The sequence below is a fragment of the Rhodococcus sp. NPDC076796 genome (assembly GCF_040702765.1).
Taxonomy (GTDB): domain Bacteria; phylum Actinomycetota; class Actinomycetes; order Mycobacteriales; family Mycobacteriaceae; genus Rhodococcoides.
In genome coordinates this window covers 57672-114619 of sequence record NZ_JBFBMS010000005.1, presented here as the reverse complement: position 1 = coordinate 114619, position 56948 = coordinate 57672, and the positions used below count along the sequence as shown (strand labels likewise).

Here is a 56948-nt window from a genome sequence, read left to right as displayed (position 1 = left end):
CGGCTAGTCGGGTGACACCTGCCGTCGACAGTCAAGAGGCCAGGTGAGGTCTACTTCGGATGACGAGCGCTACACCGATAGCGACGAGCGTTGCGCCGATCAGAGATACCCATGGTGGGTACTGGGCGAGGAACAGAGCGGCCAGCGCCGTTGCTGCCGGAACCTCGAGAAGCGCCACGGTCGAGACAGTCGTCGCGTCTATGGTTTTCAGCGAATGGTTCAGCAACGCATGGCCGAGGATCTGGCCGGTGAGGGTGACCGCCGCGATTCCCCACCATGCCGAGCTGGTGAATCCCACGAGGGGAGTGTGGGTGGCCGCGGCGACGGCGGCCAGCGCGCCCGCTGCCGTGGTGAACGCCAGCATGTTGTAGCGCGCGGTGTCGAGTGTGATGCGGGCGCGCTGGCCCAGAACGACATAGCCTGCACCGAACAGTCCACCGGCCAATGCGAGGGCGTTCCCGAAAAGTGCATCCCTCCCGCTTTCCATGTCGGTACCGACCATGGCCAGTACCCCGAGGACTGCGATCAACGATCCCGTCCAGACCCCGGGGCCGATCCGGACACCAGTGATGCGCACGATGAGTGTGGCCCAAACGGGCTGCGTGCAGACCAGCGCAGTGGACGCCGCAACGGTGGTCAAACCCAGGCTGGGGATCCACGTTGCGAAATGCCCGGCGAGACACAGTCCGGCCAGAGACGCGAACCTGGCCTCGCCGCCGCTCAGTTTCGCGGGTCGACAGCGTCGGGCTCGGATCGTGGTGCTGGCGACCAGCGCTGCGAACGCTGCCGCGCCCGCTGCGGTGCGCCAGAATGCAATGGCGATTGCCGGGGCGCTGGTCGCAGCGATCAGCGGCGCAGAAACTGCGATTCCGAGAACAGCTACGGCGAGGACTGCCCCTGCCTTCGCTCGTCGGACTCGTGACATATCCGAGCTCGCAGAAGAGATCGATGCAGCAATCATCTGGTGGGGCATAACGACCAACGGGTGTCTGAGGAGGTGTCAATGGCCGAATGCACCCCAGCGGCGTCGAGGAACCACACCTCGCCGGAACGCATGCGAAACACCATCGATTCGTCTGAATTCATGCATGCGTCGTTTGCTTGCAAGGTCATCAGTATGCGGAAGTAGCGTGTGTTGTCGCTGTCGAGCTCGAGGAAGTCCCGATGCGGGATGATGCTCCACTCTCGAACATCACGAACCCGGGCCATCATGAGCCGTTCATTGTGGAAGTACTTGTCCAAAATGGCCCTGATCGCGGGCAGCTGATCCAAGACCGGCGTCGCTCGAACGCCGGTACCGTCGCGGAACGTCGAATCGGCTTCAACACCTGACTGATTCAACAGAGGGTGATTGACCCAGCTCCCGATCGTGAACTCGTCGTAGAGGTCGGCGGGGCGGTCGAGAGCGTCTAGTGTGGCCAGGTCAGTTTCGAGATCTGCATTCAACGATGTGGCATCGAGGTCGATCTGTCCGAGTGGGCGAGATCCCATGACGCAATCCTCCGAGTGTCGGATGTCGAGACTGCGGATTTCCGCGAGCAGTTTCAGCCTATGAAACACGCTGCGGGAGTGGAAATGCCGATTGCTGATCGCTTATGTCTATCCGGCATGGGCAGGGACCGAAGGGCGTGCCGTGTCCGAACCTGATATCCGCCATTACCGGGCTTTCGTCACTGTCATAGATGCCGGCTCGTTCACTGCGGCGGCGACCGCGCTCCACGTCACTCAACCGGCATTGAGCCGGATGGTGGCGGGGCTGGAGCGCCTACTCGGCCAGCAACTGATCGATCGCTTGGGACAGCCGGTCCGGCCGACGTCGGCCGGTGCAGCGCTGCTCCCTCATGCGCGGCGTGTCCTGGAAGTCACTGCCGAGGCGGTCAGCGCCCTCGATGCTCAACCGTCTCGCCTGCGGGTCGGGTTCACGTGGGGCGGGGCCGGTGCACTGACCAGCGACATCGTCAGAGTTTTCGAACACAGCCATCCGCAGATGCGTGTGGCGTTGCGACGTTTCGATGCCGCCGACGCGGGAGTGCTCGATGGGAGAAGCCATCTCGCCTTGGTGCGACGCCGTCCGCGCTCGGCCCGTCTCGACAGTGCCGTCCTGTTCGAAGAACCTCGGCTTGCGGCGTTTCCGGCCGACCACTCTCGTGCGACCGACGACCACGTCTGTCTCGCCGATATCGCTGAGGACCCGCTGATCGTCAACACTCTCTCAGGCACGACCTCGGCAGCGCTGTGGCCGAAGCCCTACGCGCAGCGACGCATCATCGAGGTCAACAACACCGAAGAGTGGCTTCAATATATCGCGCTAGCAAGAGGAATCGGAGTCACAGCGCTGTCGACAGGACGCTTCTACACTCATCCTGATGTCCGTTACGTACCCGTCGTCGACGCGCCGCCGGTCCCTGCGCTCGCAGTTTGGCCCACGAAAGGCAAGCACCCTGCCGTCGTCGACTTCCTCGCCGCCGCCGACGAGGTCATCGACCACAACGCAGTCGGTGCCGTTCACGCTGAGGAGAAGGCAGTCGGGACGGCTGGATTCGAACCAGCAGATAGGTCGCCGTCCAGAAGCGACCCAGTACAGCCCGTACACGCCCCGTGACACCGAGGCTTGCACCAAATCGAAACCCGCACAACAACTATTCGAGCATACGCCATACCGCGAGTGCATGATCATCACCTAGATTAGGTAAAGACTGTGATCTCACCAGGAGAATGCGGGCATGACTGCGCCGATGAAGTTCGACGAGGGGACCCGCGCGCAGAATTGCAAGGGCCGCGATGCAGTCGAGCGATCTTTCAACCCCATCGAACAGCGAGGATTGGCACCGGTACGACAAACTGGCGTTGACGTACCGGGTGGGGCGCTTCTACATGCGGTTTTCCTGTGGTTGCGCCACGTCGCCCATCTAGTAGCACGCCGAGGTCGAGCCGGTGGGAGAGTTCATTGTCGTATTGGAAATGACAGCCGGCGTACGGTCGCGAAGGTCGAGCTCGGCAAGAATCCGCTCAACGTGCGTCTTCACTGTCTCCTCCGCCAGCACGAGATCGGACGTAATCTCACGATTCGACAGACCCGTGGCCGGATTCCCCGGCCGCAACGGTGCGGACGCCACGAACGAAATCCGCTGCCTTGGATTGCTCGAGCGGATACCCACTTGCACCGACACTGAGCGCTTTATCCAGGACAGCGGCCCTGCGAACATGCCGAGAGCAACCATCTGCCATTCCGGCGCAGGACCGTTTTGATTCCGCTCGTCAGTTCGGCAATCACCGACACGACCCTACTGTCCAGAAGGTCCGCACCAGTCAAAACCTTGCAGACCTCGGCCTCAGTTCTCCACCTGGACCGAGTATCCCGCCGCACCCAAGGCATCGAGCACCGAACCGCGGTGGTCGGGTCCGCGGGTCTCGACGGTCAACATCACGTCGACCTCCTCGAGGCCCAGGCGTCCGCCGGTACGGGAGTGGACGACGTCGACGACACTGGCGCCGGCATCGCGCACCACCCCGAGTACCCCGGTGAGTCCGCCCGGCTTGTCCGAAATAGTCACGCGTACAGCGAGATAACGTCCACCCGCTCGAAGGCCGTGAGTGATGACGTGAGTGAGCAGCAGTGGGTCGATGTTCCCGCCGGAGAGAATGGCACAGACGGAGCCGGTCAATCCGAGTTCGTCCGCAGAATGCGTCATCAGAGCTGCCACCGCCGCCGCGCCCGCCGGTTCCACGATGAGTTTCGCGCGCTCGATGCACAGCACCAACGCACGCGAGAGCGCATCCTCGCTGACGGTCACCACGTCGTCGACCCAGCCCTGCACGTGATCGAACGGCACCGATCCGGGCAGGCCGATCGCGATGCCATCGGCCATCGTCGACATCGATTCCAACGCGATCGGACGCCCCGCCTTCAGCGACGCCGGCCATGCGGCAGCGCCCTCGGCCTGCACGCCGACGATCCTGATGCCGGGCTTGGTCAGCTTGACCGCTGCGGCGACGCCGGCCAACAGGCCTCCGCCACCGGTGGGAATCACGATGGTGCCGACGTCCGGCATCTGTTGCAGCAGTTCGGTTCCCAGCGTCGCCTGCCCAGCGACGATGTCCAGGTGGTCGAACGGGTGAATGAGGGTGGCACCGGTGCGTTCGGCGAATTCCCTCGCCGACTTCAGCGCCTCGTCCACCGTGTTGCCCACCAGATGAACCGTCGCGCCGTAGGCCTTGGTGGCGACGAGCTTGGGCAACGACACTCCCACCGGCATGAACACGGTCGAGTCGATCCCCACCTGCGATGCCGCCCAGGCGACACCCTGAGCGTGATTGCCGGCACTGGCCGCGACGACCCCGCGTGCACGTTGCTCGGCGTCGAGCCTGGCGATGCGGTTGTACGCCCCGCGCGGCTTGAACGATCCGGTGCGCTGCAGGTTCTCACACTTGAGGCGCACCTCGTGGCCGGTCAGGTCCGACAGAATTCGCGAGGCCACCACAGGGGTCCGGCGCATGACCGGCTCCAGCAGCTCCTCGGCCGAGGCGATATCCGACGCGGTCACCCGCACAATTTCCGACACGGTGGCAGTATGCCAGGAACAATTACTCTCGTGACGTCATCCGCCACCGGTCGTCACTACAGTTGTGGAGCGCGTGCCGCACCACAGCGAGCCGCGACCGGCGCAAAGGATTCTCGGTGATGACGCAGGCTGGATCCGACGAGGTCGACAACGGCCGCGAGATGCGTGGCAGCGTCGAGATCAAGGATCGGGCCATTTCCCGGACCGCCATCGCGGCGGCATTGAAGGATCCTCGGGTCACGCGCACCACCGGCGGCTTCTCGCGACTGACCGGTCGAGAACTGCCGCGCGCCGACGTCACCCTCGGCGAGGACACGATCGCCGTCAACCTCTACATCGGGGTGACCTGGCCGTCGCAGATCACCGAGGTGACCGAGTCCGTGCACGCCACCGTCGAGGCTGCGTTGGCGACGATGACGGGGCTGCACGTGCATCGGGTGAACGTCCTGGTATCGGACACCACGTTGGACACCGGCTTCTCCTCCATCTCGAATACCGAGGACTCGCAGGCCATTCCACCTCGTCCACCCACCGCCGGGCCGGCCGCGATGCCGGTGGCACTGCTGTTCGGGTTCGCCCTCCTCGGCGTGGCCTTCGTCGCCGGCAGGGAGTTTCTGATCGCACGCAGCCACCTCGGCGGTAGCCCATGGATAGCCGACGCTGTGTCCTGGATCGCCCGAATGCACTGGCAGAGTTGGATGATCGCCGCCGCGATCGGAGCCGCCGTTCTCGGGCTGCTTCTCCTGTTCATGGGGGTCAAGCCACGAACGAAGACGCATTCCGGCCTGGGCGCGTCGGCGCCGACTGTATGGGCCACGCCGACCGACATAGCTCGATTGTGCAGTGCTGCAGCGCAGTCCACGCGCGGAGTGGTGGATGCACACACCGTTGTCACACGCAGGAAGATCGAGGTGCGAATCGAGCGTGACAGGGCCGTCGATGCCGAGCACGTGGACGCCACCGTGCGCGAGGCACTGGCTCCGACTCTGTCGGTTGCTGCGGGCGGACGACGACTGACGGTGAAGCAGTCGGTGGCAGCTTCGACGAGGGTGTCGTGATGAAGACGTTCGTCGCCGGTGTGGATCGACTCCTTGCCATCGCGGTCGGAGTGGGCTTGATCGCGGGTGGCGGATTTGCGCTTGCCTGGCATTACGACATTCCGTGGGCGCGAGAAACGCTGTCTCGCTTCGACCGTGTACGAATTTCGGAATTGCCGGAACAGGGCTGGTGGGTGCCGACGCTGGCTGTGGTTGTCTGCATCGCAGTTGTCATGGCACTGCTTCTGTTGATCGGCAACTTCTCCCCGCGCACGACCGGAACGGCAAGTGTCATCGAGGAACCCCATTTCTCGGCGCACGTGGACCTGAGCGCCATCGCATCGGGCGTCGCCGCGGAGTTGGCCGAGTTCCCCGGTGTTCGACGCGCCCGCGGTACGGCAATCGATGATCGAGGAATGCCCACCGTAGCTGTGTCCGTTTATGCTGCAGCAGATTTCGATGTCGTCGCATTCACCGCCCAGGCCGAATCACGGGCCGCCTTCGTGGCCGAATCACTCGCTGGAGCGCACGTCGCCACCCGCGTTCAATTGCACGTCGACAAGCGGCGGTAGCAGACCCGGCGGTACGGTGAAGCCATGGTTGCATCGACGCGCAGTAGGTTCCAGAGATGGTCCGGCGGCATGCCCCTCGCCGTGCCCATTGCATTCGGAGCGATCCTGGTACTTGCCGCCTTCGCCTCGAAACTCGGTGGCAGCTCCCTCTTCTTCTTCGCCCCTCTGGCCTTCGTCACTTCGGGAACGATGGTGTGGCTCGGAGCCCGACGTGATCCGACGCGAGACCACCTCGCTCACGTCAAGGTCGGGTCGGGACTGCTGGTGGGATGCGGCGTCGTCGTAGCCGTGTGTGGTCTCGCAGGCGGTCTGATGCTGGACTCACCGACGTTCTGGGCGTCCATAGCCGTCGTTGCAGCAATTGCGGCACCGATCAGCGCAGGCATCAGTCCGTTCTCGTCGCCGAGGGGTTAGTGCCTGCGGCAGTGGTGTGGTTGAGTGCCCCAGGTGGCACCCGACCACACCACTGCCCACGGCATCTACAGGCGCGGGTCCACCGGCTCCGATTCCAGTGCCAGGACCGCGAATACGGCCTGGTGAATGCGATACAGCGGCTCATCGCGCACCGATCTGTCCAGCGCTTCCATTCCCAGCGCGTATTCGCGTAGGGCCATCGACTGTTTGTGTCCCACGTTCCGCTTGCGCAATGCAGTCAGTCGATCCGGGTCGGTGTAGTCGGCGCCGTAGATCAGCCGCAGGTACTCCCGGCCGCGAACCTTCATGCCGGGCTGCATCTTTCCGCGTGGAGCGTTCGCTCCCGGTTTGACGACCATGCCCTCGCCGCCCTCGGCCGTCAACTCCTCCCACCACTTCTCCCCTGCCACAACCGAATCCGGCGACAACAGATCGACCTCGATTCGACGGGTAGTGGCGAACACCCCGGGAGCTGCTGACACCAGTCGGTCGGCAACGTCGAGGTGCCACGAGTGCGGACGATCCGCATACGTCTCGACGTTCGACGCCAGCACCTGAAACGGCGCGATCCGAACTCCGTCGAGTCCGTCCGTCCGCCAGACGTACCGCCGATATGCGTCGGTGAACTCGCCCAGGTTGCCCTGCCGAACGGTGTTGCGTTCCTGCAACTCCTGCACATCCAGACCGCGTGATCCGGCCGACGCAAGCACCGCCGCCTCGGCCCCGAGATTCGCCCGAGACACCGCAGCGACCGCGGCGTACTCGGTCTTGATCAGGCCCTCCGCTTTGGCAGACCACGGCATCAATTCGCAGTCGAGAATCAGCCAGCTCGAGGCCAATTCGTCCCACACACCGGCCTTTTCGATCGCGTCGGACACCCCGGAGATCAGCTCACCGGTGAGCGACTCGTCGAACACCGGACGCCCCGTCCGCGTGTACGCGGTGCCGAGCACTCCCTCCGGCGCATCGAACTTCTCCCGCGCGGTGCCAGCATCTCGACACACCACCACGACCACCCGCGAGCCCATGTGCTTCTCCTCGCAGATCACCGTCGACGCTCCGAGCGCGCGATACGCGTCGAATGCCTCCGTCGGATACTCGAGATAGCCCTCGCGCTCCGATGTGGCACTCGGAGCCATCGTCGGCGGCAGATAAAGCAACCACTGCGGAGCCAGCGCGAACCGACTCATCACTTCCAGTGCACCCGCGGCGTTCTCCGGCCGAACCGATACCCGCCCACGCAGCGACGTCTCGACGCCCGTCGGGCCGATCACGTCGGACAGATCGAGCGACGCTGCATCCCGCGTGAACGCGCCCATCGGACGGGCAGGCTCGTACCAGACCTTCTCGGCCGGAACCGACACCACCTCACGCTCCGGATAGCGCAGCGCCGTGAGCTTCCCGCCGAAGACGCATCCCGTATCGAGGCACGCAGTGTTGTTCTCCCACTCCACTTCCGGCACCGGCGTGTGCCCGTAGAGCACCGTCGCCGAGCCCCGATAATCCTGCGCCCACGGATACCGCACCGGCAGGCCGAATTCGTCGGTCTCGCCGGTGGTGTCTCCGTACAGAGCAAAACTTCGGACCCTGCCCGACGCCCGGTTGTGGTATTTCTCGATCAGTCCGGCGTGCGCAACGACGAGCTTGCCGCCGTCGAGCACGAGGTGCGCGACGAGGCCGTCGCAGAACTCGAGAACCTCGCGGCGGAATTCGTCGGGTTCCGATTCGAGCTGTTCGAGGGTCTCGGCCAGACCGTGCGACGTGGTCACCTTCCGGCCCCGCAATGCCTTGACGAGCTTGTTCTCGTGATTGCCCGGAACTGCCAATGCCGTTCCGGAACCGACCATTCCCATGACGAGCCGCAGGACTCCCACCGAGTCCGGTCCGCGGTCGACGTAGTCACCGACGAACACCGCGGTACGACCGGGCGGCGGAGTCGCATCGCCCGGGCGGCCGACATCGTCCCGCTCGATCGTGTAACCCATTGTCGTGAGCAGACTTTCGAGCTCGCCTAGGCAGCCGTGGATATCGCCGATCACGTCGAACGGTCCCGTGAGCTCGCGGCGATCACTGCGCAGCGGGGTCCGAACGAACTGCGCCGACGCCACCTCCTCGACACCGTCGAGTACGTGGACCGAGCGAAAACCCTCCTTGGAGAGCCCTCGCATCGAGCGTTGCAACTGGGACTGCTGGCGGCGCAGCACGTCTCGGCCGAACGTCCTGTCGGTTCGCTCCGCGTTCCGTTGTGCACACACCGATTCCGGCACATCGAGTACGACGGCCACTGGGAGTACATCGTGTTCACGAGCCAGTGCAATCAGTGCTTTGCGCGCAGTCGGTTGGACGTTCGTCGCATCGACGACGGTGAGCAACCCGGCCCGAAGCCTGATTGCAACGAGAAATTCCAGCAGCGCGAACGCGTCCTTGGTTGCGCTCTGCAGATTGGGGTCGTTACTCACCATCCCTCGGCACGCATCACTGGACACCGTCTCGTACGGACCGAAATGCTGCGCAGCGAACGACGACTTGCCGGAGCCACTGATACCGACGAGTACGACGAGGGACCGATCCGGAATGTCGAAGGTACTCATCGGGACTGCTCCTCTCGGGTGAAGACGGCCATCAGGGTCGGGGTGCCGTGCATGTCGTCGACGGGGCCGATTCCCTCGACGCGCACCTCATAGGCATGTTCACGTGCCACCGACGAACCCCATTGCTCGAACTGGGCGCGGGTGAACTCGAATCGGTGGTCGACGTGACGGAAGGTTCCCGGTTCGAGGCCGGGATAGAGCACGTTGTATTCGGAGTTGGGTGTGGTGACGAGAACCGTTCGCGGCCGCGCCTGAAGAAACACCGAACGCACCAACGCCGGAAGCCGATCGAGATCGACGTGTTCGATGACCTCCATCAGCACCATCGCGTCGAATCCGTGCAACCGAACGTCGCGGTACGTGGCCGACGACTGGACCAACTCGATCCGAGCGCGCTGCCGATCGGGCATGTCCTCCAGACGCAGCCTGCGCTGCGCCTTGGCAAGTGCGCGATCGCTCACATCGGCACCGACAATACGGTCGAAGTCGTTGTTTGCGAACAGCTCTCGCAGCAGGCGGCCCTCACCGCAACCGAGGTCGATCACCGACTTCGCGCCGACGCCTCCCAGTGCCGCCAGTACGGCACGCACCCGCTGCTCGGCCAACGTCGGATCTCGCGGAGTGGCAACGTCGTCGGGCACATCCGGGACGAGTCGGTCCAACGCCGACGCAACGAGTTCGCGACGGTGCGCCAGGTAGCGGGAGGCGATCAATGCCGACTCCGGGTGATCTCCCAGCCAATCCCCTGCTGCGCGAACGAGTTTGTCGGCCTCATCCTCGCCCACCCAGTAGTGCTTCCCGTCGTCGAGGACCGGAAGTAGAACGTACAGGTGCCGCAGCGCAGCCGACAGCGTGAACGTGCCGGTGAGAACCAGATCGATGTACTCGGAGTCGCCCCACTCCGGCTGCGTCGAATCGAGCGGAATGGGCGTCGCGTCCACAGTCCATCCGAGGGGACCGAAGAGCCGACCCTCGAGATCGGTTCCGCCCCGCGACGGCGCTGCGGGTAGGGACACAGTGAGATCGATTGCAGCAGAGACCAATTCAGGCCTTCCGGTACACACTCCGGCCAGCGTCTGCTTGAACAGTCTCGACAGCGCTACCGCCAGTGCGGAAGCGGCGTCGGCATCGGCGAGAACTGCGACGGTGGTGCGCTCGGCCGAGACCTCGGGATACAGCACCGTGGTGGTACCCATCGGCAGGTTCCAGCTCTGCACGCGATCGGGATGCTTGTGCAACAAATACCCGATGTCGGAGGCGTCCGGGAAATCGGTTGTGGCATTTGCAGTCACGGTCAGTAGCACCGCAGCGACGTTACGGGACAGCCGCGTCCGATGCGTCCCATTTTTCGGGTGCCACCTCCGGTCCGCGTCAATGGACCACTACAGACGTCTGACCGCGACAAGGGTCCATTCACGCACTGCGGGTGCCACCTCGGTCCGCGTGAATGAACCACTGCATACGTGTGGGCGGTGCAATGGTCCATTGACGCGGGCGGCGGAGCCGCACGCACGCAAAAGCGGCACCCACCCTTTCGGGTGAGTGCCGCTTCAGGTACAGCTGGTGGAACTAGATCACTTGACGATCTTCGTGACGCGACCGGCTCCGACGGTACGACCGCCCTCACGGATTGCGAAACGGAGGCCGACATCCATGGCGACCGGCTGGATCAGCGTGACGGACATCTCGGTGTTGTCACCGGGCATGACCATCTCGGTGCCCTCGGGAAGGGTCACGACGCCCGTAACGTCCGTGGTACGGAAGTAGAACTGCGGGCGGTAGTTGTTGAAGAACGGCGTGTGGCGGCCGCCCTCGTCCTTCGAGAGGATGTAAGCGTTGCCCTCGAACTCCGTATGGGGAGTCGTGGTGCCCGGCTTGATGATGACCTGTCCACGCTCGACGTCTTCGCGCTTGATGCCACGAACGAGGAGGCCGACGTTGTCGCCTGCCTGACCCGAGTCGAGCAGCTTGCGGAACATTTCGATTCCGGTGACGGTGGTCTTGGTCGAGCCGGGGCGGATGCCGACGATCTCGACCTCTTCGTTGACGTTGACCGAGCCGCGCTCGATACGTCCGGTGACCACGGTGCCACGGCCGGTGATGGTGAAGACGTCCTCGACGGGCATGAGGAACGGCTTGTCGGTCTCACGGACCGGGTCCGGGACGGAATCGTCGACGGCCTGCATGAGCTCCAGAACCGACTCGCCCCACTTCTCGTCACCCTCGAGTGCCTTGAGTGCGGAGACCTTGATGACCGGTGCGTCCTCGTCGAACTCCTGCGAAGCGAGGAGCTCGCGGACCTCCATCTCGACGAGCTCGATGATCTCGTCGTCGTCGACCATGTCGGCCTTGTTCAGTGCGACCAGGATGTACGGAACACCGACCTGGCGGGCGAGCAGCACGTGCTCGCGGGTCTGCGGCATCGGGCCGTCGGTTGCTGCAACGACCAGGATTGCGCCGTCCATCTGTGCCGCGCCGGTGATCATGTTCTTGATGTAGTCGGCGTGACCCGGTGCATCGACGTGCGCGTAGTGGCGCTTCTCGGTCTGGTACTCGACGTGGGAGATGTTGATCGTGATACCACGAGCCTTCTCCTCCGGAGCCTTGTCGATCTGATCGAAAGCCGATGCCTCGTTCAGGTCCGGGAACTTGTCGTGCAGAACCTTGGTGATTGCAGCCGTCAGCGTCGTCTTACCGTGGTCAACGTGACCGATGGTGCCGATGTTGACGTGCGGCTTCGTCCGATCGAACTTCGCCTTCGCCACTGTGTGTCCTCCTGGACTGATCTGTGCGTACCCCTGCGGGGCAAGCACGCGTATGTGTTGTTTCTTATTACAGGTCGAGCGTGGTCCAGCAAGCGGAGAGAATTACTCTCCGTTCACCTTCGCGATGATTTCCTTCGCGACGTTCGCGGGAACTTCTGCGTACGAATCGAAGACCATGGAGTAGTTTGCGCGGCCCTGCGTCTTTGACCGAAGGTCTCCGATGTAGCCGAACATCTCCGACAGCGGAACCAGTGCCTTGACGATACGGGCACCGCTGCGTTCCTCCATGGCCTGAATCTGACCACGGCGGGAGTTCAGGTCGCCGATGACCTCACCCATGTAATCCTCGGGCGTGATGACCTCGACGGCCATGACGGGTTCGAGAATGACGGGGCTGGCCTTGCGAGCGGCTTCCTTGAACGCTTGTGAGCCGGCGACCTTGAAGGCCATTTCCGACGAGTCGACGTCGTGGTACGCACCGTCGAGCAGTGTGACCTTGACGTTGACCAGGGGGTATCCGGCGAGAACACCGTACTGCATGGCGTCCTGAGCACCTGCGTCGACCGAGGGGATGTACTCCCTGGGCACACGACCACCGGAGACCTTGTTCTCGAACTCGTAGGTCGCACCGTCTTCGCCCTCGAAAGGCTCGAGCTTGATGATGACCTTCGCGAACTGGCCGGAGCCACCGGTCTGCTTCTTGTGGGTGTAGTCGTGCTTGTCGACCGTCTTGCGGATGGTCTCGCGGTACGCGACCTGCGGCTTGCCGACGTTGGCCTCGACCTTGAACTCGCGACGCATACGGTCGACGAGGATGTCGAGGTGCAGCTCGCCCATGCCGCCGATGACGGTCTGGCCGGTGTCCTCGTCCAGCTTCACCGAGAAGGTGGGATCCTCTTCGGCGAGCTTCTGGATTGCTGTTCCCAGCTTCTCCTGGTCGGACTTGGTCTTCGGCTCGATCGAGACCTGGATGACCGGGTCCGGGAAGCTCATGGACTCGAGGATGATCTGGTTCTGCGGATCGCAGAGCGTGTCACCCGTCGTGGTGTCCTTGAGGCCGATGACGGCGTAGATGTGACCGGCAGATGCGGTCGCGATCGCGTTCTCCTTGTTGGAGTGCATCTGGAAGAGCTTGCCCAGACGCTCCTTCTTGCCCTTGGTCGAGTTGATGACCTGAGCGCCGGAGTCGACCTTGCCCGAGTACACCCGGACGTAGGTCAGCTTGCCGAAGAAGGGGTGAGTCGCGATCTTGAACGCGAGAGCTGCGAACGGCTCGTCTGCGGACGGCTTGCGAGTGATCTCCTTCTCCTCGTCGCCGACGGCGTGTCCGATGGTCTCGGCAACGTCGAGGGGAGACGGGAGGTAGTCGATGACCGCGTCGAGCATGGGCTGAACGCCCTTGTTCTTGAACGCGGATCCACACAGGATCGGGTACAGCTCGCTGTTGACCGTCATCTTGCGGATGGCGCCCTTGATCTCGTCGATCGTGAGCTCTTCGCCACCGAAGTGCTTCTCCAGAAGCGCTTCGTCGGACTCGGCCACGGTCTCGAGCAGCATGGTGCGGTACTCGTCCGCGCGCTCCTTGAGGTTTTCCGGGATCTCCTGGATCTCGTACTTCTCGCCGAGCTTGGTCTCGCCACTCCACACGAGCGCCTTCATCTGCACGAGGTCGATGACGCCCTCGAAGTCGTTCTCAGCGCCGATGGGCAGCTGGATGACCAGCGGCTTGGCTCCGAGACGATCGATGATGGTCTGCACGGTGTAGTAGAAGTCCGCGCCGAGCTTGTCCATCTTGTTGACGAAGCAGATGCGCGGCACGTCGTACTTGTCGGCCTGACGCCAGACCTGCTCGGACTGCGGCTCGACACCTTCTTTGCCGTCGAACACTGCGACTGCGCCGTCGAGGACGCGGAGCGAACGCTCCACCTCGACGGTGAAGTCGACGTGACCGGGGGTGTCGATGATGTTGATCTGGTTGTCGTTCCAGAAGCACGTCGTGGCAGCAGAGGTGATCGTGATGCCACGCTCCTGCTCCTGCTCCATCCAGTCCATGGTGGCTGCGCCATCGTGAACTTCACCGATCTTGTACGAGATACCGGTGTAGAAGAGGATGCGTTCGGTAGTGGTGGTCTTGCCGGCATCGATGTGGGCCATGATGCCGATGTTGCGGACCTTGAGTAGGTCGGTCAGCACGTCCTGTGCCACGAGTTAACCCGCCTTGGTGTTGGAAGAGGTATTGCCTGAGCTGATCAACGCTCCGGCGGCATCGGATAGTTCCGAATACCGCCCGAGCGAGGAGATCACCAGCGGTAGTGAGCGAACGCCTTGTTGGCTTCGGCCATCTTGTGAGTGTCTTCGCGACGCTTCACAGCGGCACCGAGGCCGTTGCTGGCGTCGAGCAACTCGTTTGCCAGACGCTCGACCATGGTCTTCTCACGGCGAGCGCGCGAGAACGTGACCAGCCAGCGCAGTGCCAGCGTGGTGGAGCGGCCGGGACGAACCTCGACGGGCACCTGGTAGGTGGCACCACCGACGCGACGGCTGCGAACCTCGAGGGCCGGCTTGACGTTGTCGAGTGCACGCTTGAGCGTGACGACGGGGTCGGTGCCGGTCTTCTCGCGAGCCTGCTCGAGCGCCTGGTAGACGATGCGCTCTGCGGTCGACTTCTTGCCGTCGAGAAGGATCTTGTTGACGAGCTGCGTGACCAACGGCGATCCGTAGACCGGGTCGTTGATCAGCGGCCGCTTGGGTGCTGGGCCCTTGCGTGGCATATCAGCTCTTCTCCTTCTTGGCTCCGTAGCGGCTGCGAGCCTGCTTGCGGTTCTTGACACCCTGGGTGTCGAGCGAGCCGCGGATGATCTTGTAACGCACACCCGGGAGGTCCTTCACACGACCACCGCGAACGAGCACCATCGAGTGCTCCTGCAGGTTGTGACCCTCACCGGGGATGTATGCGGTGACCTCGACCGAGGAGGTCAGGCGAACACGCGCGACCTTACGGAGAGCGGAGTTCGGCTTCTTGGGGGTGGTGGTGTACACGCGAGTGCACACGCCACGGCGCTGTGGACTGCCCTTGAGGGCAGCGGTCTTCAGTTTCGCGACCTTGTCGGTGCGTCCCTTACGGACCAGCTGGTTGATCGTTGGCATAAACCGGCTTTCTTCGTGTCGATAAACAGGGATCTAGCAGTTGGAGCAAGAGAACACTGCTCCTCACCCGGTACTGCTGCTGCTCCAGTACTGCTATCGCGGGTCTCTTGCACCCCGCGGTCGGGTGTGTCGCATACCCCCACACGTCCAGCCGGTTGCGCGCTCTTTTCAGCGAACGTGCGCACGGCTGTACCTCGCATAGGCACACAAACGTTCCGGCCAGGCCGGACACGACCCATAACGATACCCGGCGGCGTCACCTCGGGTCAAAACACCCCTCGCGTGGGTACGCGGGCTATCGGCTGAGGTTCAGCGTGAGATCGGCGAGCTTCGCCGCGGCCTGGCACGGATCGGGATGAGCGGTGTCCGGCTGGTACTGCACCCACCACCCGAAGATGCCGTCCCGATCGGCACCGGCCGAGACCCCGCACGAGTCGGGGTCGTTCGGGCGCTGGGCCTGGATTGCCTTGCGGCCCTGCACCGTTGTGTCGGTGACGGTGTACATCATCTTCTCGTCGGCGGCCCGCTCGGCCGCCAGAGTGCCGGACTCGAACCAGTTGAACGTCACCTTCACCGTGCCCGCGGAACCGACGAGATCCCACCGGCAGATGGCCCCGAAGAAGCCGCGTTCGATGGCGTCGGCTCCGGTGGTCTCGGCGATCTGGTCGTCGGAGACGGCATCGCACTCGGTCAACAATTCGGTGAATTCTTGGCCACCGGAGCCGGCGAAGCTCGCCGGTCTCGCGGTTCCCTCGACGGTCTGGGCGCATCCGGCGACGAGCAACAGGGTCGACGCCGCCGCGATCACTCGCCTGCGCGTCATTGTTTGCGCTCCACTGTCAGCGTCGCGAGTTCGTTTCCGACGTCGCACGGCGGGCGCGCCGCAGGTCCGAAGGAGTAGGTGATCGACCAGTGGAAGAAGTCGTCGCCGAACTGCACACCTATTTCGCACAGAGTGTCCTGCTCGGCCTCGAATCCGGGGTTGCCGTCGATCTCGATGTCCTTGGCCGGACGGCCGATCAGCTCGGAACCGGCGCGTTCGCGTCCTATGGGGCTGCCGCGGTACCAGGAGAAGCTGACGCCGGGTCCGCCGAATCCGACCGTCTCCCACTGGCAACCGACGGAATTGCGGGTGACCTGTCCGAACGGGCCCGCGCCGAACGCGGACTGCACCTCGGCGTCGGTGATCGATCCGCATTCGCCGAAGAAGGGGCCGGGTTCGTATGCCGCGCTGGTCGGGGCAGCGTCCTCCGTCGACGCAGCGTCGTCCTCCGCACCGCCGCACCCGGCGATCAGCACAGCTGTTGCCGCCGCGACCATCGCGAACCGTCTCGTCATCTGCCAGGGGCTCACATCTACGGGGCCGAGAATCCGCCGACGCCGGGAATGTCGAACAGGATGCCGTAGGCGAGGACGTGTGCGGTGAACAGGACCGGGCCGCTGCCGGTATCGGCGACGACCGGCCCCGCGGGCTCGAACACGCCGTTGCCCTGCTGGCAGATCGGTGCGTTCACCGACCCGGTGCGTCCGTTGGCGATGTTGACGAAGTCGACCTGCAGGCTGGCGAAGTTCTGGTAGGACGTGCAGATCCGCGGCTCGGCGGCGCGGCCCCAGATGTGGGTCAGTCCCGGCGTCTCGGTGCTGGCGACCTCGATCGTGCCGATCCACTGATCCGGCACGACGAGTCCGCCGACGGTGACCCCGAGGTTGGGGATCTGCAGAACGGGGACGGGAGCCGGTCCCGGCGGGGGTGCAGGCGCGTTCTCGGCGGGTGCAGGCGGCGCATCGGCGGGCGGTTGGGCCTGCGCGACCGGCGCGAGGGCCATGGTGCCCACAGCCGCGAATGCAGCTGCGAGTAGACCGAATCGAGTCCGACGAGCCATACCTGTGTGTCTCCTGATCCTTTGGAAGCGAGTCGCCATACGTTACCGCGAAGCGGCGAGCTTCCGGCCCTGGACGTAGACGCCGACGATGGCGGGCTCGCGCATCGCCATCAGCAGAGCGAACAGGGTCTGGTCGCGGGCGAGCTCGGGGTCGTCGGCACGGACGCCGTGGTCGACTGCCGCCGCCAGCTGCGGCCACGCGGACGGATCGACCACGACGAAGTCCGCTTCCTTGCCCGCGTCGAAATTGCCGATTCGGTTCTCCATGTCCAGCGCTCGTGCCCCGGCGAGGGTTCCGGTGAACAGCAATTCGGCGGGATGCAGGGACAGTCCGGCGTCACCGGCCTCGGAGATGTGCACCTTGAACGCATCGGCGAGGACCTGCGGCAGCAACCATTCGTCACCGCCGCCGAAGTCCGAGCCGATGGCGATGTTCACCCCCGCGGCGACGGTTCGCTTCCACGGCATCGTGCCCGAGCCCAGGAACTGCTGCGAGGTGGGACAGTGCGCGATGGACGTGCCGGTCTCTGCCATTCGCGCGAGTTCGACGTCCTGACAGTGCACCGCGTGCGCCAGGATGGTGCGCCGACCCAGGAAGCTCTTTCCACCGACCTGCGAGCCCGGCAGGAACTTGCCGTCGTAGGTGTCGAGGTACGTCTGCACCCCGTAGGCGTTCTTGGTGGCGTCGATTTCGCCGGTCCCCGGCCGGTTGTTCTCGTTCAGGTGTGTGTGGAAGTAGACACCTCGCGCGCGGACGGAATCGTAGAGCTCGCCGAGGTTCTTCAGCGTCTCCGTCGTCACCGAGAGCGAGAACCGCGGTACGACGGCCACGTGCAGCATCGCCGTGTCGACATCGCCGGTGTCGGCTGCGTGCCACTTCTCGATCTCCTCGGACACGAGCCGGATGGCCTCGTCCTCACCGGTGATCAGGGCCTGCGCCGACGCCGGGCCGGTGGTCTGGACCCCGCGGCCACTGACGATGCGCAGCCCGTGCTTCTCGGTCTCGGAGAACAGCGAGTCCTGCGCGTGCGGGAACGCCGATCCGAACACCATCGCCTGCGTGGTTCCGGCCCGGATTCGCGCGGCGCAGAAATCTCTGGCCGCAGCGGCAGCGAACTCGGGATCGGCGAAGCGGGACTCGGACGGAAAGATGCACGTGTTCAGCCACTCGAGGAGTTGCCCGCCGCCGTAGGAATCCCCGGCGTAGGTCTGTGGGAAGTGAATGTGCGTGTCGACGAATCCCGGCAGTAGGAACCCGGGCCGATGGTCGGCGATCGACACCTGCGCGAATCGGTTTGGGAGAGAGTCGAACTCACCGCAGAACTCGATGATGCCGTTGTCGCCGACCACGAGGGCACCGTCGGGAATCGACACCAGCGCGGCAGCGGCGTCCACCACGGTGGGCGATCCAGCGACGTGAAAGATGTGGCCGCGGTGCACGCGTGCGATTTCGGAAGTCACCCGCCAGACTCAAGCACAGGTCGATCGGAACTGCAGATCGTGCGGATCTCTACTGCACTCCCGCTCCTGCGGCGGACAGCCGCGCGTTCAACGACGCATCCAATACCTCTGCCCACGAGCGCACGACCTCGGCACGTCGTCGTGCGTCGTCGGTGAGCACATCGGCCAGACCCAATCCGCGGGCGAGGTCGAGGGTTGCCTGAACGAGACGGTGGGTGACGGGATCGTTGTCGTCGACCCCGAGGTTCTCGACGGCCATCTTGTGGGCACGACGACCGAACCGTTCTTCGAGAGGAACGATCCGATCGCGCAACTCGGGGTCGGCCGAGGCCGCGGTCCAGACCTGCAGTGCCGCTTTGAACATCGGTCCGGTGTAGTACTCGACGAGCCGCTCCACCACCAGTTTCGTCCGGCCGGGGCCTGCCGGAATCTCCTGCGCCTCGCGGCGAGCGCTGTCCATCCGAGTGTCGAACATGTACTCGAGCGCTCCGGTGATCAGGTCCTCACGCGTCGGGAAATGATGCTGGGTGGCGCCGCGGGAGACGCCTGCACGTTCGGCGACCACTCCGACCGTCGTTGCAACCCAGCCCTGCTCGGCGAGCGAATCGATCGTCGCCTCGAGCAGTCGCTGACGCGTCACCCTACTGCGGTCCTGCTTGGGTTCGCGCGCCATCACCATCGCCGTACTCCCTCCTACCGACGCTCGGCCGCCCAGGACGGGGGCCTCTTCTCCAGAAAGGACATCATCCCCTCTCGGGCCTCGTCGGACGCAAAGAGCCTGGCCGACTGCTCGGCGACGGCCGTACCGCGCTCGTCGATCTCGCGCCGGATCGCGGCCGTGGTGAGGAGTTTCGACTCGGCGAGGCCCTGCGGCGAACACTTCCGAAACATGATCATGTAGTCGGCCACCGCTGCCGCGGGAACGGCGTCGGCCACGGTGACCAGACCGATCGCCTCGGCGGTGGCACCGTCGAACGTCTCCCCGGTGAGGAAATAGCGACTCGCCGCACGGGACGAAAGCCGCGGCAGCACGGCCACCGAGATGACCGATGCGGCCAGGCCGAGGCGAACCTCCGTCAGCGCGAACGAACTCTGGGGTCCGGCGACCGCGATATCGCAGGCCGCGACCAGCCCCATTCCACCTGCCCGCACATGTCCGTCGATCTGCACGACGACGGGTTTCGGGGTGTCGATGATCAACCGCATCAGGTCGAGCATCTGGCGGGTGCGCAGTTCCGGTGATGATCCGGCTTCGCGGAGGTCGGCTCCGGCACAGAACGTGGTGCCGGTGTGGCCGAGCACGATCGTTCTGACGTCGTCGTCGTGCGCTGCAGCGATGAGGCCCGCTGTCAGCTCCTCGACCAACACCGACGACAGCGCGTTCCGGTTCTCCGGCGAATCCAACGTCAAATACGCTGTGTCCTTGCCCGACTCGACGAGAACGGCCATCAGTAGCTTCTCGGCAATCCGAGCGAGTGCTGGCTCACGAAGTTGAGGATCATCTCCCGACTCACCGGCGCGACACGGGCGATGCGGGCGGCCCCGAGCATCGCAGCCAAGCCGTACTCACTGCTCAGGCCGGCTCCACCGTGGGTCTGGATCGCCTGATCCAGCGCCTTGATACTGGCCTCGGCCGCAGCGTATTTCGCCATGTTGGCCGCCTCGGCAGCGCCGAAGTCGTCGCCGGAGTCGTAGAGCACCGCGGCCTTCTGCATCATCAGCTTGGCGAGTTCGAGTTCGATCTTGCACTGCGCCAACGGATGCGCGAGACCCTGATGGGCTCCGATCGGCGTCTTCCAGACGGTGCGCTCCTTGGCGTACTTCACCGCTGCGTCGATGGCGTACCGACCCATTCCGATGGCCATCGCGGCACCGAGAATGCGCTCGGGGTTCAGTCCCGCGAACAGCTGCATCAGGGCGGCGTCGGCCTCGCCGACGAGCGCCTCGGCGGGGAGCCTGACGTCGTCGAGGAACAGCACGAACTGATGATCGGGCTCGACGATGTCCATCTCCATCTGCGTCTTCTGCAGACCCGGAGCGTCCGTGGGGACGATGAACAGGGCCGGCTTGAGCTTGCCCGTCTTGGAATCCTCGGTCCGCGCAACGATCAACACGGCGTCGGCCTGATCCACGCCGGAGATGTAGATCTTGTTGCCCTTGAGAATCCACTCGTCCCCGTCACGACGCGCCGTGGTGGTGATCTGGTGCGAGTTGGATCCGGCGTCGGGTTCGGTAATGCCGAAGACCATGATCTTGGACCCGTCGGCGAGAGCGGTGAGCCACTCCTGCTTCTGATCGGCCGTGCCGTACTTGCCGATGATGGTGCCGCAGATGGCCGGGCTGACGACGACCAGCAGCAGACCGGCTCCGTGCGCGGCCAACTCCTCCTGCACGAGCGCGAGTTCGTAGATGCCTGCGCCACCGCCGCCGTACTCCTCGGGCAGATTGACGCCGAGGAAGCCGAGTTTGCCCGCCTCGTTCCACAGTTCGGTCAGCGGCTCACCCTTGCGCGCCTTGGGCAGGACGTAGTCGATGTAGTTGTAGCGCTTGCCCAGTGACGAGACTGCGTTGCGCAGTCCCTTCTGCTCTTCGGTCTCGATGAAACTCATGATTGCTCCGCTCCTTCTGTCTTTTCGGTGACCACGGCCAGAACTGCGCCGACTTCGACCTGTTGACCTTCTGTGACGTTCAGTTCGGTGAGGACACCGTCTGCGGGTGCGGTCACCGTGTGTTCCATCTTCATCGCCTCGAGCCACAGGATCGGCTGGCCGGCGGTGACGGTATCGCCCTGCGCCGCAGCGATTCTGATGACGCTGCCCGGCATCGGTGCGAGCAGCGAACCCGCCGCGACCTCGTCCGTGGGATCGGTGAACCGCTGGGCCTTGATCAACCTGACCGGACCCAGTGCGGAATCGACGAAGACATCCGATCCGTAGCTGCTCACCTCGAAGATGCGACGAATGCCGTTGTCGTCGAGCGTCACCGAGGTCGGCGTGTGCTGAATCAGTTCGACGCCGTCCACCGAGGAGGTGAGTCCGCTGCGCCCGATCGAATATTCGACGGTGATGTCGTTGTAGGTCTTGCGCTGCGGTTGAGACCGCAGATTGCGCCAGCCGCCGGGCAGACCCCGGTTCACCCGCGCTCGCTCGACGTTGCTCGCTGCGTCGGCCAAAGCTGCTGCGAGAGCCGACAGTTCCTGGGCACGGCCGTGTGCGATCGGCCGAGCCAGGACATCGAGTCCGTGCGTGTCGAAGAACGCCGTGTCGGTGTCCCCGGCCAGGAACGCCGGATGTCGCAGGATGTTGACCAGCAGATCGCGGTTGGTCTTCAGGCCGTGAACGGTGGCCTTCTGCAACGCTTTCGCCAGTAGATTCGCAGCCTGATCCCGCGTCGGCGCGAACGAGATGACCTTCGCGAGCATCGGGTCGTAGTGAGTGCCCACCACGCTGCCGGTCTCGACACCTGAATCGACTCTGATGCCGGACTTGTCCAGCACCTCGAACTGCGCACCGGGGATCTCGAATCGGTGCACGGCACCGCTCTGCGGCTGCCAGTCCTGAGCCGGATCCTCCGCGTAGAGGCGAACTTCGATGGAGTGTCCACGCGTCTTGGGTTGCTCGGCGGGCAACCGCTCCCCCGCGGCGACCCTGATCTGCAAGGCCACCAGGTCGAGTCCGGTTGTGCATTCGGTGACCGGGTGCTCCACCTGCAGACGGGTGTTCATCTCGAGGAAGAAGAAGTTGCCCTTCTCGTCGGCGAGGAATTCGACGGTGCCCGCACCCTCGTAGCCGATGGCCTCGGTGGCCAGTGTCGCCGCGTGGAAGAGCTTCTCGCGCATGCCGTCGATGCGTTCGACGAGCGGCGACGGCGCCTCCTCGACGACCTTCTGATGCCTGCGTTGGATCGAGCACTCACGCTCGCCCACCGTCCACACCGTGCCGAATCGGTCTGCCATGACCTGCACTTCGATGTGTCGACCGGTCTCGATGTACCGCTCGACGAACACCGTTCCGTCGCCGAAGGCCGAGAGTGCCTCGCGCCCTGCCGCTTCGAGCTCCGACTCCAGGTTCTCGAGGTTGCGCACGATGCGCATGCCGCGCCCGCCGCCGCCCGCGGAGGCCTTGATCAGCACCGGCAGTTCGTTCTCGGTGACCGACCCGGGATCGAGCTGGGTCAGCACCGGAACTCCGGCGTCGGCCATCATCTTCTTGGACTCGACCTTCGAGCCCATCAGTTCGATGGCCTTGACGGGCGGCCCGATCCAGGTCAGGCCGGCGTTCTGCACCTGCTGCGCGAAATCGGAGTTCTCGGAAAGGAACCCGTATCCCGGATGCACGGCGTCCGCTCCGGCGGCCGCAGCTGCCGCGATCACGAGCTCGCCGCGCAGGTACGTCTCGGCCGAACTGTTGCCGGGTAGACGCACTGCCGTATCGGCCTCACGCACGTGCGGGGAGTTCGCGTCGGCGTCGGAGAACACCGCTACGGTGTCGATGCCCTCGGCGCGGCAGGTGGTGAAGACGCGTCGGGCGATTTCGCCGCGGTTGGCTACGAGAACGGACGTTATGGTCATGGCGTCACATCCGGAAGACACCGAAGTTGGCGGTGCCTTCGATCGGGGCGGTGGCGATGGCCGACAGGCACATTCCCACCACCGTGCGGGTATCACGGGGGTCGATGACGCCGTCGTCGTACAGGCGTCCGGAGAGGAACATCGGCATCGACTCGGCCTCGATCTGGCCTTCGATCATCGCGCGCATTCCGGCATCGGCCTCGGCGTCGAAGGCTTGTCCGCGAGCTTCGGCAGCGGCGCGTCCGACGATGGAGATGACACCTGCGAGTTGCGCGCCGCCCATGACGGCGGATTTGCTGGACGGCCACGCGAACAGGAATCGCGGATCGAACGCGCGCCCGCACATGCCGTAGTGACCTGCTCCGTACGACGCACCGAGCAGAATGGAGATGTGCGGCACCGTGGAGTTGGACACGGCGTTGATCATCATCGAGCCGTGCTTGATCATCCCGCCCTCCTCGTACTCCTTGCCGACCATGTAGCCGGTGGTGTTGTGCAGGAACAGAAGTGGGGTGTTCGACCGATTGGCGAGCTGGATGAACTGCGTTGCCTTCTGCGATTCCTCGCTGAAGAGCACACCGCGGGCATTGGCAAGAATGCCGATCGGATACCCGTGCAGCTCGGCCCATCCGGTGACGAGCGATCCGCCGTACATGGGCTTGAACTCGTCGAAGTCGGAACCGTCGACGATGCGGGCGATGACCTCGCGCGGGTCGAACGGAATCTTCAGGTCCGTGGGGACGATACCGAGCAGGTCCTCGGGGTCGGCCAGTGGCTCGATGACCTCGACGCGGGGCTCGGGGCCCTTCTTCTTCCAGTTCAATCGGGAGACGATGCTGCGTCCGATCCGAATCGCGTCCTGCTCGTCGACGGCGAAGTAGTCTGCGAGACCGGACTTTCGGGCGTGCATCTCGGCACCACCGAGCGACTCGTCGTCCGAGTCCTCGCCGGTGGCCATCTTGACCAGCGGCGGGCCGGCAAGGAAGACCTTCGAGCGTTCCTTGACCATGACGACGTGATCGGACATGCCGGGGATGTACGCGCCACCGGCGGTGGAGTTACCGAACACCAGGGCGATCGTGGGGATGCCCGCCGCCGAGAGCTGCGTCAGATCACGGAACATGCGACCACCCGGGATGAACACCTCCTTCTGCGTCGGCAGATCGGCTCCACCGGATTCGACCAGGGAGATCACCGGAAGCCGGTTCTGCGTGGCGATGTCGTTGCCGCGGAACCCTTTCTTCAGCGTCCACGGGTTGCTGGATCCGCCGCGGACCGTCGGATCGTTGGCCACGATGAGGCATTCGACTCCGCAGACGACGCCGATACCCATGACGGTGCTGGCCCCGACGGGAAAGTCGCTGCCCCAGGCCGCGAGTGGGCACAGTTCGAGAAATGCCGAGTCCTCGTCGATCAGCAACTCGATGCGTTCACGCGCAAGAAGCTTGCCGCGCTTCTTGTGTCGCTCGACGTACTTCTGACCGCCACCGAGCAGAGCCTTCGAGTGCTCGGCGTCGATCTCGCCGAGTTTGGCGTTCATCGCCTCGACGCTTCCGGTGTACTGCTCCGATGCGGTGTCGAGGGTGGACTTGAGCACGCTCATGCTTGGTACCCCAATCGTTTTGCTGCCAGCCCGGTGAGGATTTCGGTGGTACCGCCGCCGATGCCGAGGATGCGCATATCGCGGTACTGCCGCTCGACCTCGCTCTCACGCATGTAGCCGAGCCCGCCGAAGAGCTGTACCGCCTGATTGGCGACCCACTCTCCGGACTCGACGGCGGTGTTCTTCGCGAAGCAGACCTCGGCGATGAAGTCGTGCTTCTCAACCATGGACCTCTCGACGAGGGATCGCGTGTAGACCCGCGCGATGTCGATCTTGCGAGCCATTTCGGTGACGGTGTTCTGTACGGATTGCCGTGCGATGAGGGGCTTTCCGAAGGTCTCGCGATCGCGGACCCACTGCAGAGTGAGATCGAGGCATCGCTGAGCGCTGGCGTAGGCCTGAGCGGCGAGGGCGATGCGCTCGGTGAGAAATGCCTGCGCGATCTGCGCGAAGCCGCTGTTCTCGGCGCCGACGAGATTGGCGACGGGGACGCGGGCATCGACGAACGACAGCTCCGCGGTGTCCGATGCGCGCCAACCCATCTTGTCGAGCTTGCTCGTCACCTCGAACCCGGGTGTGCCCTTCTCGATGACGAGCAAGGAGACACCGCCTGCGCCTTCGCCTCCGGTACGTACCGCAGTGACGACGAAATCAGCTCGGCACCCCGAGGTGATGTACGTCTTGGATCCGTTGACGACGTAGTGATCGCCGTCCTTGACCGCCTTCGTCCTGAGGTGGCCGACGTCCGAACCGCCACCCGGCTCGGTGATCGCCAGCGAGCCGATCTTCTCCCCCGCCAACGTGGGCTCGACCCACTTCTCGATCTGCTGCCGATCACCGGCCGCAATCAAGTGCGGCAACGCAATTCCGCAGGTGAACAGCGATGCGAACAAGCCACCCGACGCGCCTGCCTGATGCATTTCCTCGCAGATCACGACCGCGTCGGCCAGATCCCCGCCGCTGCCACCGACCTCCTCGGCAAAGCCGGCTCCGAGCAGACCGAGAGCCGCCGCCTTCTTGTGCAGATCACGTGGAATCTCGCCGTCGGCTTCCCACTGATTCATGTGCGGTGCGATGTCGTGTTCGACGAAGCTGCGCACGGTCTTTCGAAGCTGCTGACGCTCCGGCGTCGTCCAGATACTCATACGAGTTCTCCCTTGTAAGCGAGGGTTTCGGGAATGTCGATGTGCCGCGACCGCAGCCACTCACCGAGCCCCTTGGCCTGTGGATCGAATCGGGCCTGCGATGCGACGCCCTGGCCGAGGATGCCCTCGATGACGAAGTTCACGGCCCGCAGATTGGGCAGAACGTGGCGGGTGACGGTGAGCGGCTCGGCCTCGGGCAGCATCTGCTTCAGAGTCTCGACCGTCAATGCGTGGACCAGCCAGGCGAATTCGTCGTCGGTGCGAACCCAGACCCCGACGTTGGCGTTGCCGCCCTTGTCGCCGCTTCGGGCCGCGGCGATGGTGCCGAGCGGAAGCCTGATGGTCGCTTCGGCTGCTCGCGTTGCCGGCAGCGCCGGTTCTTTCACGGGCTCCAGTACCTGCGTCTGCTGCGACGGAGCCACGGAAGTTTCGGTCCCGTCGGCCAGGTGCGCGGTGTGCGGTACCTCGGCTGAGTCGACGAAGCCTGCCGTGAACACTCCGTACGGCGCACCGTTTCCGGGTGGCGCGGTCACCGAGAATCCGGGATAGCTGGCCAGTGCCAGTTCGACTGCTACCGCCGAGAACTGACGTCCGACGGCATCGGGGTTGCTGTCGCGGGCGACACAGCGCAGCAGGGCGCTGGCCGTCTCCTCGGTCGCGGCGTCGGGCTTGTCGGTGCGGACCAGGGTCCAGGCCAGCTCGGTCGGCCGCGCAGGGAGCCAGGACTCGAATTGCCGTTGCGCCAGCTCTGCTTTGGCCTCGATATCGAGACCGGTGAGCACCATGGTGAATTCGTTGCGGAAGCCGCCGAGCGAGTTGAGCGACACCTTCAAGGTGGGAGGCGGCGCTTCGCCGGTCACGCCGGTGATGGTCACCCGATCGCTGGATTCCTGAGTGAGGACCGCCGAGTCGATGCGCGCGGTGACGTCGGGGTTCGCGTAACGCCCGCCGGTGATTTCGTACAGCAGCTGAGCGGTCACGGTACCGACGCTGACGGCACCGCCGGTGCCCTCGTGCTTGGTGATGACGGACGAACCATCGGACTCGATCTCGGCGATGGGGAATCCGGGCCTGGACATGTCTGCGATTTCGGTGAAGAAGGAGTAGTTGCCACCCGTCGCCTGTGTTCCGCATTCGATGACGTGTCCGGCGATCACGGCCCCGGCCAACGCGTCGTAATCGGTTGGGGTCCAGCCGAAGTGGGCTGCCGCAGGTCCGACGATGACGCTGGCGTCGGTGACGCGTCCGGTGACGACGACGTCCGCCCCGGAGTTCAGGCATTCGACGATGCCCCACGCGCCGAGGTAGGCATTTGCGGTCAGCGGGTTACCGAGGCCGAGTTCGGCCGCTCTGCCGAGGAGGTCGTCGCCGTCGACGTAGGCGATCTTCGCGCCGGAGTCCAGCTTCTCCAACGCCTCGGCCAGGCCTCGGGGATTGAGTCCGCCTGCGTTGGCGACGATCTTGACACCCTTGTCCAGGGCCAAGCCCAGGCAGTCTTCTGCCTGCCGCAGAAAGGTTTTGGCGTAACCACGGGTCGCGTCCTTCATCCGATCGCGGCCGAGAATGAGCATCGTCAGCTCGGCGAGGTAGTCGCCCGTGAGGTAGTCGAGTTCGCCGCCCTCGAGCATCTCGCGCATCGCAGACAGCCGGTCTCCGTAGAAGCCGGAACAATTGCCGATTCGTACTGTCATGCTTTCGCTCGTCCTGACTGTGGTCGTCCGACCCCGGGAGGGCCCGCAAAGGCTTGGGCGATGGTGAGCCAGTGCGCGGCATCGGTTCCCTCGGCGTGGATGCCGAGGTCGTCGCGGTGAGCGCGCTGGGTGACGAGGAGGCAGAAGTCGAGTGCGGGTCCGCTCACCCGCTGGTCGGCGTTCTCGGGTCCCCAGGTCCAGCGCTCTCCCGACGGCGCGGTGAGCTCGACTCGAAACGGTTCGGTGGGCGGAGCCTGCTGGTTGACCGCGTAAGCGAAATCCCTTGTGCGGACGCCGATGTGCGCGACTCCGCGGATTCGGTCGGTGGGAACGCGGGTGACGCCCACCGCGTCGGCGACATCCTGACCGTGCGCCCAGGTCTCCATCAGACGCGCTGTGGCCATGGACGCCGCACTCATCGGGGGGCCGAACCAGTCGATCTTGGTCCCGGACGGCACCTGCATCAGCGCGTCCGTCATGGCGGTGCGTCGGGTTCGCCATTCGCTCAGGAGGTTCGGGTTACGAGATTCTTCTTCGGCAGCCTCGTCGACGAAGCCGGTGGGGTTCTCCCATGCCTTCTTCAGAGTGAGAGCGAACTCCTCCTTGGCCTCGGTATCGCCGGACGCTGCGGACGTAGTTCGCTCCGCGACGTGATCGGTCCAGGAAAGATGCGCGATCTGGTGCGCGACGGTCCAGCCCGCGGCCGGTGTCGGTGCCGCCCATTGCTCCGGAGTCAACTCGGCCACGAGTGCATCGAGGTCGTTGCCCTCGGCGCGGAGGTCGTCGACGAGAAGGTCGAGGTCTGCCATGAACCCAGCTTCACAGGAGGTCCCGAAAAAAGCAAGCACGCCTGCTTGTTAATTCGTAACCTCGTGTTCGCTTGCCGTCTCTACGGTGACGAGCGTGAGAATGTCGAGACTCGTGGCCATCACCGTTACCCTCGCCGTCATGGCCGCCGGTTGCTCTTCCACGGACGCCGCCACGGATGCACCGTCGAGCATTCGGGTGGCGACGTTCAATGCCAGCCTCAATCGGCCGGTGGACGGGCAACTGGTGACCGACTTGCAGGGCGAGGACGCGCAGGCCAGCGCGGTCGCCGATGTGATCGCCGCGAACTCACCGGATGTGTTGCTGGTCAACGAGTTCGACTATTCGGGCGACGACGCAGTGGCCTTGTTCAACGACAACTACCTCGACGGGCAGTACCCACACTTCTTCACTGCGCCCGTGAACACCGGCGTCGATTCGGGACTCGACCTGGACCGAGACGGCGAGCTCGGCGGGCCGGGCGACGCCTGGGGGTTCGGCCAGTTCCCGGGCCAGTACGGGATGGTCGTGTACTCGAAGTTCCCGATCGCGACCGATTCGGTACGCACGTTCCAGAATTTTCTGTGGAAGGACATGCCGGATTCGCTGTTGCCGCGCGACTACTACGGCGACGTGTCCGACCAGCTCCGACTGTCCAGCAAATCGCACTGGGACGTGCCGATCGACGTGAACGGGAAGACGCTGCACGTGCTTGCGTCGCACCCCACTCCCCCGTCATTCGATGGACCCGAAGACCGCAACGGCAAGCGCAACCACGACGAGATCAGGCTCAGTGCCGACTACATCTCGGGTGCGGACTACCTCTACGACGACAACGGGGGGCGCGGCGGGCTGGAGGACGGAGCGTCGTTCGTCATGCTGGGCGATCAGAACAGCGATCCGGTCGACGGCGATTCGGTTGCCGGTGCCATCGCGCAGGTCCTCGACCTTCCTCGGGTTCAGGATCCGGCACCCACCTCGGCTGAACACGGCACGGACACAGCAGATTTCGCCGACCCGACGCCGGGAGACTTGCGGGTGGACTACGTGTTGCCCTCGGACGATCTGACGGTGATCGATTCGCAGGTGTATTGGCCGAATCAGGCCGAGCATCCCTCTGACCACCGATTGGTATGGGCCGACATCGAAATATGATGGGTGCGTGACCGATCTACCGATTGTCGAATTCGCGTACCCCGGCCCTCTGCGGGACGCCCTGGTCGCGGCCGTTCTTTCCGGCGAGAAGACCAGTACAGCAAGCCTGTTGGCGCAGTATGTCGACGAGGAGCTGCCGAGAGTCGGCGAACGCGGCGCGGTGGTGGATTCGACGGGTGTCGTGGTCGGAATCATCGAGACTGCTGCGGTCGATATCGTTGCGCTGAAGGACGTTTCGTTGCGCCACGCCCTCGACGAGGGTGAAGGGTACATCGATGTCGCGCAGTGGCGGGCTGGGCACGAGAGGTTCTGGCAGTCGGCGGAGGTCCGCGAAGAACTGGGCGATCCACACTTCACCGTGAACGACGACACCCAAGTGGTGCTGGAGCGGTTCACACTCGTGTGACCGCGCGCCCTGACCCGGCGTCAGGGTCGAGACTTCGTGTCGGTGGGTGGGTGTATAGGCGCGTGCACGTCGATTCTGTTTCGCCGCAACACTATTGGTGTTGACGGACGTGTCGCATGGGCGTACCATCGAACGCACGTTCTACTTTTTGTTGGACCATCTGCCGGGGGGCGATGACACAGTGACCACATCGACGCGCAGTCGGTTCGCGGCCTATCTCGGCCCACAATCGAAGCCGTACATCGACAGCGCAGTGCTGGGCGAGCTCCGCGACGTCGCGATTCTGGAGAATCAGGCGTGCGCTCGCAAGGTCGCTCTGGCCGCCGCCATCTGGGATACGTGTATTCATCAGAACGTCCTCGTCGGTGATGTCATTCAGGACGCGGGCAACTATGCGGCGTCCGAAACTGCGCACGTCCTGGGTTGCTCGAAGACCGTCGCGAACACATACGCCGAGGTCGGTATGGACCTTCGACTTCGGCTTCCTGCCGTCGCGGCCGCGTTCGAGGCAGGGGAACTCGATCTGCCTCGCGTCCGCGCGATTTACCGTTGTACCCACAACCTGACGCATGACGCGGCGACAGCCGTCCAAGGCGAGGTTCTGTGCGCTGCACGACGCCTGTCACCGGGCCCGCTGGCGACGGAAATCTGGTCGATCATGTTTCGCATCGCACCCGAGCAGGCTGCCGCTCTACGCAAGGACTTGGAACGGCACACCAACGTGACGTACACCGACAAAGATGTGCTGTCGACGCTGAAGGCCGACCTCACCGCGTCCGACGCCGCAGCTGCCTGGCAACTCATCAACGAGATGGCCGCCACCGTCTGTCGGCGCGATTCACGGACCCGAGGGCAGAAGCGTGCGGCCGCGTATGTCGCTCTGCTGCAACAGGAGTCTTCGATGGCATGCATGTGCGAACCTACCGAGGAAAACCCGTGCACGGCCGATACCTCACGCCCGGATCGGCGTGCGCCGCTGACGGTGATCACGGTCGACCTCGCCACGCTCGCCGGTCTGCTGTCCAATCCTGCTCACCTGTCCGGGCACGGCACCATCGATGCCGAGTACGCCCGGGAACTCGCCGACAACGCTCACTGGCAGGTTCTTCTCACCGAGGCACGCAACCTTGCCGAGACACTCGGTTACGGCGAAGACCTGGAATCACTCATCGACCTCGACCTCACCCCCGACACCGACACCGAGAACGGCGCAGGCACCGAAGACAAGGGTGCCGTAAGCAGGGCCGGCAGCGGCAGCAGCGGGCCGAGTCACAGCCGATCGAACCACAGCGGATCGAGAGGTGGCCGGAAGAAGCCCCGGGGATCGAAGGCACGCAAGACGAGGAACAGCAGGTCCGAGGGCAGCAGGTCGCATGTGGTGTTTCATCCGCTGGGCCGCGGTCGTCGTCGCGTCGGCGGTTCTGTTCCTCGGCCCCCGCGGGCGCAGGAGTCCGCACAACCACCGCGAAGCAGCTGTGTCGCCACGCCGTATCGCGGCACCTACACCTTCGTTGCCGAACTCGAAGCCGCGATTGCCGCAGATCCCGCGCTCGGGCTCGCACTGCACCCGGACGGGCACGGCGGTCTTGTGCTGCCACCACCCGGAGCGCTCGTCTATCGGCCCACTACTGCACTTGCAGAACGTATTCGGTATCGCGATCGCACCTGCCGACATTCTGGCTGCGACGTCCCGGCCCAGCAGTGCGAGATCGACCACATCGTCCCGTATTTCCATCGCAACCCCTCGACGGGAGGCTGGACCGTCGACACCAACCTGCACTGCCTGTGCCGCTACCACCACAGCCTCAAGACCATGGGCCTGTGGACTCCTGTCATGCTCGCCGATGGTGTCGAGTTCTGGATCTCCGATGCCGGCACCACCGCAGTCACCGTTCCCGGCACGACGCAACTCGCGGACTTCAGCCACCTACCGAAGATCCACTCGAAGCCGAGAGGGACAGCGCATCAGCGTGATTCGTCGACTCCGAGGCCGGCGGGACCACACCCGACCCCGATGCCCACCTCGGCACCCAAGGACGAGCCACCGCCCTTCTGACCGAGCCCGAGAAGTGCACACAGGCGTTCCGCCGCAGTCGAATGTGTCTGCGGCGGAACAACTGTGCCTGTCAGATTCGCGGGCGTCAGCCTGCGTAGGTACTCAGGTCGTACACCGTCGCGCCGCCGACCGTGGTGGCCGTGAAGTTCGCCTCGACCCATTCCTGGATCTGCGAGGACGTACTCTCCGAGTCGCCGCCCATTCCCCCGCGAGCCATACCGCCACCCATCCCACCGGACACGTAGTACGTCACTTCATGGTTGGAGACGTACTCGATGAACTCGTCGAGCGACGGCGCAGGATCACCGCTCCAACCGCCGATTGCCATGACCGCAGTATCGGACGACAACTCGTACCCCGCAGCCGACATGGAACCGTTCACCGCAGCAGACCATTTCGTCGTCGTGGACTCGAGCAGAGCCGACAACTCCTCGTTGGACTCACCGCCCATACCGCCACCCATGCTGGGCATACCGTCCGTGTCGCCCGTACCGCCGTCACCGCTGCCGAATCCAGCCGGCAGTTCCGCCGCAGCCGCAGCACCGTCCGGGACCGCAGCACCGTCCGGCATTCCACCGTTCAGCATTCCACCGTTCGGCATTCCACCGGGCGGCATTCCACCACCCATGCCACCCATCCCGCCGTCGGTGACTGCACCGGTCGGGCCTGCGGTGGGGATGGATCCGCTGTGCGCGTTGGTAGTCGTAGCGATGGCGTACGACGCCCCGCCGCCAAGACCGGCCACGGCACCGAGAATCAGTGCTGCCGCTGTGAGCTTCGTGTAGCGCCCGGCAATCAGGATCATGACGGCAGCGACGACGGTTCCCACCAACAGGATCCATTTCAACGCCGGCAGCCAGTCCGCGTTGCGCTGCAACAGCACCCAACTCCAGATTCCGGCCGCGATCATCACCGACGCCATACCAGCTCTGCCCCAAACCGATTCGCGTCGGAGCCACAGCGCGTAGCCGCCGGTTCCGATCATGCCCGCGAGAGCCGGAGCCAACGCGACGGTGTAGTACGGGTGGATGGTTCCGGACATGTAGCTGAAGATCAGCGCAGTCACCAGAAACCAACCGCCCCACAGAATCAGGGATGCGCGCAGCAGGTCGGTCCGTGGTGCTCGGCCACGAGCGATCAACCCGAACACCAGCGCCACCAAGGCCGCCGGGATGAGCCAGGAGATCTGTATTCCCATCTCACTGCCGAACAGCCGGTCCAGTCCGGTCGACCCACCGAAGCTCGATCCGGCAGCCCCGGCCCTCATTCCGGCCGGAGCCTCCATCCCACCACCACCGGTATTGCCGAAAATGCGACCGAGGCCGTTGTACCCGAGCACCAGATCCATGACGGTGTTGTCGGTGGATCCGCCGATGTACGGTCGGGCACTCTCCGGCCACAGCTGAACCGTCAACACCCACCATCCCGCAGCGACGATCAGCGCCGCAAACGCGCCGATGAGATGCAACAACCGGGCCCGTAACTGTGCCTGTCCCGCAACGAGATACGTGAGACCGAACGCCGGCAGCACCAGAAGTCCCTGCAACATCTTGGTGAGGAACGCGAATCCCAGCGCCACACCGGCCAACGCGAGCCACATCGCGGCACGTCGCCCGGCTGGTGTCTGCAGAGACCGCACGACGAAGTAGCCGCCGAGCGTCATGAGGAGAACCAGCAGCGCGTCGGGATTGTCGAAGTCGAACATCAACGCCGCCGCCGGAACCGACGCCAGGGCGAAGCCGGCGAGCAAACCGGCCGTGGGGTTCGCGACGCGCTTGACCGCGGCATACACCGTCGCCACGGCGGCGACACCCATCAGCGCCTGGGGAAGAAGCAAGCTGAAGCTGGAGAACCCGAAGAGTCGGGCCGACAGCCCCATTACCCACAGTGCTGCGGGCGGTTTGTCCACGGTGATGAAGTTCTCGGAATCGAGCGATCCGAAGAACCACGCCGTCCAGTCCTTGGTTCCTGCCTGCACCGCAGCGGCGTAGAACGTGTTCGCGTAGCCACTGGCCGTCAGGTTCCACAGGTACAGCGTCGCTGTGGCCGCGAGCAGAACCAGCAGCCCGAGCAGGTGCCGGCGTCGATACCACCACCTGTCCTGCCAGGACGGCTGGCGGGCGTGCGACGGAGGCATCGCGGCCGGTCGGTCGAGTTGGGCAGTCATCGCAGATCCTGTTCGTCGAAGTTGTCGACTACGAGAATGTGCGATGGACCGTCGGCCGGGCTGGGAGCAGCCTGCGAACTTGCTGTGAGCGAAAGAGCTCGCTCAGACGCGATCGGCGTACACGACGATGTTGTCGTCGTAACTCGAGATGTCCGAGTCGAATTGGCCGCCACAGGTGATCAAGCGCAAGCCGGGGTGGTCGATGTCTCCGTAGACCTTGTCGGTGGGGAACGCATCCTTCGGATACTGCTCCACCGCGCTGACGACGAATCGGACCGTGGTGCCGTCCTGGCTGACGACGGTGACATCGTCGCCCTGTTCGAGATCACGGAGCCGGTAGAAGACACCGGGGCTGCCGCCCCAATCCACATGCCCCGCAACGATCGACGGTCCCAGTTGCCCCGGAACCGGCGACCCGGTGTACCAACCGGCGGGGAAACCGCCTGCGGGAACTTCCATCGAGCCGTCCGGACGCAGACCCAGACCCATCACATCGGAGTCCACACCGATCGCACCGATCTCGAGGCGCGCAGGTGGTGACCCGGGAGCCGACGACGATTGGGCTGCAACGTCGTCCGTCGGGGCGACGTCGGCAGGAGCAGAAGAAGACGAGGACTTCGAATCGTCCTGCGAGGGGCCGGCATCCGAGGGCGTTGCGCAGCCTGCAACCAGAAACAGCAGCATGAAGCAGGCCGCTGCCACCGCCCGCACCACGGCCCGAGGACGGGTCGTGGTGCGGGCGGATTCAGCCAGAGGTACCGATACCTCGACGGTAGGTCTCACCGATCAGTTCCGACGGCGAGTCAGAGTCAAGGCAGAGACTGCACCGACCGCAAGCACAGCCAGCAGAGTCCACATCGGAACGAACGAGGTTGCGTCAGAGGATGACACAGTGCTGCCATCACCGGTATCGACGCCACCGTTCGGAATCTGGGTGATCTGACCACCCGGGTTGTACGTGCCCGGCTGATCCGGGCCACCCGGTGTGTTCGGCTGGTTCGGGGTGTTGGGCTGATCAGGCGTGTTAGGCGTGTTGGGAGTGTTAGGCGTGTTGGGAGTGTTCGGTGTGTTGGGGGTGTTCGGTGTGTTCGGCTGTTCCGGCACGTTGGGGACACCCGGGGTGTTCGGCAGTTCAGGCGTCGGGAGACCCGGGATCGGCGGGATCGTGATCACCGGCGGCACACCCGGGATGATCGGGGGTACTTCGATGACGATCGGCGGCGTACCGCCACCGTCACCCGGGGTACCCGGTGTACCGCCACCGTCACCGGGGGGCGTCGTGGTGACCGGAGGGGTAGTGGTCACCGGAGGCGTAGTGGTCACCGGGGGTGTCGTGGTCACCGGGGGTGTCGTGGTCACCGGGGGTGTCGTGGTCACCGGGGGTGTCGTGGTGATCGGGGGTGTTGTGGTCGTCGGAGGAATGACGGTTTCACAGTTCGGTCGGGTGATCCTGTTCGAGTCCAGAGTCACGGCACCGTTCCGGGCAAGCAAGCGTCCGTCGACGGTGGCGCCGGTGGTGGCGGTGATGGACTCCAGCGCCATGACGGTGCCGACGAACTCGGTGTCGGTCCCCAACGTCGCGGAGCTACCGATCTGCCAGAACACGTTGCACGGGTTGGCCCCGTTGGTGAGCAATACCTCGCTCTCGGAGGCTGTGATCAGGGTCGACGCCGCCTGGAAGATGAACACGGCATCCGAGTTCCCCTGGGCGTCCAGTGTCAGCCTTCCGGTCAGGCCGAGAGTGCCCGATCCTCCGTACAGTCCGGCGAGAAGAGTCTGCCCGCCGAGCTCCACTCCGACGTCGGCCGGGCCGGTTCGGCCGGCCGCATCGTTGTAGCCGACGGTGAGATCTGATTGTGCTTGTGCAGCAACGGTATCGCGGTCGTGGATCACTCCGCCGGTGACCAAGCCGGGTGGAAATCCGGTGACGCTGGGGGGCTCACCTTCACCTGGGCTGACACCGACATCACCGCTGATGGTCGACGTGCCGGTGTTGGTGACCGTGGACCCAGCCAGTACGGCGAAAGTTCCTGCGGTTCCGAGGCCCACGGTGGTGGGCTGAGCAACGGCAGGAGATGCAGTGATCAGCATGAGTGCGCTGGTGGCCAACGCGACCGAACCGGCGAGTGGAACGAGGGTTCTGCCTCTACGCCTGATGGGGGTCGACGTGCGGCTGTGCTCTGTTGCGGGCATGGATTGCATACCGTTCTGCTGGTGGGGGCGAAGCAGACATGTTGCCCGACTTCGTAGTTCACGCAATCGGTCCCCCGACGAGTCCGATTGCGTTGCAAGTGTTTTCCGCGACGTTCGACGAAATCACTGACAAACGTCAGGGGCGTCGAGGTATCGCGGTGTACCGCGGAGATGTCACCGGCCGATTGGCTTCAGCAGGGCGACAAAGTGAGAGTTCAGCGGAGGCTCATGCCCACTCCGCAACTATGAGTTTCCCCGTATCTCTACGGTGTAGAACTACAGCACACCACGTGTAGCATCCCGAGTCAAGCGAAAAGTGTTGCCGAACAACAAGTTTGTTTGGGGCTACTTACCGGTCGGTTTACTGCTTTACGAAAGGGGTGCCAGCCGATGTCCACAACAGACCGATTCGGCCCACACTCCAGGGGCAAGATCGACCGCGAGTACGTGGTATCGGCGGCGCTGTGCATCGTCGATCGCACCGGCCTCGACAGCCTGTCGATCCGGAGCCTCGCGGCGTCGATCGATCGCGATCCGATGACCGTGTACCGGTACCTTCCGACCAAGGAGGCACTACTCGACGCCATCGCCGATTCGATACTCAGTCCGCTCCTGACGGTCGATGTGACCGATGCCGATTGGCAGGGACAGCTACGAATGTTCGCTCGGCACTATCGCTGTCTCGCCCTCGAGCATCCGCACGCGGTAATTCTGCTGTCCACCCGCCCTCATCGAACGCCGCTCGGACTGGGCACCACGAGGTCTTTGAGGTCACTCGAAAGCGTGCTGGCGTTGCTGATCAACGCAGGATTCACCGCACCCGAAGCGTTGTCGACCTATCGGCTGCTCAAGTCCTTCCTCCGCGGTCACCTGCTGAGCGAGACTCAGGAAATGCCCGAGAACCCCGACGAGACCGGCGACCGCCTCAGCCTGGCGTTGCGCCGACTACCCGTGGACGAATTTCCGTTGCTGTCCACTCTGCCGCCGCTCATCACCGCGTACGACGGTGCCCACGAACTCGAGCGTGGTCTGGACGTCCTGTTCGCAGGTCTCGTGCGCACCGTTGTGCCGGCCGAGGCTGTCACGCCCGCCGAATCGGCGCGAAAGTCTGCACTGAGTCTCGAGTGAGGAAGTCCAGCAGGATCGCGTTGCACAGCGCAGGCTTCTCGACCAAGAGCCCATGGGAAGTGCCCGGCACGATCGAGAGTTCGGCGACCGGCGCGCCGCGATAGAACTCGGTGGCGTGCTCGATGCTCACCTCGTCGTCGTCGCCGATCATCACCAGCGTGCGGACCGACAGCTCGGCCAGCATCTCGGGCGTCAGGGCCGGATCGGTGCTGTGCATGTCGTCGAGCCTGCGCACGAAATCGCTTCGCTCGGTCTGGCCGGACATTCCACCGCCCCAGCCGTCACGGTGGAACACGCTCGCGACGCAGGCGAGGCGCTCCACCAGATCCGGTCGTTGCAGCGCGACCAACAGGGCCACCACGCCGCCGTCACTGCACCCCGCCAGTTTCGTGGGTCCTCCGACGACCTGCTCGATGAAGGCGATGGTGTCGGTGGCCATGTCCGCAAAGGTCAATGCCGTCGACAGTCCGGGCCCCTCGACATCGGGGGTTCGGCCGTGGCCCCGACGCTCGGGGGTGTACACCCGCATCGTCGACGCCAGGCCGGCGACGGTGACGTCGAGCGCCCGCGCGTCGACACCACCGGGGTGCAGAAACACCACCGGCTCCCCGTCGCCGACCTCTGCGTACCAGGTCTGCACCGGCCCCAGCTGTACCCAGCGCTCTGTCATGAAACTCCCATACGCACCCGGATCCACCAGCGGCGGCCTCGCCCGGCTACCTGTGCAGACCTGCGCGTCGCCCGAAACTCACCGGAGGGCAGCGATCAGACCAGACCGAGCCCCGCCTCGTTCGCTCGCTCTTCGTCACGCTCTTGCTGCGCCGCAGCCAAGCCCGACATCGTCCGCAGCGGCACTTCTTTCAAAAAGAGCACCAGCACGAATCCGAGGAGCATCAGGATCGACACGGCCAGGAACACGTAGTCCATGGCGTCGGAGAAGCCGATGCGGAACGGTTCGGCGAGAGCGGGTTCGAGCTTCTGAATGAACGAACTGTCCTCCAGTGCACTGCCGGCGACGGAGGCATCACCCGAGGCGATCGCCTGCGCGAAACCGGACTGCAGAGGATCGGAACTGGTTGCGGCGCTCTGCACCGCCTGCTGGAACGCCGGGGTCGAACTCGCGGCAACCAACGCGTCACCCGTCTTAGGGGTCAGCTGGGTGAACAGCATCGACAGGAAGACGGCAACACCCACTGTCGCACCGATCTGCCGGAAGAACGTTGCGGCAGAGGTGGATACACCCATGTCCTTGGGCGGCATCGCATTCTGGATGGCCAGGGTCAGCGGCTGCATCATCGAACCGAGACCGAGGCCGAACACGCCCATGACGACCATCGTCTGCCACAGCGGGGTGTCGGCGTGCACGTAGTGGAAGACGAACATCGCGATGGCCATCAGTGCCGTACCGACGATCGGAAAGATCTTGTAGCGCCCCGTCTTCGAGATCATCCGACCCGAGACGATCGACGCAATCATCAGGGCACCGACGAGGGGCAAGGTCTGGTAGCCGGCCAGCGTCGGCGAGGATCCCTTGACCACCTGCAGGTACTGAGGCAGCAGCGAGATGCCACCGAACATGGCCGCGCCGGCGATGACGCTGACAGCAATACACAACGAGAACAACGGGTTTCGGAAGAATCGCATGGGGATCAGGGCGTCGTCGCCCATCTTGATCTCGGCGAGCACGAACGCGATGACTCCGACGATGCCGATTCCGAAGCACAGCAGGGCCCGCGGCGAGCTCCATCCCCACACACGTCCCTGCTCGGCGATGATGAGCAGCGGCACGAGGCCGACGCTGAGAAGTACTGCGCCCCACCAGTCGACGCGCGCCTCGCGGCGATACACCGGCAGGTTCAGTACTCGCCACACCACCACGAGTGCGATGATGCCCAGCGGGACGTTGATGTAGAAGACCCAGCGCCAGCCGGTGATTCCGAGGATCGACGACTGCCCGGCGAGCAGTCCACCGATGACCGGCCCGAGCACGCTCGACGTTCCGAACACGGCCAGGAAGTAGCCCTGGTACTTGGCACGTTCGCGCGGCGGGACGATATCGCCGATGATCGCCAGCGCCATCGACATCAGACCACCTGCACCGAGGCCTTGGACGGCACGGAAGGCGGCGAGCTCGTACATCGACGTCGCGATGCCGCACAGCATCGATCCGACGACGAAGATCGAGATGGCCGTCATGAAGAACGGCTTGCGCCCGTAGAGGTCGGACAGCTTGCCGTACAACGGGGTCGAGACCGTCGAGGTGATGAGGTAGGCCGTCGTCACCCAGGCCAGGACCGAGAACCCGTTGAGGTCGTCGGCGATGGTCCGGACGGACGTCGAGACGATGGTCTGGTCGAGGGCCGCGAGGAACATTCCCATCATCAGGCCCGACAGGATCGTCATGATCTCGCGATGCGAATACTCGCCGCTCGCGGGCTTCACTTCAGGCTCGGTAACCATCTCTTGGATTCACCTTTACATAGCATTTACTTGTGTCCTACAACGATATTCGGGACACCAGCATGCGCGCAGAACGCCGTCTGTGCAACGAATTAAGGCAGGTGGTCTACTTACGCCTCATCCGGTCTCGCACCTCACGCATCGTGTGCGGGTGAATGCCCTCGGCAGCGAGCACCCGCCGAGTCTTGCGCCGCGTCAACAGAACCCCGGTGATCGCGATGATCCACACCGGGAACTGCGCGAGCAACGCCACCCGGAAACCGTCGAACGTGTAGCCGCCCATCGCGTCGAGAATCCATCCGATCGCCGCGATCACCAACAGCGAAGCCAGGAAGCCGCCGATATTCACCATCCCCTGCGCCGTCCCCAGATTGGCGCTCGGATTGAACGTGCGGGCGTAATCGAACCCGATCACCGATCCCGGACCACCCACCGAGATCACCACGACGAGCAGCACCAGCAACCACAGCGGCGCGGGTCCTGGTAGCGCCAACACGATCGCCCACATCGTCGCGTTGCTGATCATGATCGCCAGTACCAGCCACGACCGACGCATCGGGTAGCGCCCGGTGAGAAGACCCACCACGATGCCCGACGCCACCGCGGCCAGCACCGACATCGTCAGCAACGCTCCGGCCGTCGATGCCGACAGGCCCTGCGCCGACGTCAGATACGGCACACCCCACAGCAAGGCGAAGACCGTGATCGAGAACTGGGTGCCCATGTGCGAGAAGAAGCCGAGCCGGGTGCCGGGCCGACGCCACACCTCGGCGATGGAGGCGAGGGTCTGTCGCAGCGTCGTCGGCTCGAACACGGGGGCTGCACCGTCGTCGGGGCGATCCCTGACGAGCGCGAGAACCAGCACGAGGGCAAGGAGCCCGAGTGCCGCTGCGCTGCCGAACGCGAACGTCCAGCCGGGTCCGTTCAACAGAATCAAGAACGGGACCGCGGAGAGCACCTGGCCGAGCTGGCCGAGCAGACCGGTCAGCTGCGAGACGATCGGCACTCGTCGCGGCGAGAACCAGCGCGGCACCAACCGCAGCACCGAGATGAACGTGAGCGCATCACCGACACCCACGAACGCCCGCGCAGCCACCGCGATGGGGAGCGATTCCGTGAGCGCCAGCGTGATCTGAGCCGACGCCATGATCAGCGCGCCCGCGGCGATCATCTTCCGTGAACCGATGCGATCCAGCAGTACCCCGGCCGGGATCTGCATTCCCGCGTACACGATCACCTGCAGCACCACGAACGACGACAGCAGGGACGGCGACACCGAGAACCTATCGGCCGCACTCAGGCCTGCGACGCCGAAGGACGTCCGGTGCAGCACTCCGACGATGTAGGCGAAGACACCGACGCCCCACACCACCCAGACTGTCTTGCCAGTACTCACCGGACGATTGTGTCAACCACGTTGTGGAATAGTCGGAGCCGGTAGTACCCGAAGCAGGCAGTAGTCGAAGCAGGCAGTAGTCGAAGCAGGACAAGGAGTGATGTCGTGGCCAAGCAGCTGTTGGTGCTCAACGGTCCGAATCTGAACATGCTCGGAACCAGGCAGCCCGAGGTGTACGGCCACGCCACTCTCGCCGACGTCGTCACCCTGTGCGAGAAGACCGCCGCCGAGCACGGACTCACCGTCCGGGCCGAGCAGTCCAACCACGAGGGCCAGCTCATCGACTGGATTCACGCGGCCCGCGGGGTGGCGTCGGGCATCGTCATCAATCCGGGCGGGTTGACGCATACGTCCGTGGCACTGCGCGACGCACTCGTCATCCCGGAGGTGCCGATCATCGAGGTGCACATTTCCAACGTGCACGCCCGCGAGGAGTTTCGGCATCACTCCTTCGTCTCCCCCATCGCCAGCGGCGTCATCGCCGGACTCGGGATCGACGGATACCGATTCGCCATCCAACGACTGGCTTCTCTCATCTGACACTGCTCTGGTCTGACACAGCTCTCATCCGGCGCTCAGGATCGACTGCCTAGACTGGCCGCGTGAACACGAGCAAGAACGTCTCCAAAGACATCAAGGCCATGCAGAACGGCGACAAGAATCGTCGGACTCTGATCCAGATCGTCGTCGCAGTCGTTCTGATCGCGCTCGTGGCTGCAATCGCACTGTTCATCGTCAACAAGGATTCGACGTCGGGGGATGCATCTCCCGCCGCAGGCTCCGGCGCGTCGACCGGAGCCCAGCTCACCCCCAGCTCGTTGACGGACGACGGTGCTATCCGCTTCGGCAACCCCGACGCCACCACCGTCATCAGCGTCGTCGAGGACTTCCAGTGCCCGGCGTGCAAGAACTTCGAGTCCATCAGCGGATCGACGTTGCAGCAGCTGGCCGACGCAGGCAATGTCGCCGTCGACTATCGCCCCATCTCCATTCTCGACCGGTTCTCGAACGGAACCATGTACTCGACGCGCGCCGCGAGCGCTGCTGTCTGCGTCGCCGAGAACGACCGCGACAACTGGATGAACTGGCACACCGCCATGTTCGAGCAGCAGCCGTCCGAGGGCGGTACCGGACTGACCGACGACGAGCTCGTCGCGATCGCCGCCGCTGCAGGTGCCGACTCCCCCGCCGTCGCGTCGTGCATCACCGACGGCAGCTACACCGATTGGGTCACCACCCAGACACAGTCGGTCCTCGGCGAAGGCATCAACGGAACACCGAACGTCCGGGTCAACGGCACCGACATCGCCAACCCGACGCCCGAGAACATCCTCGCCGCCGCAGCCGGTAACTGAGCAACTGGTAACCGAACCATGCGAACCCGAGCAGGCGCTGCAGTTGTCGGCCCAGCTGTCTTCACCCTGTTCAGCGCTCTCGGGTTACTCGCTGCGCTGACGCTGACGATCGAGCGATTCAAACTGCTCGAGGACGCGTCGTACGTCCCGTCGTGCAGCCTCAATCCGGTGCTCTCGTGTGGGTCGGTGATGGTGACGAAACAGGCGGCGCTGTTCGGCTTTCCGAACCCCATCCTCGGCATCGTCGCGTTCTCGGTTGCGCTCGTCGCCGGGGTGCTGTGGCTCGGCCGCGTCGAACTGCCGCACTGGTTCTGGCTCGGACTGAGCGCTGGCCTGCTGCTCGGCGAAGTATTCGTGCACTGGCTGATCTTCGAGAGCCTGTACGAGATCAACGCCCTGTGCCCCTACTGCATGGTGGTGTGGGCGGTGACGATGCCGTTGTTCGTGCTGGCCCTGAGCCGATTGGTCGGCTCCGGCCCGAACAACGGCGGCACCGTCGGCCGTCTCTTCCTCGAATGGCGCTGGACGCTGCTCGCGGTGTGGTACGCAATCGTCGTCGCGCTCATCGGAATCCGCTTCTCGGACTACTGGGCATCCCTGTTCTGACAGTTTCGCAAAACTCATGAGTCGAACGTCTGCACCGTGCATGATGGGTGCAGCACCCGAGTGAGCCTGATCACAGCTACTGGCTCGGGGAAGATCGTTCGAGTAGCAGGAGTCGATACATGGCAGGCGATCCATTCGCAGTCATCGTTGCCGTCATCGTGTCCGCCGCCGGTGTTGTCGCCGGAACGGACGCCCCGGCTCCGATTCCGGATCAGGCGGTGCAGGATCAGGCGGCAGAGATTGCCGCCAACGCCGAAGATCAGGCGACGACGATGAGCGATCAGTGGACCGAACTCCTGGGCACTCTGCCCGAACCTGCCGCCGACATCGCCGACCGCACCCTCTCCGACGCCGCCGAGGGCCTGCACACCGCCGCCGAACCGATGCTCCCCGACCTGCCGACGGTGGAAGACATCGAAGCAGTCGACACAGAAGCCGCCGGCACAGAACCAGCCGACACAGAACCAGCCGCCACCGGGGCAGCGGTGCCGACCGCGCCGGAAGGTGCACTGGCCGCCCTCCCCATCGCAGCTGCTACCGGTTCCCCCTCGGCGCCATTGCCGTTCAGTGTGTTCTCGTCGAGTGCGGTGTCCACCACTGCGGCCGCACTCGGTGCCGGTGCCGTTCAATTTGCCGGCCGCACCTACACCGCTGCCGATATCGCCACCCAGACGGCATTCATGGCGTCGGCCGAGGCCATCAGGCGTGCACTGTTTCCGGGCCAACCCGCGACGTTCACCGGCATCAATGTGGGCCCGATTGCTTTGGGTGCAGTGGGAGCCATCACCGCCTTCGTGCCGTGGCTGCAGAAGGCAGGCAACATCTGCGGCGGCGTCAAGGCGACGACGATCGCGGCACTGTATGCCGCCGAGAACGGCTTTCGACACGGCCCCACTGCTCCGGTCTCGAGCACCGGCGCGCAAGGTCCGGGGCAGTTCATGCCCGGCACCTGGGCGACGTACGGCAAGGACTACGACGGCAACGGCGTCATCGACGTCAACAGCATCGGTGATTCGGTGATGGCGTCGGGCACCCTGCTGTGCGATATCTACGGACAGGTCGACGGTTGGAAGCGGGAAGGCAGGGTGTCCGGTGACACCTTGGATCTGACCCTGGCCGGATACAACGCAGGCGCGGGAGCGGTACTGCGGTCGGGCGGAATGCCCTCGGGCACATTTGATTACGAGACGCAGACCAAGCCGTACGTCTCTCGCATCCGGGCGACCGAAGCGCAGTTCGCGGCCATCCTCACCCCGTTCGCCGGACTCGACCTCACCGGAATCGGCGGCCGATCGGTGCAGTTGGCGATGGACTACCTGGGACTGCCGTATGTCTGGGGCGGCGGAAACATCAACGGACCGTCCGGTGGCGGATTCGACTGCTCGGGCCTGACGTCGTACGCCCTCTACAAGGCCTCGGGCGGAAAGGTGACACTGCCCCGCACCTCGGAAACTCAGTGGAACGTGGGCACCGAGATCCCGATGGAGCTCGCGCAACCGGGCGATCTGCTGTTCGGCAACTTCGGACCGGCCGGGCCGGGTCACGTGTCGATCTACATGGGCAACGGGCAGATGGTGCATGCACCCCAACGCGGCGACGTCGTGCGAGTAGCACCGGTGTTCGACGGAATGCGCGCCCGTCACATCGTCTAGCGGTGCACACTCGGCCTGTCCGCGTACAGTGCGGTCGTGACCAATGCACGCGTGGAACCGGCCGGCTTCGACGACGAACTGGCACCGGAGCCGCCGCCCGGTGAAGGCTTCGAGACCAACTGGCCGGTGCGGACGGGCGACATCGATCCGAACAACCGACTGAGGTTCGACGGCGTTGCCCGCTACCTGCAGGACATAGGTACCGACAACCTCGACGCCACTCCCCTGGGCAAGACGGATCCCATGTGGATCGTGCGGCGCACCGTCATCGACGTCTTCGAGCCGATCCATTTCCCGGACCGAGTGCACATGCGGCGTTGGTGTTCGTCGATGTCGACGCGGTGGTCGAACATGCGCGTGGCACTGACGACACCGAAGGGTGGGCGCATCGAGACCGAGGGCTTCTGGATCAACATCAGCAAGGACACCGGAATGCCGACCCGCATCAGCGACGGCGCACTGGAAATGCTGGCCCGAACCACCGATCAACACCGGTTGCGGTGGAAGGCATGGCTGACCGAGCCGGTGCCGGCCGAATCGCCCACCGATCTGCACTTCCCTTTGCGCGCAACCGATATCGATCCGTTCAACCACCTCAACAACGCTGCCTACTGGCACGCGATCGAGGAGTTGCTGGTGGACGTGCCCGAGCTGGCCGCGGCGCCGCACCGCGCCGTCATCGAATATCTGACCCCGGTGCTGGCCAACGAACGTGTCACTCTGCGCCACCGCTACGACGGCGGGGCGCTCACCGTCTGGTTCGTCGTCACCGGAGCATCGGGCGAGCCAACGGTGCGCACCGTCGCCAAGGTTGCCGCCAGAGCCTGACGGTCGAGCTTGCCGCGCGGCGTACGCGGCAGGCTGTCCAGGATGGCGAGCACCACCGGCATGCTTGGGCCCGGCAGCACGGTGCGTAGGTGGCGGCGGATCCGAGCCACGGATATCGGATCGTTCTGCGCAACAACAACTCCGGCCGCGGGCTCCTCGCCGGTTCGGTCGTGGGACAACCCGACCACCCCGGCCTCGAGCACACCGGGAACTGCGAGCAAGGCGGCCTCGATCGGAGTCAACTCCACCGTGAGACCCGCCCGGACGATCGTCTCGCTGCCGCGGCCGTGCAAGGTCAGTCGACCGTCTTCGACACTGCCGCGATCGCCGACGGTCATCCACCCGTTTTTGTCCGGCCCGTTCGTCAGGGTGGTGTGGTCTCCCACTCGGCTCAGATAGCCGTCGAACAGCATGTCGCTGCGGACGTGCAGCAGCTCGTCCCTGATCTCGACCTCGACCCCGTCGAACAGCTGTCCGCTGACCTCGGTGCCGTTGCTGTCGCTTCGGTCGTAGGAGACGAAACTGAGCTCGGACGCGCCGTAGAAGTGCGTCAGCACTGCATTGGGCAGCACCGCTGCCAGTGCGGCCCTACCCGATTGTGCCCACCGTGCCGCGGACGAGAGCACCTCACGGACACTCGTCGATCGCACTCCCGATCGAGCGATGTCCCAGGCGATGGTCGGGACCGAATACAGATGGGTCGCAGCATCTTCGAGAGCTGCTGTCGGCTCTCGTAGGTCGACCGTCGCCCCGCGGGTGAGCCCATGCAGTGCGCCGTAGAGAAAGTGCGTGTGATCGAGTGTGCCGGGTGCGGACACCCGATCGCCGCGACCCAGATCGAGCAGGGCATCGGAGCGATCCAGCGTCGCCGCCCACGACGCCTGATTGCGCACGAACAACTTGGGCGGTCCGGTGGTTCCGGACGTGACGCCCACGAGCAACTCGGAATTCGGTGCGGGCGCGGGAATGGTTTCGGTAGGCCCGAGTGCAAGATCATCGGGTGCGAACACGTTGCCTGCACCCCAACCATGCAATCGCGCATGCTGACGCGGATGCGCGGCAATCAGCGAGGGCTTACACACCGCGATGACGTCGGCGAATTCGTGAGCCAACAGATGTCGATGCAGCAGAACGACACTCACCCCGGCATGCATCGCCGCGACGACGACCACCAAGGACCCGATATCCGAGGTCGGCAGTACCGCGATGCGACGCTTCCCTGCCGATCTGTGAGAAAGCTCCGTCGCCGTGCGCTGCACCCGGCTCCAGAACTCGCGATAGGTGACCTCACCGGTCGCATCGACGACAGCTGCCTCGGGACGGTCGGAATGCCGCGCTACCCGGGCGGCGAGAAGCTCACTCGTCATGGTCTTTTTCAACTTCATCGTCTACACCGTCGTCATCCACACCGCGGGCCACGAGCGCGTCTCCCATCGCGTCGGCGGTACGGAGGGCGCGCACCAGGACCGGGGTTGCCAAAGCCGTCATCGACCATTGCAGTCCGCGTGCTTTACGGGCCTGCGACACCTCCTGCACGATGGACGCGAGCAGCGGGATGCATCGAATGGCCAAGGCCAAGAGTAGTCCGATGCGATCCGGGTCGACGCCGAAGCGTCGGACGGGGCCGAGTGCCCGGGTGACGGTATCGAGCATGTCGGTCACCCGGGTGGTGAGGGTGACCAGAGCTGCCAGAGCAACGGAGATCACCAGCACCCCACACACCACCACGGCGCGCTCCCAGGTAGTGATGATCACCTGGAACACGCCGATGATCAGCAGCATCCACAGCACCGGACGTAGTTGCGCCAGTGCAACTTTCGCCGGGATGCGGGCCACCGCGAACATGACCGCCACCAGCAGCGCCACCACACCTACTTCGAGGGGGGTGCGCGCGAAGATCACCGTCGCCAGGATCGCGAAGATCAGCGCCAGCAGCTTCGATCCCGGGCTCATCCGGTGCAGCAGCGAGGTGCCGGGCCGGTAGAGACCGATCATCCGATCAGCTCCCGGTAGGCCGGGACCGCGGCAGCGGGGGTGCCGTCGAACGCGATACGGCCGTCGTCGATGACGATGACGCGCTCGAAGCTGTCCAGCAGCGCAAGTTGATGTGTCACGACGATGACTTGCTGGTTCATCGAATCGAGAGCCTGCGCGACGACGCGTCCGTTGCGCAGATCGAGCAGCGTCGTAGGTTCGTCCGCAACGACCACCTCCGGTCGTCGGATGAGGACGGCCCCGATCGCCAGCAGTTGCTTCTGTCCACCCGAGAGCAGGTGCGCCGGATGGTCGCGGTGCTGATCGAGACGGAATCGGACCAGGATTTCGTCGACGCGGTCCGACACCTCTTTTTTGCTGAGCCCTGATCTACGAAGGGAGAACGCGAGATCCTCTGCGACCGTCGGCATCACGATCTGCGAATCGGGATCGGTGAACACGAAGCCGACCTTCTTACGAACCTGCGCCCCCTTCTTCGCAGCGTCGACGCCGTCGACGGTGACGCGGCCGGTATCGGGCTTGATCAGGCCGTTGATCATCCGGGCGAGCGTCGACTTGCCCGAACCGTTGGATCCGATGATGCCGATGCGGCGCTCGTCGAATTCGAGGTCGATGCTGCGGAGCACCTGCCGTTCCCCGAACGAGTGCGAAATGTTCTCGAACTTGATCGTGCTCATAAACACCCGCTCATGTTGCTCGCTCCACCAGCATCGCTATTCCTTGCCCGCCGCCGATGGCGCAGGCCGCCAGGCCCAGTGCCGGGCCTCCGGGTTGCAGCATTCGAGAGGCCAACCGTACCAGCAGAATTGCGCCCGATGCTCCCCACGGGTGCCCCATGGCGATGGCTCCGCCCTCCGGACAGATGCGGCTTTCGTCGAGCCCAATTCATCCGAGACCGCGAGCACGACCGACGCGAACGCCTCGGTGATTTCGACGGTGTCGATGTCCTCGAGGCCCACCCCGGTGCGGGCGAGCAGCTTCTCGATCGCCGGCACCGGACCGAGCCCGGGAAGAGCGGGGTCGGACCCTGCGACCGCACTGCCGAGGATGCGCAACGCCGGCATTCCGGCTGCCCGCTCGGCCGTGGTGATGGCCAGAACTGCTGCGCCGTCGGAAATTCCGCACGAATTGCCCGCGGTCACCGTGCCGGCGGAGGTGAAGGTGGGGCGCAGCCTGCCGAGCCGCTGGGCGGTCATGTTGGGGCGGATGCGCTCATCGGTTGCGACGTCGTTCACAGTGACGATCTCGGTCGAGAAGTCGCAGGCCGCCGCTCGCGCGAACGACCGTGCAGCGTAAGCATCCTGGCGTTCGCGCCCGATACCGCGGATTCGCGCGAGGTCGTCCGCCGCCACACCCATGTCCGGGTCCTCGAAGCCGTGCGGTGCGAACGGCGCTCGGGTGTAGCGGACGGGATCTTGGCCGTCGACCGGCGGCCAGAATCGCCACGGGCTGGTGCTGGCAGATTCGACGCCACCGGCCAGGATCAGCGTCTCCTCGCCGCTACGGATGCGCGACGCAGCCTGCATGACGGCGTCGAGTCCGGATCCGCACTGCCGATCGACGGTGACTCCTGGAACGCCGACACCGAGACCCGCGAGCAGCGACGAGACACGTGCGACGTCGCCACCGGGACCGAGACAGTTGCCGAGGATCAAATCGTCGATCGGGATGCCCAGTGAGCTGACTTCTGCTGCAACAGCTTTCAGCACCGGTGCGGCAAGGTTCGGGGCGGTGACATCGACGAAGCCATGCCCCGCTATACCGATTGCTGTGCGTTTCGCCGCAACGATGACGGGGGCATTCACAGCAGGCACATTCACAGCAGGGATAGTCATTGCAGGGCACTCCGAGCGATCTTGCCGCTCGCGGTGCGGGGCAACTGCTGCACCACCGTCCAGCGTCGCGGCAGTGCTTCCTTGGCCATTACTGCGCGAGCGTCGGCGCGAACCAGGTCGAGGTCGCGGGTTCCGTCGAGTTCGATGACGGCAGAGACCGTTTCGCCGAGAACCGCGTGCGGCGTGCCGATCGCTGCCGCAGCTCGGACGCCGTCGAGTGCGGTCAGGATGTTCTCCACGTCCTCGGCGATCACGGTGGTTCCGCCCACGTTGATCGCTGCATCCCCGCGGCCGTGGACGAGAAGTTCGGAGCCGTTCAGTTCGGCCAGATCACCGACGCCGAACCAGCCGCGCGCACCGAGTGCAGCGTACGGCGATCGGACGAACAGGTACCCGTCCTCGGTGCGTGCTTCGACGTCTCGGAGCAGCCTCAATGACGCGTGTTCACCCACAACCCTTGCCGCCACCAGCGACAGCTCCGCCGAGCCGTAGTACTCGACCAGCCTGATTTGCTGCGCCGAGATCGCCTGCGCGGCAGCATCGTCGAGGCCGGCACCGGCTGCGACGGCAACCCGCGCGCGAGGCATCCGGCGGAGGACGTCACGGAGTACCGCAGGCACCGCATGAACGGCAGTGGCCTGGGCAGGATCGTCGGTGACGCATGCCCCCAGCCACAGTGCGTGCACCGCGGCGAACAGGTGCATCGTGGCGTGCAGCGGTCCGGTGATGAGCACGGTATCGGTGGGGCGAAGACCGGTGATCTCGGTGAACTCGGGGAAGCTGTCGACCCATGACGCGGCAGTGCGAGCGAGGGGTTTCGGGCGGCCGGTGGAGCCCGAGGTCGCCACCAGCAGGAACGCGTCGGGACTCGGTTGCTCGGCACGTTCCGGTCTGGTGGACGGATCCTCGACTCGCACCGCGCTGCCCTGCCTTGCCGCCGCGAAAACGCAGATCAACGCGTCCGGCAGCTCCAATGCTGATGCGTCGTGTGATCGAGCCCCGTGCACCGGGAGGTGAGGCCACTGCTCGACGGCGACGTCGAGGTCGGCGTAGGTGAGGGTGCGATCCGCCCAGGCGATAGCTGTGCTGTTGTCGCGACCTCGACCTCCCAGCGTCAGAGTCACGCCTTGATCAGGCCCGGGTACGCGCGGTGGACGCTCTTGGCGACGACGGTGGCGACGACGACTTTGGCGATGTCACCGGGCAGGAAGGGTCCGTTGGACGTGACGGCGGCCAAGACTCCGACGTCTGTGCGCAGAACGAGTCCGATGATGCCGAATGCGTAGACAACCAGGATTCCGCCGATCGCGTTGATCAGCAGGCCGAGCACGATCGAGTACTTAGGCAGGATGCGCGCAGTGAGTAGGCCGATCAGGAACGCGGCCGGTATCCAGCCGATGAGGTACCCGACGGTGGGCCCGGCCATGGCGGCGAGACCGGTGCGTCCACCGGCCAGCAGCGGCAGACCGATCATCGTCAGCGCGAGGAACACCAGGACTGCGGCCGTGCCCTTGCGGGGTCCGAGGATGGCACCGGACAGGATGATGCCAAGAGTCTGCAGGGTGATGGGGACGCCCGAGAACCCGACCGTGATCGATCCCGGCAGGCCGAGAGCAGCGATGAGTGCAGCGAACACCGCGATCTGCGCCATGTCGCGGGCGGAGACGTTCATTCGGCTGACCTTACGGCTCGGCGGGCGAGTACTGCTGTCGACATCTGACACGGGTGGCTCCTCGAGGAGTGGGGCGGTGACCTGCCCCAGAGACTTGAACGGCGTTCAAGGTAGCAGGTGGGTGGCACCGCCCACACCAGCGCGGGATCTCGAATGCGGAAAAGCAACTCCCAGCGATACAGAATCCGCGCGAACAACCGCTGGGTTCGCGAGCAAAGTCACCATCGAAGAGCTGCTCTTTGCGCCGACGAGATCGGCCCTCAAGTCGGTCTTGACCGACAAAATCCGCATTAGTAACCTTTGCGAAATAACGAGTCTGTCAGCGAGCGACTACTCGGCCGATGAAGCGAAATCAAAGTCACCCCTGGGTCAGTCTCAACGCCGGGACTCAATGCTGAACACTCGGGAGAAACCATGAACAACATGGCGTCGAACATCGATTCGGAACAGCGCACAGCGATGCTGTCGGTATTTGTATCGTCGGCTGCAGTTGTGCTGCTCGGTGTGACGTCCTGGCTGATATTCGACATGGAATCGACACGAGTCATCAATATCGTATTCTCGGTCGCGGTCGGTGCTGCCGCCGTCTCTGGTTTTCTCCTGGCTACTCGTCGCCACCTGCACGGCGCTCGCCAGGTTTCGGGGTGTCTCGTCGCCATAGCCGCAATAGCAGCGTTCACGTACATGTTGCCCCGCTGATCGTTCAGAAGGGCGGAGGGTCGTATCGGGTGCGGTCGTATCGGACGCGCGCATGGACGACGCGACAGTGTTCGAGGTAGGCCCGCCGCTTCTCCGCCAACTTTCCTCGGTCGACATCTGTTGCTGCAGAGCGGAATTCGTCGAGAGTCGGCGGTGCACACCCGCTGAATTCGAGCTCCCAGCGGGTGGGTTCGACCGGGCTCGCCCCTGGCCGGGACGAGCCCCTTCGCCGTCGGCGGGATAGGCGGGGAGTCGCGATGCACAACTCCGGCAACGTGACTTTGCGCAGACCTAGGGAGTTCGACCACAGAATCGCGCCGCCTGCGAGCATCACCGCCGACCACGCCCCCGAGGTCTTGGCCTGATGATGAAACACGCACACCGGCTGAAGATTGGTCACGATCGTCCAGCCGCTGCGCTCGGGATCGTCGTGATCGAACGGAACCAGATGATCGATCTGGCACCGGGCCGACGGCACGTCGCAGTTCGGGAACGTACACGTGCGATAGGCAGCCCGAACGAACGCGACGACGCGGGCACCTGGCCGATACGTCACCGCCGCCTGCGACGGAGCGGACTCGCCGCCATGACCGTCGGGAAAGATGCCGCGAGCACGCTCGGGCTGTTCGGCGATCCACGCAAGCCACCGTGCGACGAGCCCGTCGCGGACAGACTCCTCCCCCAGTACCGGGACTGCAGGTGGGAGGCAGTGGGCACCTACGAGACGCACGGACGGAAGCTCGGCGGCACCGCGCACCCGACCCATGCCGACGACTCGACGCAACAGCGACGGAGCCGTCGAGAACGGCCCGAACGGACCCGACACCGAACCCGGCACATCGCCACTGCGGGAGTCGGCACGGCCGGGGTCGGAGCCGGGATCACCGTTCGACTGCCCGCGGCCGGAGTCCGAACCACCATCGGGGCGTTCCGGGGCCCGTCCGTCGGGGCCGCACGTGCTGCCACCACCGTCGAGAGGGCCACCACCGTCGGGGCTGCACGTGCTGCCACCGCCGTTCGGACCACCCTCGTCCGGACCGCCATCGTCCGGGCCACCAGCGTCCGGACCACCACCGTCCGGACCGCTGTCATCAGGGCCATCATCGTCTGGACCGCCGTCATCGGGGCCACCGCTATCCCGGCCGTCATCGTCCGGGCCATCAACATTCGATCCGTCTTCGCCCGTGTTTCTCTGTTCGGGCTTCAGCATCTCGACCAGCTCGGTCAGCAGCGCCTGCCACTTCGCGTCGGTGGCGACTATGCGCGCCACTTCGGGGTCGATGGGCGTGCCGTCGGCGAGGGTCGCGGGCTCCGAGGACAGCCCCAGCAGCGTCTCCACCGCCACCACGATCTGGAGGAGATGCCCGCGCCGAGGAGGAATATCGTCGGCAGCGCCGGCCACCGGGCAGTCGTCGCCGCGATCGCATTGGCATGCAAGTGAATGCTCGCCGTGCAGCAACGCCATCAGACCCGCTGCCCGAAGCGTCCCTGTCGATCGTGGGTCGCGCTTGCAGACCGTCCCGACGATCTCGACGATGAGGGCATCCGCTTCCGCTGCTTCGAGATCGGTGATCTTCGCAATGAGCGACGCGATCCCACCCGGACCGGTGCGGTCGATCCGCACACCGACCTCCTCGGACTTCGCGGTCTCGCGGGCAGCTGCGGCACCGACCGGATCGGCCTTCATCCACAGTCGCCAGATCCGGTTGCGCAAGGCCTGCGGACGCATCCGGCCACCCGCGGCACAGACCTCGTACTCGATTGCCGCAATCGCCTCGTCACTGGCGCGATGAAGCACCGAGGTGATCGTGACAACTGTCGACCAGTCGAAGCTGCCGGTCACGAAACGCAAGGCCGTCAACGGCATTCGATGTAGACGCTCCGCGACATCGTGCACAACGGACGCATCGCGACGCGTTCCGGTCATCGTCACGGCCAGATCGCACAGGGCACCGCGAACGGTCTCGCCCGGATCTCCGCCGGCGGCTTCGGCTGCCTCGAGGCGCATCTCGAGCACGTCGCAGTACGCGAGCACAGTCGCCGCCCGAGCAAGGTTCTCGTTGACACGGTTGAGCGCGATGACGTCGAGGAACCCCGCAATGCAGTCATCGACCGGTGGCGTCTCCGCCACCCCCCACCCACCGGTATCGAACATGATTTCGATAGTACGAGAGGGGTACGACAAGAAATGCAATGTCCCAGCACCAGTACAGCGGTAACAGTTGTTGGGCCGAACAGGCGTGGCAGTCTTCGTACCGAGGACTCAGGTGACGGTACCTCGAGCCGGGTTCAGATCCGCCGCATCTTCGCTCAGCTCAGATCCCACGTTTCATCTTGCGAGTGGACAGCACGAGGCCGCCCGCGGCGACCACTACAGCCACGATCGTGCCGTGGAGGACCGAGGTGTCGAGGAAGTCGCCGATGAACAGCACTCGGGCGGCGTCGACGATGTAGGTGATCGGATTGATTGCAGCGATGCCGCTCAGCCAGCCGGGACCTGACGAGACGGGGAGCAGAATGCCCGAGAGCAATGTGGTCGGGAAGATCAGCATCTGGGTGACGATCCAGAAGAGGTTCCCACTGGGCATCGAGGCAATGGCGAGGACGTAGGAGAAGGCGCTCAGACCCGTGGCCATGACGATCAGTAGTGCCATCGCGGCTAGGGCACCTAGGAGATGAAAATTCATACCCAGCGGAATGGCGATGGCAGTGAGTAGGGTCGCCTGGGCGAACAGAATGATGACGTCCTTGGCGGTCCGTCCGAGGACTATCGAGGTGCGGCTGATGGGGGTAGCAAGGAAGCGTTCCATCTGCCCTCCATTGAGTTCGCTCAGCATGCCGTGACCGGCCGAGAGCGGTCCCATCAGGCACATCATCACGAGGATGCCCGGTAGGAACCACTGCCAGACGTCGCCCCCTCTCGCGCCCAGGTCCGCTCCTGCGCCGACGAGCATCGAGCCGAAAAGCACCAGGAAAAGCAGGGGCTGTCCCATGGCGAAAAGAATGCTGAGGGGAGATCGGATCTCTGGCGTGATCTCGCGGGAGAACACGGTGGTGATGTCCCGGATGAGACTAGGCATGAATGGCCGCATTCGGCTCGACGGCGGTTTGGGTAGCGCCGCCCGAATCATCGAGGCGGCGCCCGGTGAGGTTGAGAAACACTTCGTCGAGCGAGGGACGCTGCAAGCTAGCTCGACTGACGGTGATCGCGTCGTTGTGCAAGCACCGCAGGACTACCGGCATCGAGGCTTCGGCGTCTGCAACTCGGACACTCAGCCGGTTGCCCTCTTGTGTGGCAACGGAGACTCCCGGAATCTGACGGAGACTAGGTGCCGCGCGTTCGGCGTCGGTCGTGGTGATATGAATCCAGTCGCCTGCTAAGTCCGCCTTCAGGGCATCGGCCGTGCCGTTGGCGATCACCTCCCCGCGGTCGACGATCACGATCCTGTCGGCTGTTCGGTCGGCCTCGTCGAGGTAATGAGTGGTCAGCAATACGGTGATGCCGTGCTGCCGGCGGAGGAGCTGGATCTGATCCCACAATCCGGCCCGACTCTGCGGATCCAAGCCTGTGGATGGCTCGTCGAGGAAGAGCACTTTGGGTTTGTGGATCAGGCCGAGGGCTATGTCCACCCGGCGTCGCTGACCGCCCGAGAGCGTGTCGGGGGTGCGCGCGGCCAGGTCGCCGAGACCGAGAACTTCGAGCACCTCATCGCCGCGGCGGCGCGCATCGCCGCTCGTCAGGCCGTAGCAGCGCCCCTGGGTGACCAGCTCGTCGCGGATGCGATGGCTTACTCCGGAGGCGTTCTTCTGGCCCACGTACCCGATCGCCTCACGTGCCCGGCCCGGCTCCCGAACCACATCATGGCCTGCGATATGCACGCTGCCTGCTGTTGGCGGCAGCAGTGTGGTCAGCATCCGGAGTGTCGTGGACTTGCCCGCTCCGTTCGGTCCGAGGAGCGCCACCAGCTCGCCAGTGGCGACGTCAAGGTTGACATTGCGCACCGCCTCGATCGTGCCCCCTCGGGCCTCGAAGGTCTTACGCAGCCCTTCGGCCCTGATCATCGCCACTTCGCCCATGCAATGGATACTAAAATATCCAAAGAAGAACTTCAAACTTCCATTTTTGAGATCCAAAGCTCCCTATGAGTAGTCGTTGGTACCATCTTTCCGTGAGCGCGAAAAGCCGAACCGAACAAGCCATCGTTGCTGCGGCCGTACGCACCTGGGCGAGTGAGCGAGCGGCGACCTTGCCAGAGATCGCCGAGGCCGCCGCGGTTGGTCGCACGACGTTGCATCGCTACTTCCCCGTGCGCGACGGTCTGGTCCGCGCCGCCGTGAGACATGCACTCGAGTCGGTCGGCGCTGCGATTGCCGAGGCGCAGCCCGAGACCGGGCACCCGCTGGATGCGATGCGCCGCGTGGTTGCAGCACTGGCTTCGGTCAGCGAGGCAATTATGTTCGTGTTCGGAGACCAGTCCCTCATGCGCGACGTCGTGCCCACAGCCCAGCCAGACCTTCCGACGCCGCGAGATCCAGTGATAGAGCTCATCAGGCGCGGGCAGGCGGAGGGCGTATTCGACAGCGAGGTCACCGCCGAATGGATGCAGCAGGTCTTGTGGGGGATTTCGTACACCGCGTTCGAGCAAGTTGCGCAGGGCTCTTTGGCCAAGTTCGAAGTAGTCGCAACCGTGAACCGCACACTGGAGCGGGGTATTACCGCTCTGCCCGGCGGACTGACGTGAGCGCCAGCGTGGTCGCGACGCCCGAGTACGAAGAGTCCGGTTGGACGGTGGACTTTTGGCTCGACCCTGCCTGCCCACTCACCCGCTACACAGCACGTTGGATAGTCCAGATCGCCAATGAAGTGCAGCTGACCGTGCGTTGGCGTGTGATGAGTTTGTCGGTGCTCAACGAGCACCGCGACGACGATCCCGAAGGTGATACCCATGGCTATCTATGGGTTCCCGCACGTGTGGCAATAGCAGTTCAGACCGCGCACGGGCACGATGCGCTCGGCACCTTCTACAGCGCGTTGTGGACCGACCCACACGGCGCCGAACGGGAATGGATCGGTGATATCTCCGAGGCACTCTCGAG

The 56948-nt window shown here is 64.6% G+C and carries 52 protein-coding genes and 1 pseudogene (1 of these 53 only partly in view); 16 read left to right on the top strand and 37 right to left on the bottom strand.

Annotation, left to right across the window (positions count from 1 at the left end; translation table 11 throughout):
* Positions 1 to 31: 31 nt before the first annotated feature.
* Together AB0366_RS17545 and AB0366_RS17540 are read right to left on the bottom strand one after the other, a co-directional pair.
* Positions 32 to 925 carry a DMT family transporter gene (locus tag AB0366_RS17545; protein WP_366245022.1) on the bottom strand — a complete coding sequence of 298 codons (894 nt, stop codon included), beginning with the start codon at positions 923 to 925 and terminating at the stop codon, positions 32 to 34.
* Between the two features lie 32 nt (positions 926 to 957).
* Entirely contained in the window at positions 958 to 1491 is a 534-nt protein-coding gene (locus AB0366_RS17540) for an aspartyl/asparaginyl beta-hydroxylase domain-containing protein (RefSeq protein WP_366245021.1), read from the bottom strand.
* A gap of 142 nt (positions 1492 to 1633) precedes the next feature.
* On the opposite strand from AB0366_RS17540, the gene AB0366_RS17535 reads away from it, so the two are divergent.
* The gene (locus AB0366_RS17535) at positions 1634 to 2602 is read left to right on the top strand and encodes a LysR family transcriptional regulator (protein WP_366245020.1); all 969 of its coding nucleotides are present in this window, start codon (positions 1634 to 1636) and stop codon (positions 2600 to 2602) included.
* Positions 2603 to 2909: 307 nt separating this feature from the next.
* Here the strand turns inward: AB0366_RS17535 and AB0366_RS17530 are convergent, their stop codons facing one another.
* Together AB0366_RS17530 and ilvA are read right to left on the bottom strand one after the other, a co-directional pair.
* The gene (locus AB0366_RS17530; protein ID WP_366245019.1) at positions 2910 to 3221 is read right to left on the bottom strand and encodes a LuxR C-terminal-related transcriptional regulator; all 312 of its coding nucleotides are present in this window, start codon (positions 3219 to 3221) and stop codon (positions 2910 to 2912) included.
* A 111-nt stretch (positions 3222 to 3332) separates the two neighbouring features.
* Entirely contained in the window at positions 3333 to 4496 is a 1164-nt protein-coding gene (gene ilvA / locus AB0366_RS17525; protein ID WP_366245189.1) for a threonine ammonia-lyase, read from the bottom strand.
* A 185-nt stretch (positions 4497 to 4681) separates the two neighbouring features.
* Here ilvA and AB0366_RS17520 point away from each other — a divergent pair, with 185 nt between their 5' ends.
* From AB0366_RS17520 to AB0366_RS17510, 3 genes are read left to right on the top strand one after another with little or no spacing between them, the layout of a single operon-like run.
* On the top strand, positions 4682 to 5620 hold the full coding sequence (locus AB0366_RS17520; protein ID WP_366245018.1) for a DUF6286 domain-containing Asp23/Gls24 family envelope stress response protein: 939 nt from the start codon (positions 4682 to 4684) through the stop codon (positions 5618 to 5620).
* Entirely contained in the window at positions 5620 to 6171 is a 552-nt protein-coding gene (locus AB0366_RS17515; protein ID WP_366245017.1) for a hypothetical protein, read from the top strand. The genes AB0366_RS17520 and AB0366_RS17515 overlap by 1 nt, the downstream gene beginning before the upstream one ends.
* A 24-nt stretch (positions 6172 to 6195) precedes the next feature.
* Entirely contained in the window at positions 6196 to 6585 is a 390-nt protein-coding gene (locus AB0366_RS17510; RefSeq protein ID WP_366245016.1) for a hypothetical protein, read from the top strand.
* A gap of 65 nt (positions 6586 to 6650) precedes the next feature.
* Here AB0366_RS17510 and AB0366_RS17505 read toward each other — a convergent pair whose 3' ends face one another.
* From AB0366_RS17505 to AB0366_RS17420, 18 genes are all read right to left on the bottom strand, one after another.
* Positions 6651 to 9176 (bottom strand): polynucleotide kinase-phosphatase, encoded by a 2526-nt coding sequence (locus tag AB0366_RS17505; protein WP_366245015.1) that lies wholly within the window; start codon positions 9174 to 9176, stop codon positions 6651 to 6653.
* Positions 9173 to 10468, bottom strand: a complete 1296-nt coding sequence (locus AB0366_RS17500; RefSeq protein ID WP_366245014.1) for a 3' terminal RNA ribose 2'-O-methyltransferase Hen1 — start codon at positions 10466 to 10468, stop codon at positions 9173 to 9175. Before AB0366_RS17500 ends, AB0366_RS17505 begins: the two co-directional genes overlap by 4 nt.
* Before the next feature lie 282 nt (positions 10469 to 10750).
* The gene (gene tuf / locus AB0366_RS17495) at positions 10751 to 11941 is read right to left on the bottom strand and encodes an elongation factor Tu (protein WP_032380840.1); all 1191 of its coding nucleotides are present in this window, start codon (positions 11939 to 11941) and stop codon (positions 10751 to 10753) included.
* 102 nt (positions 11942 to 12043) lie between these two features.
* Entirely contained in the window at positions 12044 to 14146 is a 2103-nt protein-coding gene (gene fusA / locus AB0366_RS17490; protein WP_121873359.1) for an elongation factor G, read from the bottom strand.
* A 95-nt stretch (positions 14147 to 14241) separates the two neighbouring features.
* Positions 14242 to 14712 (bottom strand): 30S ribosomal protein S7, encoded by a 471-nt coding sequence (gene rpsG / locus AB0366_RS17485; RefSeq protein WP_003941856.1) that lies wholly within the window; start codon positions 14710 to 14712, stop codon positions 14242 to 14244.
* A gap of 1 nt (position 14713) precedes the next feature.
* Entirely contained in the window at positions 14714 to 15088 is a 375-nt protein-coding gene (gene rpsL / locus AB0366_RS17480) for a 30S ribosomal protein S12 (protein WP_008714048.1), read from the bottom strand.
* Positions 15089 to 15383: 295 nt separating this feature from the next.
* Positions 15384 to 15911 (bottom strand): DUF3558 domain-containing protein, encoded by a 528-nt coding sequence (locus AB0366_RS17475; protein ID WP_121873360.1) that lies wholly within the window; start codon positions 15909 to 15911, stop codon positions 15384 to 15386.
* Positions 15908 to 16426, bottom strand: coding sequence for a DUF3558 domain-containing protein (locus AB0366_RS17470; RefSeq protein ID WP_366245013.1), 519 nt, complete (start codon positions 16424 to 16426; stop codon positions 15908 to 15910). Before AB0366_RS17470 ends, AB0366_RS17475 begins: the two co-directional genes overlap by 4 nt.
* Before the next feature lie 17 nt (positions 16427 to 16443).
* Positions 16444 to 16971 carry a hypothetical protein gene (locus tag AB0366_RS17465; protein WP_366245012.1) on the bottom strand — a complete coding sequence of 176 codons (528 nt, stop codon included), beginning with the start codon at positions 16969 to 16971 and terminating at the stop codon, positions 16444 to 16446.
* A 42-nt stretch (positions 16972 to 17013) separates the two neighbouring features.
* The gene (locus AB0366_RS17460) at positions 17014 to 18420 is read right to left on the bottom strand and encodes a guanine deaminase (RefSeq protein ID WP_366245188.1); all 1407 of its coding nucleotides are present in this window, start codon (positions 18418 to 18420) and stop codon (positions 17014 to 17016) included.
* Positions 18421 to 18481: 61 nt separating this feature from the next.
* The gene (locus tag AB0366_RS17455) at positions 18482 to 19105 is read right to left on the bottom strand and encodes a TetR/AcrR family transcriptional regulator (RefSeq protein ID WP_037191644.1); all 624 of its coding nucleotides are present in this window, start codon (positions 19103 to 19105) and stop codon (positions 18482 to 18484) included.
* A gap of 20 nt (positions 19106 to 19125) precedes the next feature.
* Positions 19126 to 19881: an enoyl-CoA hydratase family protein gene (locus tag AB0366_RS17450; RefSeq protein ID WP_128646416.1), complete on the bottom strand. Its 756-nt coding sequence runs from the start codon at positions 19879 to 19881 to the stop codon at positions 19126 to 19128.
* A complete protein-coding gene (locus tag AB0366_RS17445; RefSeq protein ID WP_222081157.1) occupies positions 19881 to 21041 on the bottom strand; it encodes an acyl-CoA dehydrogenase family protein in 1161 nt (386 codons plus the stop codon). The genes AB0366_RS17450 and AB0366_RS17445 overlap by 1 nt, the downstream gene beginning before the upstream one ends.
* Positions 21038 to 23002 (bottom strand): biotin carboxylase N-terminal domain-containing protein, encoded by a 1965-nt coding sequence (locus tag AB0366_RS17440; RefSeq protein WP_366245011.1) that lies wholly within the window; start codon positions 23000 to 23002, stop codon positions 21038 to 21040. The genes AB0366_RS17445 and AB0366_RS17440 overlap by 4 nt, the downstream gene beginning before the upstream one ends.
* Before the next feature lie 4 nt (positions 23003 to 23006).
* Positions 23007 to 24605, bottom strand: coding sequence for a carboxyl transferase domain-containing protein (locus AB0366_RS17435; RefSeq protein ID WP_366245010.1), 1599 nt, complete (start codon positions 24603 to 24605; stop codon positions 23007 to 23009).
* Entirely contained in the window at positions 24602 to 25750 is a 1149-nt protein-coding gene (locus AB0366_RS17430) for an acyl-CoA dehydrogenase family protein (protein ID WP_366245009.1), read from the bottom strand. The genes AB0366_RS17435 and AB0366_RS17430 overlap by 4 nt, the downstream gene beginning before the upstream one ends.
* Complete coding sequence (locus AB0366_RS17425; protein WP_366245008.1) at positions 25747 to 27441, bottom strand: acyclic terpene utilization AtuA family protein; 1695 nt, start codon at positions 27439 to 27441, stop codon at positions 25747 to 25749. Before AB0366_RS17425 ends, AB0366_RS17430 begins: the two co-directional genes overlap by 4 nt.
* Entirely contained in the window at positions 27438 to 28250 is an 813-nt protein-coding gene (locus tag AB0366_RS17420) for a TIGR03084 family metal-binding protein (protein WP_366245007.1), read from the bottom strand. Before AB0366_RS17420 ends, AB0366_RS17425 begins: the two co-directional genes overlap by 4 nt.
* 100 nt (positions 28251 to 28350) lie before the next feature.
* Here AB0366_RS17420 and AB0366_RS17415 point away from each other — a divergent pair, with 100 nt between their 5' ends.
* From AB0366_RS17415 to AB0366_RS17405, 3 genes are all read left to right on the top strand, one after another.
* Positions 28351 to 29403: an endonuclease/exonuclease/phosphatase family protein gene (locus AB0366_RS17415; RefSeq protein WP_366245187.1), complete on the top strand. Its 1053-nt coding sequence runs from the start codon at positions 28351 to 28353 to the stop codon at positions 29401 to 29403.
* 7 nt (positions 29404 to 29410) lie between these two features.
* Positions 29411 to 29809, top strand: a complete 399-nt coding sequence (locus AB0366_RS17410; protein ID WP_366245006.1) for an ASCH domain-containing protein — start codon at positions 29411 to 29413, stop codon at positions 29807 to 29809.
* Between the two features lie 181 nt (positions 29810 to 29990).
* Complete coding sequence (locus tag AB0366_RS17405) at positions 29991 to 31865, top strand: DUF222 domain-containing protein (RefSeq protein ID WP_366245005.1); 1875 nt, start codon at positions 29991 to 29993, stop codon at positions 31863 to 31865.
* An 85-nt stretch (positions 31866 to 31950) separates the two neighbouring features.
* Here the strand turns inward: AB0366_RS17405 and AB0366_RS17400 are convergent, their stop codons facing one another.
* From AB0366_RS17400 to AB0366_RS17390, 3 genes are all read right to left on the bottom strand, one after another.
* Positions 31951 to 34032 carry a glycosyltransferase family 39 protein gene (locus AB0366_RS17400; RefSeq protein WP_366245004.1) on the bottom strand — a complete coding sequence of 694 codons (2082 nt, stop codon included), beginning with the start codon at positions 34030 to 34032 and terminating at the stop codon, positions 31951 to 31953.
* 102 nt (positions 34033 to 34134) lie between these two features.
* The gene (locus tag AB0366_RS17395) at positions 34135 to 34815 is read right to left on the bottom strand and encodes a class F sortase (protein WP_366245003.1); all 681 of its coding nucleotides are present in this window, start codon (positions 34813 to 34815) and stop codon (positions 34135 to 34137) included.
* A 3-nt stretch (positions 34816 to 34818) separates the two neighbouring features.
* Positions 34819 to 36225, bottom strand: a complete 1407-nt coding sequence (locus AB0366_RS17390; RefSeq protein ID WP_366245002.1) for an ice-binding family protein — start codon at positions 36223 to 36225, stop codon at positions 34819 to 34821.
* Between the two features lie 390 nt (positions 36226 to 36615).
* Here AB0366_RS17390 and AB0366_RS17385 point away from each other — a divergent pair, with 390 nt between their 5' ends.
* Positions 36616 to 37353, top strand: a complete 738-nt coding sequence (locus tag AB0366_RS17385; protein ID WP_366245001.1) for a TetR/AcrR family transcriptional regulator C-terminal domain-containing protein — start codon at positions 36616 to 36618, stop codon at positions 37351 to 37353.
* On the opposite strand, the gene AB0366_RS17380 is transcribed toward AB0366_RS17385, so the two are convergent.
* The 3 genes from AB0366_RS17380 to AB0366_RS17370 form a co-directional block, all read right to left on the bottom strand.
* Positions 37307 to 38023, bottom strand: coding sequence for an alpha/beta hydrolase (locus AB0366_RS17380; RefSeq protein ID WP_366245000.1), 717 nt, complete (start codon positions 38021 to 38023; stop codon positions 37307 to 37309). The genes AB0366_RS17385 and AB0366_RS17380 overlap by 47 nt on opposite strands.
* A gap of 95 nt (positions 38024 to 38118) precedes the next feature.
* On the bottom strand, positions 38119 to 39813 hold the full coding sequence (locus AB0366_RS17375; protein ID WP_366244999.1) for an MDR family MFS transporter: 1695 nt from the start codon (positions 39811 to 39813) through the stop codon (positions 38119 to 38121).
* A 106-nt stretch (positions 39814 to 39919) separates the two neighbouring features.
* On the bottom strand, positions 39920 to 41209 hold the full coding sequence (locus AB0366_RS17370) for an MFS transporter (RefSeq protein ID WP_366244998.1): 1290 nt from the start codon (positions 41207 to 41209) through the stop codon (positions 39920 to 39922).
* Positions 41210 to 41314: 105 nt separating this feature from the next.
* Here AB0366_RS17370 and aroQ point away from each other — a divergent pair, with 105 nt between their 5' ends.
* From aroQ to AB0366_RS17345, 5 genes are all read left to right on the top strand, one after another.
* Entirely contained in the window at positions 41315 to 41749 is a 435-nt protein-coding gene (aroQ, locus tag AB0366_RS17365; RefSeq protein ID WP_366244997.1) for a type II 3-dehydroquinate dehydratase, read from the top strand.
* Between the two features lie 62 nt (positions 41750 to 41811).
* Positions 41812 to 42564, top strand: a complete 753-nt coding sequence (locus AB0366_RS17360) for a thioredoxin domain-containing protein (protein ID WP_366244996.1) — start codon at positions 41812 to 41814, stop codon at positions 42562 to 42564.
* Positions 42565 to 42582: 18 nt separating this feature from the next.
* Positions 42583 to 43170, top strand: coding sequence for a vitamin K epoxide reductase family protein (locus AB0366_RS17355; RefSeq protein WP_128645241.1), 588 nt, complete (start codon positions 42583 to 42585; stop codon positions 43168 to 43170).
* Between the two features lie 119 nt (positions 43171 to 43289).
* On the top strand, positions 43290 to 44822 hold the full coding sequence (locus AB0366_RS17350; RefSeq protein WP_366244995.1) for an NlpC/P60 family protein: 1533 nt from the start codon (positions 43290 to 43292) through the stop codon (positions 44820 to 44822).
* Positions 44823 to 44873: 51 nt separating this feature from the next.
* Entirely contained in the window at positions 44874 to 45650 is a 777-nt protein-coding gene (locus tag AB0366_RS17345; protein ID WP_366245185.1) for an acyl-ACP thioesterase domain-containing protein, read from the top strand.
* Here AB0366_RS17345 and AB0366_RS17340 read toward each other — a convergent pair.
* From AB0366_RS17340 to AB0366_RS17315, 6 genes and pseudogenes are all read right to left on the bottom strand, one after another.
* Positions 45554 to 47035, bottom strand: a complete 1482-nt coding sequence (locus tag AB0366_RS17340; protein WP_366244994.1) for an AMP-binding protein — start codon at positions 47033 to 47035, stop codon at positions 45554 to 45556. The two genes, AB0366_RS17345 and AB0366_RS17340, sit on opposite strands and share 97 nt — an antisense overlap.
* Positions 47007 to 47645 carry an energy-coupling factor transporter transmembrane protein EcfT gene (locus AB0366_RS17335; protein ID WP_366244993.1) on the bottom strand — a complete coding sequence of 213 codons (639 nt, stop codon included), beginning with the start codon at positions 47643 to 47645 and terminating at the stop codon, positions 47007 to 47009. The genes AB0366_RS17340 and AB0366_RS17335 overlap by 29 nt, the downstream gene beginning before the upstream one ends.
* On the bottom strand, positions 47642 to 48322 hold the full coding sequence (locus tag AB0366_RS17330) for an ABC transporter ATP-binding protein (protein ID WP_128645238.1): 681 nt from the start codon (positions 48320 to 48322) through the stop codon (positions 47642 to 47644). Before AB0366_RS17330 ends, AB0366_RS17335 begins: the two co-directional genes overlap by 4 nt.
* Positions 48323 to 48332: 10 nt before the next feature.
* A pseudogene (locus AB0366_RS17325) lies at positions 48333 to 49480 on the bottom strand (thiolase family protein).
* Positions 49477 to 50604 carry an AMP-binding protein gene (locus AB0366_RS17320; RefSeq protein WP_366244992.1) on the bottom strand — a complete coding sequence of 376 codons (1128 nt, stop codon included), beginning with the start codon at positions 50602 to 50604 and terminating at the stop codon, positions 49477 to 49479. The pseudogene AB0366_RS17325 and the gene AB0366_RS17320 overlap by 4 nt, the downstream one beginning before the upstream one ends.
* Positions 50601 to 51152 (bottom strand): biotin transporter BioY, encoded by a 552-nt coding sequence (locus tag AB0366_RS17315; protein WP_183130526.1) that lies wholly within the window; start codon positions 51150 to 51152, stop codon positions 50601 to 50603. The genes AB0366_RS17320 and AB0366_RS17315 overlap by 4 nt, the downstream gene beginning before the upstream one ends.
* A 423-nt stretch (positions 51153 to 51575) precedes the next feature.
* Between AB0366_RS17315 and AB0366_RS17310 the strand changes: the two genes are divergently transcribed.
* Positions 51576 to 51851, top strand: coding sequence for a hypothetical protein (locus AB0366_RS17310; protein WP_366244991.1), 276 nt, complete (start codon positions 51576 to 51578; stop codon positions 51849 to 51851).
* Positions 51852 to 51855: 4 nt separating this feature from the next.
* Here AB0366_RS17310 and AB0366_RS17305 read toward each other — a convergent pair whose 3' ends face one another.
* The 3 genes from AB0366_RS17305 to AB0366_RS17295 form a co-directional block, all read right to left on the bottom strand.
* Positions 51856 to 54006, bottom strand: a complete 2151-nt coding sequence (locus AB0366_RS17305) for an HNH endonuclease (RefSeq protein WP_366244990.1) — start codon at positions 54004 to 54006, stop codon at positions 51856 to 51858.
* A 160-nt stretch (positions 54007 to 54166) separates the two neighbouring features.
* The gene (locus AB0366_RS17300) at positions 54167 to 54931 is read right to left on the bottom strand and encodes an ABC transporter permease (protein ID WP_366244989.1); all 765 of its coding nucleotides are present in this window, start codon (positions 54929 to 54931) and stop codon (positions 54167 to 54169) included.
* Positions 54924 to 55928 (bottom strand): ATP-binding cassette domain-containing protein, encoded by a 1005-nt coding sequence (locus tag AB0366_RS17295; protein ID WP_366244988.1) that lies wholly within the window; start codon positions 55926 to 55928, stop codon positions 54924 to 54926. Before AB0366_RS17295 ends, AB0366_RS17300 begins: the two co-directional genes overlap by 8 nt.
* 92 nt (positions 55929 to 56020) lie before the next feature.
* Between AB0366_RS17295 and AB0366_RS17290 the strand changes: the two genes are divergently transcribed.
* Positions 56021 to 56593 carry a TetR/AcrR family transcriptional regulator gene (locus AB0366_RS17290; RefSeq protein ID WP_220709173.1) on the top strand — a complete coding sequence of 191 codons (573 nt, stop codon included), beginning with the start codon at positions 56021 to 56023 and terminating at the stop codon, positions 56591 to 56593.
* Positions 56590 to 56948: the 5' portion of a disulfide bond formation protein DsbA gene (locus AB0366_RS17285; RefSeq protein WP_366244987.1), read on the top strand. It continues 265 nt past the right edge of the window; the window shows 359 of its 624 coding nt (coding positions 1–359); its start codon is at positions 56590 to 56592; its stop codon lies beyond the right edge, outside the window. Before AB0366_RS17290 ends, AB0366_RS17285 begins: the two co-directional genes overlap by 4 nt.

Excerpts from the sequence above, each read along its gene's own strand:
- AB0366_RS17305 (WP_366244990.1), bottom strand. The coding sequence starts at position 54,006 with ATGTTCGATACCGGTGGGTGGGGGGTGGCGGAGACGCCACCGGTCGAT.
- rpsG (WP_003941856.1), bottom strand. The coding sequence starts at position 14,712 with ATGCCACGCAAGGGCCCAGCACCCAAGCGGCCGCTGATCAACGACCCG.
- AB0366_RS17295 (WP_366244988.1), bottom strand. The coding sequence starts at position 55,928 with ATGGGCGAAGTGGCGATGATCAGGGCCGAAGGGCTGCGTAAGACCTTC.
- AB0366_RS17540 (WP_366245021.1), bottom strand. The coding sequence starts at position 1,491 with ATGGGATCTCGCCCACTCGGACAGATCGACCTCGATGCCACATCGTTG.
- AB0366_RS17435 (WP_366245010.1), bottom strand. The coding sequence starts at position 24,605 with ATGAGCGTGCTCAAGTCCACCCTCGACACCGCATCGGAGCAGTACACC.
- AB0366_RS17335 (WP_366244993.1), bottom strand. The coding sequence starts at position 47,645 with ATGATCGGTCTCTACCGGCCCGGCACCTCGCTGCTGCACCGGATGAGC.
- AB0366_RS17415 (WP_366245187.1), top strand. The coding sequence starts at position 28,351 with ATGTCGAGACTCGTGGCCATCACCGTTACCCTCGCCGTCATGGCCGCC.
- AB0366_RS17425 (WP_366245008.1), bottom strand. The coding sequence starts at position 27,441 with ATGACAGTACGAATCGGCAATTGTTCCGGCTTCTACGGAGACCGGCTG.
- AB0366_RS17385 (WP_366245001.1), top strand. The coding sequence starts at position 36,616 with ATGTCCACAACAGACCGATTCGGCCCACACTCCAGGGGCAAGATCGAC.
- rpsL (WP_008714048.1), bottom strand. The coding sequence starts at position 15,088 with ATGCCAACGATCAACCAGCTGGTCCGTAAGGGACGCACCGACAAGGTC.
- AB0366_RS17355 (WP_128645241.1), top strand. The coding sequence starts at position 42,583 with ATGCGAACCCGAGCAGGCGCTGCAGTTGTCGGCCCAGCTGTCTTCACC.
- AB0366_RS17390 (WP_366245002.1), bottom strand. The coding sequence starts at position 36,225 with ATGCCCGCAACAGAGCACAGCCGCACGTCGACCCCCATCAGGCGTAGA.
- AB0366_RS17400 (WP_366245004.1), bottom strand. The coding sequence starts at position 34,032 with ATGACTGCCCAACTCGACCGACCGGCCGCGATGCCTCCGTCGCACGCC.
- AB0366_RS17510 (WP_366245016.1), top strand. The coding sequence starts at position 6,196 with ATGGTTGCATCGACGCGCAGTAGGTTCCAGAGATGGTCCGGCGGCATG.
- AB0366_RS17455 (WP_037191644.1), bottom strand. The coding sequence starts at position 19,105 with ATGGCGCGCGAACCCAAGCAGGACCGCAGTAGGGTGACGCGTCAGCGA.
- AB0366_RS17465 (WP_366245012.1), bottom strand. The coding sequence starts at position 16,971 with ATGGCTCGTCGGACTCGATTCGGTCTACTCGCAGCTGCATTCGCGGCT.
- AB0366_RS17380 (WP_366245000.1), bottom strand. The coding sequence starts at position 38,023 with ATGACAGAGCGCTGGGTACAGCTGGGGCCGGTGCAGACCTGGTACGCA.
- AB0366_RS17530 (WP_366245019.1), bottom strand. The coding sequence starts at position 3,221 with ATGGTTGCTCTCGGCATGTTCGCAGGGCCGCTGTCCTGGATAAAGCGC.
- AB0366_RS17300 (WP_366244989.1), bottom strand. The coding sequence starts at position 54,931 with ATGCCTAGTCTCATCCGGGACATCACCACCGTGTTCTCCCGCGAGATC.
- AB0366_RS17515 (WP_366245017.1), top strand. The coding sequence starts at position 5,620 with ATGAAGACGTTCGTCGCCGGTGTGGATCGACTCCTTGCCATCGCGGTC.
- AB0366_RS17420 (WP_366245007.1), bottom strand. The coding sequence starts at position 28,250 with ATGGCAGACCTCGACCTTCTCGTCGACGACCTCCGCGCCGAGGGCAAC.
- AB0366_RS17315 (WP_183130526.1), bottom strand. The coding sequence starts at position 51,152 with ATGAACGTCTCCGCCCGCGACATGGCGCAGATCGCGGTGTTCGCTGCA.
- AB0366_RS17475 (WP_121873360.1), bottom strand. The coding sequence starts at position 15,911 with ATGACGCGCAGGCGAGTGATCGCGGCGGCGTCGACCCTGTTGCTCGTC.
- AB0366_RS17505 (WP_366245015.1), bottom strand. The coding sequence starts at position 9,176 with ATGAGTACCTTCGACATTCCGGATCGGTCCCTCGTCGTACTCGTCGGT.
- AB0366_RS17350 (WP_366244995.1), top strand. The coding sequence starts at position 43,290 with ATGGCAGGCGATCCATTCGCAGTCATCGTTGCCGTCATCGTGTCCGCC.
- AB0366_RS17445 (WP_222081157.1), bottom strand. The coding sequence starts at position 21,041 with ATGAGTTTCATCGAGACCGAAGAGCAGAAGGGACTGCGCAACGCAGTC.
- AB0366_RS17340 (WP_366244994.1), bottom strand. The coding sequence starts at position 47,035 with ATGAAGTTGAAAAAGACCATGACGAGTGAGCTTCTCGCCGCCCGGGTA.
- AB0366_RS17330 (WP_128645238.1), bottom strand. The coding sequence starts at position 48,322 with ATGAGCACGATCAAGTTCGAGAACATTTCGCACTCGTTCGGGGAACGG.
- ilvA (WP_366245189.1), bottom strand. The coding sequence starts at position 4,496 with ATGCGCCGGACCCCTGTGGTGGCCTCGCGAATTCTGTCGGACCTGACC.
- AB0366_RS17440 (WP_366245011.1), bottom strand. The coding sequence starts at position 23,002 with ATGACCATAACGTCCGTTCTCGTAGCCAACCGCGGCGAAATCGCCCGA.
- AB0366_RS17470 (WP_366245013.1), bottom strand. The coding sequence starts at position 16,426 with ATGACGAGACGGTTCGCGATGGTCGCGGCGGCAACAGCTGTGCTGATC.
- AB0366_RS17375 (WP_366244999.1), bottom strand. The coding sequence starts at position 39,813 with ATGGTTACCGAGCCTGAAGTGAAGCCCGCGAGCGGCGAGTATTCGCAT.
- AB0366_RS17545 (WP_366245022.1), bottom strand. The coding sequence starts at position 925 with ATGTCACGAGTCCGACGAGCGAAGGCAGGGGCAGTCCTCGCCGTAGCT.
- AB0366_RS17430 (WP_366245009.1), bottom strand. The coding sequence starts at position 25,750 with ATGAGTATCTGGACGACGCCGGAGCGTCAGCAGCTTCGAAAGACCGTG.
- AB0366_RS17310 (WP_366244991.1), top strand. The coding sequence starts at position 51,576 with ATGGCGTCGAACATCGATTCGGAACAGCGCACAGCGATGCTGTCGGTA.
- AB0366_RS17450 (WP_128646416.1), bottom strand. The coding sequence starts at position 19,881 with ATGGCCGTTCTCGTCGAGTCGGGCAAGGACACAGCGTATTTGACGTTG.
- AB0366_RS17520 (WP_366245018.1), top strand. The coding sequence starts at position 4,682 with ATGACGCAGGCTGGATCCGACGAGGTCGACAACGGCCGCGAGATGCGT.